Source organism: Gemella haemolysans (genome assembly GCF_012273215.1).
Taxonomy (GTDB): domain Bacteria; phylum Bacillota; class Bacilli; order Staphylococcales; family Gemellaceae; genus Gemella; species Gemella haemolysans_A.
Window position 1 is genome coordinate 1264879 of the sequence record NZ_CP050965.1, and the last position, 57671, is coordinate 1322549.

General features: G+C 29.7%; 71 protein-coding genes and 1 riboswitch (2 of these 72 only partly in view). Of the genes, 13 read left to right on the forward strand and 58 right to left on the reverse strand.

The window, feature by feature from the left end; translation table 11 throughout:
- The 16 genes from FOC48_RS05950 to FOC48_RS06020 form a co-directional block, all read right to left on the reverse strand.
- Positions 1-647: the 5' end (the start) of a phage/plasmid primase, P4 family gene (locus FOC48_RS05950; protein ID WP_003147092.1), read on the reverse strand. Its footprint begins 1234 nt before the window's first position; the window shows 647 of its 1881 coding nt (coding positions 1-647); it begins with the start codon at positions 645-647; its stop codon lies beyond the left edge, outside the window.
- Positions 631-1950, reverse strand: coding sequence for a hypothetical protein (locus FOC48_RS05955; RefSeq protein WP_003147093.1), 1320 nt, complete (start codon positions 1948-1950; stop codon positions 631-633). Before FOC48_RS05955 ends, FOC48_RS05950 begins: the two co-directional genes overlap by 17 nt.
- A 28-nt stretch (positions 1951-1978) precedes the next feature.
- Positions 1979-2434, reverse strand: coding sequence for a DUF669 domain-containing protein (locus FOC48_RS05960; RefSeq protein WP_003147095.1), 456 nt, complete (start codon positions 2432-2434; stop codon positions 1979-1981).
- 5 nt (positions 2435-2439) lie between these two features.
- Positions 2440-4116 (reverse strand): AAA family ATPase, encoded by a 1677-nt coding sequence (locus FOC48_RS05965; RefSeq protein ID WP_003147096.1) that lies wholly within the window; start codon positions 4114-4116, stop codon positions 2440-2442.
- A complete protein-coding gene (locus tag FOC48_RS05970; RefSeq protein WP_003147097.1) occupies positions 4106-4408 on the reverse strand; it encodes a hypothetical protein in 303 nt (100 codons plus the stop codon). The genes FOC48_RS05965 and FOC48_RS05970 overlap by 11 nt, the downstream gene beginning before the upstream one ends.
- Positions 4401-4691: a PDDEXK family nuclease gene (locus FOC48_RS05975; RefSeq protein WP_196792843.1), complete on the reverse strand. Its 291-nt coding sequence runs from the start codon at positions 4689-4691 to the stop codon at positions 4401-4403. The genes FOC48_RS05970 and FOC48_RS05975 overlap by 8 nt, the downstream gene beginning before the upstream one ends.
- Positions 4691-4891: a helix-turn-helix domain-containing protein gene (locus FOC48_RS05980; protein WP_003147099.1), complete on the reverse strand. Its 201-nt coding sequence runs from the start codon at positions 4889-4891 to the stop codon at positions 4691-4693. The genes FOC48_RS05975 and FOC48_RS05980 overlap by 1 nt, the downstream gene beginning before the upstream one ends.
- On the reverse strand, positions 4888-5205 hold the full coding sequence (locus tag FOC48_RS05985; protein WP_003147100.1) for a hypothetical protein: 318 nt from the start codon (positions 5203-5205) through the stop codon (positions 4888-4890). Before FOC48_RS05985 ends, FOC48_RS05980 begins: the two co-directional genes overlap by 4 nt.
- Entirely contained in the window at positions 5171-6388 is a 1218-nt protein-coding gene (locus FOC48_RS05990; protein WP_331271068.1) for a DEAD/DEAH box helicase, read from the reverse strand. Before FOC48_RS05990 ends, FOC48_RS05985 begins: the two co-directional genes overlap by 35 nt.
- A gap of 74 nt (positions 6389-6462) precedes the next feature.
- On the reverse strand, positions 6463-6723 hold the full coding sequence (locus FOC48_RS05995; protein WP_003147103.1) for a hypothetical protein: 261 nt from the start codon (positions 6721-6723) through the stop codon (positions 6463-6465).
- A gap of 36 nt (positions 6724-6759) precedes the next feature.
- Positions 6760-6993, reverse strand: a complete 234-nt coding sequence (locus tag FOC48_RS06000; RefSeq protein ID WP_003147104.1) for a hypothetical protein — start codon at positions 6991-6993, stop codon at positions 6760-6762.
- A gap of 27 nt (positions 6994-7020) precedes the next feature.
- Positions 7021-7698, reverse strand: a complete 678-nt coding sequence (locus FOC48_RS06005) for a helix-turn-helix domain-containing protein (protein ID WP_172497891.1) — start codon at positions 7696-7698, stop codon at positions 7021-7023.
- Positions 7691-7897, reverse strand: coding sequence for a hypothetical protein (locus FOC48_RS06010; protein WP_003147106.1), 207 nt, complete (start codon positions 7895-7897; stop codon positions 7691-7693). The genes FOC48_RS06005 and FOC48_RS06010 overlap by 8 nt, the downstream gene beginning before the upstream one ends.
- Positions 7890-8021, reverse strand: coding sequence for a hypothetical protein (locus FOC48_RS10135; protein WP_003147107.1), 132 nt, complete (start codon positions 8019-8021; stop codon positions 7890-7892). Before FOC48_RS10135 ends, FOC48_RS06010 begins: the two co-directional genes overlap by 8 nt.
- Entirely contained in the window at positions 8021-8227 is a 207-nt protein-coding gene (locus FOC48_RS06015) for a hypothetical protein (protein WP_003147108.1), read from the reverse strand. Before FOC48_RS06015 ends, FOC48_RS10135 begins: the two co-directional genes overlap by 1 nt.
- Before the next feature lie 42 nt (positions 8228-8269).
- Positions 8270-8479, reverse strand: coding sequence for a DUF739 family protein (locus FOC48_RS06020; RefSeq protein WP_003147110.1), 210 nt, complete (start codon positions 8477-8479; stop codon positions 8270-8272).
- Positions 8480-8658: 179 nt separating this feature from the next.
- On the opposite strand from FOC48_RS06020, the gene FOC48_RS06025 reads away from it, so the two are divergent.
- Both FOC48_RS06025 and FOC48_RS06030 read left to right on the forward strand, forming a co-directional pair.
- On the forward strand, positions 8659-9396 hold the full coding sequence (locus FOC48_RS06025) for a S24 family peptidase (protein WP_003147111.1): 738 nt from the start codon (positions 8659-8661) through the stop codon (positions 9394-9396).
- 54 nt (positions 9397-9450) lie between these two features.
- Entirely contained in the window at positions 9451-10839 is a 1389-nt protein-coding gene (locus FOC48_RS06030; protein ID WP_003147112.1) for a recombinase family protein, read from the forward strand.
- On the opposite strand, the gene FOC48_RS10140 is transcribed toward FOC48_RS06030, so the two are convergent.
- The 12 genes from FOC48_RS10140 to FOC48_RS06090 form a co-directional block, all read right to left on the reverse strand.
- Positions 10832-11395: a metallophosphoesterase gene (locus tag FOC48_RS10140; RefSeq protein ID WP_003147113.1), complete on the reverse strand. Its 564-nt coding sequence runs from the start codon at positions 11393-11395 to the stop codon at positions 10832-10834. The two genes, FOC48_RS06030 and FOC48_RS10140, sit on opposite strands and share 8 nt — an antisense overlap.
- A 172-nt stretch (positions 11396-11567) precedes the next feature.
- On the reverse strand, positions 11568-12341 hold the full coding sequence (locus FOC48_RS06040; protein WP_003147114.1) for an SDR family NAD(P)-dependent oxidoreductase: 774 nt from the start codon (positions 12339-12341) through the stop codon (positions 11568-11570).
- A 14-nt stretch (positions 12342-12355) separates the two neighbouring features.
- Positions 12356-12790: a CopY/TcrY family copper transport repressor gene (locus FOC48_RS06045; RefSeq protein ID WP_003147115.1), complete on the reverse strand. Its 435-nt coding sequence runs from the start codon at positions 12788-12790 to the stop codon at positions 12356-12358.
- A gap of 106 nt (positions 12791-12896) precedes the next feature.
- Positions 12897-13532 carry a GyrI-like domain-containing protein gene (locus FOC48_RS06050; protein ID WP_003147116.1) on the reverse strand — a complete coding sequence of 212 codons (636 nt, stop codon included), beginning with the start codon at positions 13530-13532 and terminating at the stop codon, positions 12897-12899.
- A 1-nt stretch (position 13533) separates the two neighbouring features.
- A complete protein-coding gene (locus FOC48_RS06055) occupies positions 13534-14253 on the reverse strand; it encodes a class I SAM-dependent DNA methyltransferase (protein ID WP_172497893.1) in 720 nt (239 codons plus the stop codon).
- Between the two features lies 1 nt (position 14254).
- Positions 14255-14593, reverse strand: coding sequence for a ribosome silencing factor (rsfS, locus tag FOC48_RS06060; protein ID WP_003147119.1), 339 nt, complete (start codon positions 14591-14593; stop codon positions 14255-14257).
- 19 nt (positions 14594-14612) lie between these two features.
- The gene (yqeK, locus tag FOC48_RS06065) at positions 14613-15482 is read right to left on the reverse strand and encodes a bis(5'-nucleosyl)-tetraphosphatase (symmetrical) YqeK (RefSeq protein WP_003147120.1); all 870 of its coding nucleotides are present in this window, start codon (positions 15480-15482) and stop codon (positions 14613-14615) included.
- Positions 15457-16065, reverse strand: a complete 609-nt coding sequence (gene nadD / locus FOC48_RS06070; protein WP_003147121.1) for a nicotinate (nicotinamide) nucleotide adenylyltransferase — start codon at positions 16063-16065, stop codon at positions 15457-15459. Before nadD ends, yqeK begins: the two co-directional genes overlap by 26 nt.
- Before the next feature lies 1 nt (position 16066).
- Entirely contained in the window at positions 16067-16366 is a 300-nt protein-coding gene (gene yhbY / locus FOC48_RS06075; protein ID WP_003147122.1) for a ribosome assembly RNA-binding protein YhbY, read from the reverse strand.
- Positions 16367-16385: 19 nt separating this feature from the next.
- Positions 16386-17504, reverse strand: coding sequence for a ribosome biogenesis GTPase YqeH (yqeH, locus tag FOC48_RS06080; RefSeq protein ID WP_003147123.1), 1119 nt, complete (start codon positions 17502-17504; stop codon positions 16386-16388).
- Positions 17497-18072 (reverse strand): YqeG family HAD IIIA-type phosphatase, encoded by a 576-nt coding sequence (locus tag FOC48_RS06085; RefSeq protein WP_003147124.1) that lies wholly within the window; start codon positions 18070-18072, stop codon positions 17497-17499. The genes yqeH and FOC48_RS06085 overlap by 8 nt, the downstream gene beginning before the upstream one ends.
- A 17-nt stretch (positions 18073-18089) precedes the next feature.
- Positions 18090-18866, reverse strand: a complete 777-nt coding sequence (locus FOC48_RS06090; RefSeq protein WP_003147125.1) for a phosphatidylserine decarboxylase — start codon at positions 18864-18866, stop codon at positions 18090-18092.
- Positions 18867-19262: 396 nt separating this feature from the next.
- On the opposite strand from FOC48_RS06090, the gene FOC48_RS10200 reads away from it, so the two are divergent.
- Positions 19263-19811, forward strand: a complete 549-nt coding sequence (locus FOC48_RS10200; RefSeq protein WP_419470979.1) for a TetR/AcrR family transcriptional regulator — start codon at positions 19263-19265, stop codon at positions 19809-19811.
- Positions 19812-19865: 54 nt separating this feature from the next.
- Here the strand turns inward: FOC48_RS10200 and FOC48_RS06105 are convergent, their stop codons facing one another.
- From FOC48_RS06105 to FOC48_RS06130, 6 genes are all read right to left on the reverse strand, one after another.
- Positions 19866-20225 carry a truncated hemoglobin gene (locus tag FOC48_RS06105; RefSeq protein WP_003147127.1) on the reverse strand — a complete coding sequence of 120 codons (360 nt, stop codon included), beginning with the start codon at positions 20223-20225 and terminating at the stop codon, positions 19866-19868.
- 197 nt (positions 20226-20422) lie between these two features.
- The gene (gene metK, locus FOC48_RS06110; RefSeq protein ID WP_003147128.1) at positions 20423-21604 is read right to left on the reverse strand and encodes a methionine adenosyltransferase; all 1182 of its coding nucleotides are present in this window, start codon (positions 21602-21604) and stop codon (positions 20423-20425) included.
- A 112-nt stretch (positions 21605-21716) separates the two neighbouring features.
- A riboswitch (SAM riboswitch) is annotated at positions 21717-21819 on the reverse strand.
- 72 nt (positions 21820-21891) lie between these two features.
- Positions 21892-22383, reverse strand: a complete 492-nt coding sequence (locus FOC48_RS06115; protein ID WP_003147129.1) for a PH domain-containing protein — start codon at positions 22381-22383, stop codon at positions 21892-21894.
- Positions 22376-23881: a PH domain-containing protein gene (locus tag FOC48_RS06120; RefSeq protein WP_003147130.1), complete on the reverse strand. Its 1506-nt coding sequence runs from the start codon at positions 23879-23881 to the stop codon at positions 22376-22378. The genes FOC48_RS06115 and FOC48_RS06120 overlap by 8 nt, the downstream gene beginning before the upstream one ends.
- On the reverse strand, positions 23874-24371 hold the full coding sequence (locus tag FOC48_RS06125) for a YdbT family protein (protein ID WP_003147131.1): 498 nt from the start codon (positions 24369-24371) through the stop codon (positions 23874-23876). Before FOC48_RS06125 ends, FOC48_RS06120 begins: the two co-directional genes overlap by 8 nt.
- Positions 24372-24415: 44 nt before the next feature.
- A complete protein-coding gene (locus FOC48_RS06130) occupies positions 24416-25045 on the reverse strand; it encodes an MBL fold metallo-hydrolase (protein ID WP_003147132.1) in 630 nt (209 codons plus the stop codon).
- Positions 25046-25444: 399 nt separating this feature from the next.
- Between FOC48_RS06130 and FOC48_RS06135 the strand changes: the two genes are divergently transcribed.
- The gene (locus FOC48_RS06135) at positions 25445-26593 is read left to right on the forward strand and encodes an MFS transporter (protein ID WP_003147134.1); all 1149 of its coding nucleotides are present in this window, start codon (positions 25445-25447) and stop codon (positions 26591-26593) included.
- 60 nt (positions 26594-26653) lie between these two features.
- Here the strand turns inward: FOC48_RS06135 and srtB are convergent, their stop codons facing one another.
- The 14 genes from srtB to FOC48_RS06205 form a co-directional block, all read right to left on the reverse strand.
- Positions 26654-27499 carry a class B sortase, LPKTxAVK-specific gene (gene srtB, locus FOC48_RS06140; RefSeq protein ID WP_003147135.1) on the reverse strand — a complete coding sequence of 282 codons (846 nt, stop codon included), beginning with the start codon at positions 27497-27499 and terminating at the stop codon, positions 26654-26656.
- 208 nt (positions 27500-27707) lie between these two features.
- Positions 27708-28859 carry a pyruvate kinase gene (locus FOC48_RS06145; protein ID WP_003147136.1) on the reverse strand — a complete coding sequence of 384 codons (1152 nt, stop codon included), beginning with the start codon at positions 28857-28859 and terminating at the stop codon, positions 27708-27710.
- A gap of 315 nt (positions 28860-29174) precedes the next feature.
- Entirely contained in the window at positions 29175-30182 is a 1008-nt protein-coding gene (dusB, locus tag FOC48_RS06150; RefSeq protein WP_003147137.1) for a tRNA dihydrouridine synthase DusB, read from the reverse strand.
- A gap of 16 nt (positions 30183-30198) precedes the next feature.
- Positions 30199-30672 (reverse strand): 2-amino-4-hydroxy-6-hydroxymethyldihydropteridine diphosphokinase, encoded by a 474-nt coding sequence (gene folK / locus FOC48_RS06155; protein ID WP_003147138.1) that lies wholly within the window; start codon positions 30670-30672, stop codon positions 30199-30201.
- Positions 30672-31049 (reverse strand): dihydroneopterin aldolase, encoded by a 378-nt coding sequence (gene folB, locus FOC48_RS06160; RefSeq protein WP_003147139.1) that lies wholly within the window; start codon positions 31047-31049, stop codon positions 30672-30674. Before folB ends, folK begins: the two co-directional genes overlap by 1 nt.
- Positions 31050-31244: 195 nt before the next feature.
- On the reverse strand, positions 31245-33491 hold the full coding sequence (locus FOC48_RS06165) for an endonuclease/exonuclease/phosphatase family protein (RefSeq protein ID WP_003147140.1): 2247 nt from the start codon (positions 33489-33491) through the stop codon (positions 31245-31247).
- 185 nt (positions 33492-33676) lie between these two features.
- A complete protein-coding gene (locus tag FOC48_RS06170; protein ID WP_003147141.1) occupies positions 33677-34864 on the reverse strand; it encodes an MFS transporter in 1188 nt (395 codons plus the stop codon).
- A complete protein-coding gene (locus tag FOC48_RS06175) occupies positions 34857-35123 on the reverse strand; it encodes a DUF2087 domain-containing protein (protein ID WP_003147142.1) in 267 nt (88 codons plus the stop codon). The genes FOC48_RS06170 and FOC48_RS06175 overlap by 8 nt, the downstream gene beginning before the upstream one ends.
- Positions 35124-35257: 134 nt before the next feature.
- Positions 35258-35626, reverse strand: a complete 369-nt coding sequence (locus tag FOC48_RS06180; protein ID WP_003147143.1) for a single-stranded DNA-binding protein — start codon at positions 35624-35626, stop codon at positions 35258-35260.
- A gap of 65 nt (positions 35627-35691) precedes the next feature.
- The gene (locus FOC48_RS06185; protein ID WP_003147144.1) at positions 35692-35976 is read right to left on the reverse strand and encodes a cupin domain-containing protein; all 285 of its coding nucleotides are present in this window, start codon (positions 35974-35976) and stop codon (positions 35692-35694) included.
- A 277-nt stretch (positions 35977-36253) separates the two neighbouring features.
- Positions 36254-37648 carry a phospholipase A2 family protein gene (locus FOC48_RS06190; protein ID WP_172497770.1) on the reverse strand — a complete coding sequence of 465 codons (1395 nt, stop codon included), beginning with the start codon at positions 37646-37648 and terminating at the stop codon, positions 36254-36256.
- A 370-nt stretch (positions 37649-38018) separates the two neighbouring features.
- Positions 38019-38672, reverse strand: coding sequence for an NAD(P)H-binding protein (locus FOC48_RS06195; protein WP_003147148.1), 654 nt, complete (start codon positions 38670-38672; stop codon positions 38019-38021).
- Positions 38673-38684: 12 nt separating this feature from the next.
- On the reverse strand, positions 38685-39044 hold the full coding sequence (locus FOC48_RS06200; protein WP_003147149.1) for a DUF1304 domain-containing protein: 360 nt from the start codon (positions 39042-39044) through the stop codon (positions 38685-38687).
- A gap of 14 nt (positions 39045-39058) precedes the next feature.
- Positions 39059-39472 (reverse strand): MarR family winged helix-turn-helix transcriptional regulator, encoded by a 414-nt coding sequence (locus FOC48_RS06205; RefSeq protein ID WP_003147150.1) that lies wholly within the window; start codon positions 39470-39472, stop codon positions 39059-39061.
- A 322-nt stretch (positions 39473-39794) separates the two neighbouring features.
- Between FOC48_RS06205 and pgtP the strand changes: the two genes are divergently transcribed.
- Positions 39795-41132, forward strand: a complete 1338-nt coding sequence (gene pgtP, locus FOC48_RS06210) for a phosphoglycerate transporter protein PgtP (RefSeq protein ID WP_003147151.1) — start codon at positions 39795-39797, stop codon at positions 41130-41132.
- 68 nt (positions 41133-41200) lie between these two features.
- Here pgtP and FOC48_RS06215 read toward each other — a convergent pair whose 3' ends face one another.
- The 6 genes from FOC48_RS06215 to lepB form a co-directional block, all read right to left on the reverse strand.
- Positions 41201-41818, reverse strand: a complete 618-nt coding sequence (locus FOC48_RS06215) for a response regulator transcription factor (RefSeq protein ID WP_003147152.1) — start codon at positions 41816-41818, stop codon at positions 41201-41203.
- Positions 41799-43181 carry a sensor histidine kinase gene (locus tag FOC48_RS06220; protein ID WP_003147153.1) on the reverse strand — a complete coding sequence of 461 codons (1383 nt, stop codon included), beginning with the start codon at positions 43179-43181 and terminating at the stop codon, positions 41799-41801. The genes FOC48_RS06215 and FOC48_RS06220 overlap by 20 nt, the downstream gene beginning before the upstream one ends.
- Before the next feature lie 3 nt (positions 43182-43184).
- Positions 43185-44084, reverse strand: coding sequence for a phosphate/phosphite/phosphonate ABC transporter substrate-binding protein (gene phnD, locus FOC48_RS06225; RefSeq protein ID WP_003147154.1), 900 nt, complete (start codon positions 44082-44084; stop codon positions 43185-43187).
- Positions 44085-44308: 224 nt separating this feature from the next.
- Positions 44309-44968 (reverse strand): DNA alkylation repair protein, encoded by a 660-nt coding sequence (locus FOC48_RS06230; RefSeq protein ID WP_003147155.1) that lies wholly within the window; start codon positions 44966-44968, stop codon positions 44309-44311.
- 16 nt (positions 44969-44984) lie between these two features.
- The gene (locus FOC48_RS06235) at positions 44985-46586 is read right to left on the reverse strand and encodes a CTP synthase (RefSeq protein WP_003147156.1); all 1602 of its coding nucleotides are present in this window, start codon (positions 46584-46586) and stop codon (positions 44985-44987) included.
- Between the two features lie 164 nt (positions 46587-46750).
- Positions 46751-47302 carry a signal peptidase I gene (gene lepB / locus FOC48_RS06240; protein WP_003147157.1) on the reverse strand — a complete coding sequence of 184 codons (552 nt, stop codon included), beginning with the start codon at positions 47300-47302 and terminating at the stop codon, positions 46751-46753.
- Positions 47303-47861: 559 nt separating this feature from the next.
- On the opposite strand from lepB, the gene FOC48_RS06245 reads away from it, so the two are divergent.
- Genes FOC48_RS06245 through FOC48_RS06260 form a run of 4 tightly spaced genes read left to right on the forward strand, consistent with a single transcriptional unit; the run spans position 47862 to position 50598 of the window.
- On the forward strand, positions 47862-48143 hold the full coding sequence (locus FOC48_RS06245) for a thiamine-binding protein (protein WP_003147158.1): 282 nt from the start codon (positions 47862-47864) through the stop codon (positions 48141-48143).
- Positions 48118-48903, forward strand: a complete 786-nt coding sequence (locus tag FOC48_RS06250) for an ABC transporter permease (RefSeq protein WP_003147160.1) — start codon at positions 48118-48120, stop codon at positions 48901-48903. The genes FOC48_RS06245 and FOC48_RS06250 overlap by 26 nt, the downstream gene beginning before the upstream one ends.
- Positions 48884-49879, forward strand: a complete 996-nt coding sequence (locus FOC48_RS06255; protein WP_003147161.1) for an ABC transporter substrate-binding protein — start codon at positions 48884-48886, stop codon at positions 49877-49879. The genes FOC48_RS06250 and FOC48_RS06255 overlap by 20 nt, the downstream gene beginning before the upstream one ends.
- Positions 49879-50598 (forward strand): ABC transporter ATP-binding protein, encoded by a 720-nt coding sequence (locus FOC48_RS06260; RefSeq protein ID WP_003147162.1) that lies wholly within the window; start codon positions 49879-49881, stop codon positions 50596-50598. Before FOC48_RS06255 ends, FOC48_RS06260 begins: the two co-directional genes overlap by 1 nt.
- Before the next feature lie 51 nt (positions 50599-50649).
- Here FOC48_RS06260 and FOC48_RS06265 read toward each other — a convergent pair whose 3' ends face one another.
- Positions 50650-51807 carry a chloride channel protein gene (locus FOC48_RS06265; protein ID WP_003147163.1) on the reverse strand — a complete coding sequence of 386 codons (1158 nt, stop codon included), beginning with the start codon at positions 51805-51807 and terminating at the stop codon, positions 50650-50652.
- A 106-nt stretch (positions 51808-51913) separates the two neighbouring features.
- Positions 51914-52822 (reverse strand): YitT family protein, encoded by a 909-nt coding sequence (locus FOC48_RS06270; RefSeq protein ID WP_003147164.1) that lies wholly within the window; start codon positions 52820-52822, stop codon positions 51914-51916.
- A 175-nt stretch (positions 52823-52997) separates the two neighbouring features.
- Here FOC48_RS06270 and pssA point away from each other — a divergent pair, with 175 nt between their 5' ends.
- Together pssA and FOC48_RS06280 are read left to right on the forward strand one after the other, a co-directional pair.
- Positions 52998-53516, forward strand: a complete 519-nt coding sequence (gene pssA, locus FOC48_RS06275; RefSeq protein ID WP_003147165.1) for a CDP-diacylglycerol--serine O-phosphatidyltransferase — start codon at positions 52998-53000, stop codon at positions 53514-53516.
- A gap of 212 nt (positions 53517-53728) precedes the next feature.
- Positions 53729-54985, forward strand: a complete 1257-nt coding sequence (locus tag FOC48_RS06280) for a peptidoglycan bridge formation glycyltransferase FemA/FemB family protein (protein WP_003147166.1) — start codon at positions 53729-53731, stop codon at positions 54983-54985.
- Between the two features lie 36 nt (positions 54986-55021).
- On the opposite strand, the gene clpP is transcribed toward FOC48_RS06280, so the two are convergent.
- Positions 55022-55669 (reverse strand): ATP-dependent Clp endopeptidase proteolytic subunit ClpP, encoded by a 648-nt coding sequence (gene clpP, locus FOC48_RS06285; protein ID WP_003147167.1) that lies wholly within the window; start codon positions 55667-55669, stop codon positions 55022-55024.
- Between the two features lie 273 nt (positions 55670-55942).
- Here clpP and FOC48_RS06290 point away from each other — a divergent pair, with 273 nt between their 5' ends.
- Both FOC48_RS06290 and FOC48_RS06295 read left to right on the forward strand, forming a co-directional pair.
- Positions 55943-56527 (forward strand): helix-turn-helix domain-containing protein, encoded by a 585-nt coding sequence (locus FOC48_RS06290; RefSeq protein WP_172497806.1) that lies wholly within the window; start codon positions 55943-55945, stop codon positions 56525-56527.
- Positions 56458-57351: an IS3 family transposase gene (locus tag FOC48_RS06295; RefSeq protein WP_172497895.1), complete on the forward strand. Its 894-nt coding sequence runs from the start codon at positions 56458-56460 to the stop codon at positions 57349-57351. Before FOC48_RS06290 ends, FOC48_RS06295 begins: the two co-directional genes overlap by 70 nt.
- Before the next feature lie 116 nt (positions 57352-57467).
- Here FOC48_RS06295 and FOC48_RS06300 read toward each other — a convergent pair whose 3' ends face one another.
- Positions 57468-57671 carry the 3' portion of a YitT family protein gene (locus FOC48_RS06300; protein WP_003147170.1) on the reverse strand. The gene runs 675 nt beyond the window's last position, so 204 of the gene's 879 nt are visible here — the last part of the coding sequence; the start codon falls outside the window, past its right edge — the gene reads right to left on this strand; the stop codon is at positions 57468-57470.

Here is a 57671-nt window from a genome sequence, read left to right on the forward strand (position 1 = left end):
TTGTAAAATATCTCTTCAGAAAAGGCATCGTCTCTTAAGATCACATCAACTTCATTTTCTGATAAAGGTTCATCTAGTATAAAATCATTGATTAATCTTATTGTTTCCCTAACTTCTTCTTTCTCAAAATCATAACTTTGAAGCGTTAAGATATACTTAAATAGCGTGCTATTCCTTCCGCTTCCCTCATGCAAATTCCCAAAATCGTAACTACTTTTAATAGGTCTTAAATATTTAGGTAATGAATCGTAAGTATCGCTGTCCCACTCAACAAACCTTTCAGCACCATCTTTTTTAAGCACTTGATAAGAATTGTTTAAACCTACTTTAATATCAGCTTTAATTCCTATCGCTAAATTAACGTTAGTATAATTTTTTGTAACACCTTTGTTTTTGAAAACAAAATGCTTTCCTCTTGAAGTTTGATAAACTTTACAATTAAGTTGCTTTTCTTCAACAAGGTTCATTAGTTTTTCAGAACTTTCTTCATCGTCTACATCGATAAGAATTACATCGTCCCTAAGTACACCACCGTATGATTTTAGTTTCTTTACTTCTTCAAGTGTTCGGAGTTCTTCACCGTTTTTAAATTTATCAAGCGAGCTTTTACCATTCGTTTTGACGTATCCTCTATAAAGTGACTCCATACTTTTTAACCCTCCTAATCGCTTCTGAAATGTACCAATTTTCATCATAGTACTTAAATTGATTAGATACATCAAAAGAAAATACACCCTTAATAGGTCGACCGTACCAATTTGCGAAAACTCTATAATCTGGCTTTGCTAGTATTTGAAATTCACGTTCTTCTTTACAATTATTAATAGTTTTTGCTATTTTCTCACCAGACGTCAAATAAGCACGCATAGAGCGTTTTATTATACTTTCGGTATAATTGCCCTCCGAACACTCTTTAAGCTCCCCTACGGCCTTTATTTCGTCCCCTATAAGCAAATAATTGTTAACATCTTTCTGATAAATTTTATCGTAACAAGTAAATGTTAGATTATACCTTGTTAAATCTTCGAATTTTTCGCAAATTCGATCTATTGTGTCGAAGTCGTCATATTCAATAATAATTCCATCAGTATTAGTTTGAATTAGTTTAATATGAGGTTCTAACATTTCAATCAATAATGTGATTAATAGTTGTCCGTTAACACAAATAGTATTGCTTGCTCTAGGATTGTAAAGATCACTAAATTTATTCTTAAAGTTACCTACGATACTATTATCAGCTAGTTTGTAAGGTAGTCTTTCAGGTTTACCTTTTAATTTTAGGTTCTGTTCGTGAATATATTTAGCACGTGAGATTTTCTTAATATTAAAATAACCTAACCTATTTAACATCGTAGGATAAAAGGCTTCAATATCGATTACTAAAACAGGTTTACTGCTGCAGTAAGATTTCCTTGCACCATGGCAACCACCGTAACCGTAAGTATGTTCAACACCTGCTATCATAGTTTTGTACTTTTGCGAATAGTTATTATTATTCATAAAAAAGTTTCTAACGTGTGAGTATTTGAATAATATATCTAATTTCATAAAATCAAACTCATCTTTGTAACAAGGTGTGCCACCTATTGCATAAGCAGTAATACTAGCAATGCTTGAGTTTATTAAATATTTAGGTAGTTTAAATTCATTGATTAACGCCATTTTACACTTGTAAGTATCGATATTTTCAAAGAACGTTTCAACTACTGCTTCAAGCTCCGTCTTTACGTTGTAACTATTCATTTTATACTGTATTGAATACTTATCTTTACAATCATAAACTGTAACTACATTCTTTAAATGGTCAGCTTGGTCGTACGTTATCCATATTTCCTTTTTATTTCTTTTGATAAACTTATCTAAATCATCATTGTTATCTATGATTAAATTCTTTTTAGTATTAAAATCAGCAATGTGAAGATCACTGTTTTTAATGTAATAAAATATCATTGTTTACCTCCGTGGAGGTCGAGGGCGGTTAACCCTCGAATACCTCTAAAATTTTATAAGTTTTAAAACCTTTTTTGTTCTCACCATATTCAAGTGAATATTCTAGTGAGTTTTCTTCAGCAAATTCTTTAATTTCATCAATTAAGTTTGCGTACTGTGCGAATGATTCAAATGATACTTCAATTTCTCCATCAGATAACTTTTCAAGCAATGGCTTAATAATGGCCAGTTTTTGTCCTTTATCCACTAGTTGGTATTGGAAAATTTTGTTATTTTCATAATCTCCACTTAAAATTGTGTACCAAATTTTAACCATCGGTTTATCGCTCTTACTCATAGTAAGTTCAAGTTCTGATATTGCCACCTCATAAGTACCTGGGGGGACTTCTTCGAATTCTCCACCGTTTTCAATTGCCTTTTGAGTGTCCTCTTTTAATCCCTCTAAATCTACTTCTCTGTCATATTTGCTAAAATCGATTGCCATTGTTCTTATTCTCCTCTGCGTCTTCTTCTAGTTTTAGTTTCTGTTTTTTCTAATTCTACTTCTTCTGTGAACGGGTTAACTACTTCATTTCCATCATCGTCTGTTACTACAAATAATTCTTCTTCAGCTGGTTTAGTCTTACGTCTTCGTTTTGGTTTCTCCTCCACTACTACCTCAGTTTCTACAGTATCTGGAATTGAAGTGTCTGGCGGTGTAGTTTCTTTCACTTCTTTAACCTCTTTACTTTTAACCCCGTCTTGTGCTTCGATAAGCGCTTCTTTAAACTCATTCATATCTAGGTCGATTAAATCACGTTTAAAATTAAATCTACCTCCACCAAATGCATTATTTACTTTCTTCAGTTGTAATTTACGTTTACCCTCTTCATCAATAAACGCTCTAACTGTTAAATCTACAGTACCACTTAATACGTTAGCTGTTTTATCATCAATGTTAGGCGTAAAGATCGTTCTAGTATTTCCGTTTCTAAGTTTAACTTCTTCACGTTTTTCTTTTGAGATATAAACTATTTGATAACCTAAGCTTTTTAATCGCTTCATAGCAGTATTAAATTCACTGCTTACCATTTGCCAACCTTTACCAAATCCACCATCAGATTCATGTTCCCAATTGTACTTATCAAAAATGTATAATCTACATAAATCTCTTAAATCTTCTACTAAGTCAATAGCTATTGTTTTAAAAGTATTCTCTTGAGTTTCTAAACTGTCGATTACTTCCAGGAATGATTCCCAACCGAATTTAGTTTTAATTAAACGTCCCTCTTGTTTCTTCTCATTTCTAATTAGTACAAACGGGCTTTCTGTATTGTCAGTATTTCCATCTGTATTGATGAATAATAGGTCCTCAAATTTATCTACGAAAGTTGATTTTCCAACATAGCTATCAGCATAAATCCATAAGTCTGGCTTTGTGTCAATAACCTTTTCACGTTTTTTATTTTCTGGTAATTTAAACATATAATTTTCTCCTCTACAATATTCACAATGTGGATTATTACATTTTGGAAATAACCCCTTAAAATCTGTATTTTCTATTTTTTCAATAATTTTGAAAAACTCATTTACTTTTGTTTCATCATATTCAACATATTTAATAAATGGTTGTTCTAAACTTGCTACAATTCTTTTTCTGAAGCCGTGCAAGTCTTCTGTTTTCTTTTGCTTAATAAAAGTTTTTGGTATAAAGATATAACCTAAGCTTTTTACTGGTTTATTAAAGATTTTTTCATAGTAGTATTTATAAATATGCAACTGCCTTGAATTTAAGTAATTTTCAACGTTATTTGAGTATTTAAAATCAAATATACTCACACTACCGTCTTTATTGTGGATAACTAAATCGATAAACCCTAAGAAGTTATCTGTTGCTATTTCAACCTCGTATTCACAATTAAAGGCATTTAATTTTCTGATTACACGGTCAACTTGCACGTTCATTTTAATTAATTCATTAACATGAAGATCAGTTATTTTTGGGAAGTTATCAAGATATAATTTTTCAAAGTCCTTTCCCTCGATTCCACCGTGAACCGCACTACCAATTATTAACGGGTTATTAGCTTCAAGGTTAGGTATCGTATCTATTTCAAAAATATACTTAAATTGAAAAGCATACTTGCATTGTTCAAATAATGATACTCTTGAGTAACTATAGCGCATGAATTTTAGCTATAAAGTCATTCATTTCTTTTAATTTAGAATTGATTAACTTATCTTTCAGTTCTTTTTTTCTAAGTATAATTTCTGAACCGCTAATTTTATCTATTAAGAAATTGTTAGGTTCATAGTTTGAAGTATCATATTCAATAAATACTGCTAGTTGGATACCGTATTTAGTTAATACTGTTACAATATCTCCAGCTCTTAAACCTATAATATCAGTGTAAAAAATGTAAAATTTATCTGTATAATCTCCGTAACCTTTTTGGATCTGTACTTTTGCTTTATTCATTCCATAACTCCTCTATTAATTTTTTAAATTTCTCAAAACCACTAGGATAAAGCACCATGGCAATTCCTCCAGCGTTTTTTATTTCTTCGATTTTCTTCAGTTGTAATTTGCTAGGCTTTCCCGTTTCACGTTTTACCTCAATACCTAAAAAGTAACCATTGCAGCAAATTAATAAATCGGGTGTGCCTTTTATTCCAAAATACTCAGGGTTATATTTAAGGAAATAACAACCTTTTTCTTTTAAGAATTTCTTTATTTTGTTTTCAAATGCTTTCTCACTCATCATTTTTCATCACTCCATCCAACCAGCCATGCTGGGTTAACATTGTATAATTTAGCTAGTTTTTCAACCATATCTAACTTTGGTAAACGGTGGTTATTTTCAAATAGTGATAATGAATTTTGGTCTATAAAAACCAGTTTACAAACTTCATTTTGTGTTAACCCTCTAGCTTTTCTTGCTTCTTTTAATCTGTTAATCATTTTAGTGTGATTCTCAAACTTTCAGAGCGTCTTGTAACTTTTGGATAATCCTCTAATAGTTCCGCATACGCTACTGGTTCTTTCTTTTGAAATTCTTTTAAGTCAATAGATACACTTTCACTAGGGTTTGTTACCATAACTTTAATAAAATCATTGTCGATTGATTTTATTTCAGCTTCTAGCATGGCATCTAATAGCTTACCTTTAACTGCTTTCGATATTTCATCTAAATATTTTCGTTTATTCTCTATATCTCTTACTTGGTTAAATAAATCTAGGTTACGTTCTTGAAATTCTTGTATTGAATAGCTCATTGGTATAATCTTCTCCTCTTTCTAATGCTTTATAAATATCTTCTTCAATCGAATTTTGAACAACTAACTTGTAATAGAAGCAAGGTTTCTCCTGTCCTATCCTGTGAATCCTTTTAATGCTTTGCATGTAGTCCTCACATTTTTCAGTTGGTGAATAAAAGATCAGGTGATTTGCCTTTTGCATGTTGTGTCCTTTTGCTCCTGCTTGATATTGCATAAGCGTGATGGAATTATCAGCATTGTTATAGTTTTCTTTATCAACCAATTCTCCGTTAACATAAGAAATTGGTCTATCTTTTGGAATACAACTTTTAATCGCTTCTTTTTCATGATTGAAATTGTAAAATATGATTAATCTTCCCTCAGTTGAGTTGATTATATCTTTTAATTTTTCTTTCTTATTCTCGTTATGTATGCTTGCCAGTTGCCTTAAAAATAACCTTTCTTTTAGTTGAGTATCTCCAACATATTCAACTTCTCCAAATAGCTTACTTTTAAATTCAACTACAGCATGTTTCTCAAATTCCTTATAATGTTTATCGTTTTTAACTTTCATTTCAATAAAATTTTGTTTTGGTAGGTCAAAAACTTCTTCTGTCTTCATGAATACACATCCGTATTCCCTCATTTTACGTTTCAACCTATCTACGTTTTTATAAGGTTCATTTTTATTAATTTGATAAAATGTTCTCCCGAACCTTTTCAGTAAAGTTCTATTTAAGAATTGGTCGTAAAATTTATTTTCTTTGATTTCCCAACCTAATAAATTAAGTTGTGTCCAAAGTTTCTCATACTTACCACTAGTTGGAGTACCAGATAATAAGATCAGATTTTTAAATTTTAATTTCTGTACTGTTTTTGATATGTTAGTTTTACTATTTCCTAATACTGAACTTTCATCGATTATTAGTGTAAAGTTTTCTAGTTTCAAAAGTTCCTTGTAATTCTCACGATATGTTTTCTCATAGTTAATTACTGCTACTTTTTTACCAGTATATTTTAGATAGTTTTGTAATATTTTTACGTTAGTAATAGCAAATACTTTATTTTCGTAAAACTGTTCAAAATGTTCGCTCCAGTCACTAACCTTGGAATTTTGGCAAATAACCAGTATTACATCATTCTTGTATAGTTTAGCTTGCTCACTAGCTACGAATGTTTTACCTAATCCGTTAACCCATATCTAAGTAATAAGCTACTTTGTTTCTTCCTTTAGCAGCTTTTATCGCCCTTTCTTGGTGTGGGTGCAATTTTACTTTAGACATTAAAATCACCTCTTTTCATTTTTAGAGATAAAAGTTTGTTTCGAATTCTTCTTTCGGATATTTTAGAAACAATAAATTTTTCGGGTTTAAAATCAGTTTTTACATATTGTTCAAATACAGCCAACTGTAGTCCGTTGCTAATTACCAACACCGCATCACCTTTTAAGAGGTCATTGTAATCTGTGAAAAAGTAATAACTGGAAAGGCTTGTTTCTCCAAAGAAACCTTTGATTCTAACTTCTGCTACTCTCATTATTTGCTCCACCTCTTTTCGTATTGTTGGTGTAGTTTAATAATCATTGTTCAATATTTCTATCGTTTTACGCATATACTTCAGTTTTAATTCCATAACTTTAAGTTTTATTAAGTCTTTCTTTTTCTCACTCTCTATAAATATTTCATTTGAAGTTATTGAATCGATCCCCTCAATAAGTAAAATGTTAATTGTAGATTCTAATTTATCCTCTGAAACGTTTAAAGAATCTAAAAGTTCTAAAATATCTTTATCTATTGTTACTTGCATTGTTTGTTCTCCTTGTTGTTAAAAGTATTAGTTTGTACTTCCAAACCCACCATTTCTAGTATCGTTTTTAAGGCGTACACCGTGCGTTACTGGTAATACTTTGTTAAAAATTCCCTGGGCAATTCTAGTGCCTTTTTCAATCATGATATGTTTGTTGGTTAGGTTGGTAAACTCAATCATAATGTGTCCCTCATTCTTAGGGTTGTTATAATAATCAGCGTCTACAATTCCTACGCCGTTACTCATGATTAACCCTAAATTTACTGGTATGCTACTTCTAGCGAATATTTGTAAATATTCATCATGCTGCATAAAGGCTTTAACTCCAGTAGGTACTAATGTTGCTCTACCTTTAAATCTGAAAGCTGGAATTGTAATATCAGCACTAGCTATAAAATCAACCCCTGCACTATGAATTGTGGCTTTGATTGGTAATTCACCGTTCATTCCCTCAATTAATTCAAAACCTCGCATTTTTTGGTCTCCTTTCAATCTGTTTAAATCTATATCCAAAGCCTTAGCAATTTTAATAATTTCATCTAGTTTAATACTTTTGTTATTTCCATATTTCAAAGCGTACACTTTTGAATTGGTAACACCACTTAATTTAACAAGTTCTTCATTACTCATTTTTAGGTGTACCATTCTTGTAAATACCATCTTTTTGAAATCTTCTATTGCTATGTTTTGTTTCTTCTTACTCACTTTCCAAATCATCCTCATCACCATCTGGGAAAGCATAGGCTCCTCTTTCATCAAATCCATAAAACGGAATAGCTATCGAAGCCATAAGTCCAGATATAATCCTTTCCCACTCAATATTGCTAACTATTAGCAAACATACTGCTACAACAATACATGTCCAGTAATAAGTGTTGAATTTTCGTTTTCTCATTTTATCCACTTTGTTCACCTCTAATTACTTTTAATTTATCTGGATGCTTAGTGAAAAACTTACTTAGAAATTTTTCTAAATTTCCCAACGCTACATCTGATAGTGGAGCATTAGTTGCAACTGTAACTTTCATTAAACGTTCTCCTCGATAAACTCCATGATTTCATCAAATTTATTTTCAAGTTGTTTATTTAGTTCATCTGACTTATTTCCAACTGTTAACACCTCTTGAGTTTTACCTTCGTTTACTAAATCGTAATGTTTTAACTCTTGTTGTGAAAGTTCATCTCCGATATGCTTGTATTCTTTAATAAGTTCTTTTAATTTTTCTTTTACCATTCTTTTGCTCCTTTCTTTCGTTAACATTTGTTAACTAATGGTTTAAAAAAAATATGATGGTATTTCTGATATTGGTATTTGTAAAATCTTACAAGCTTTATTGATCTCTTCGGTAGTCCAAATCCCGTCATCTTTTAACTTCTTAACAAGAGTAACGTTTGACATTCCCATGAGGATAGCAAAGTTTATATTAGCTTTACAAACATCAGTGATACGTTTTTGTAACTTCGCATGTTTATTGCGTGGTGCCATATATTTCACCTCCGTTCTTTATTTAAAAGTTAACATTTCTTAACTTTGTGATTTAATTATACAGTTAACTTTTTAAAAAGTCAATAGTTTTTGTTAACATTTTTTAACTTTTTTTGTTTACTTTTTTTCTTCATTATAATATAATATATATATCAAGCAATGAAAGGAGGTTTTTTAATATGAAAGTAGCAACCACTAGAGATAGGTTAAAACAAATAATGAGTGAACGTAATTTACGCCCTATCGATATCTTGCGGCAGTCTGAGTATTACCAAAAAGAAATGAATATAAAATTAAATAAAGTTAACTTATCTCATTATATAAGCGGTAGAAATGAGCCGAATAAAGAAAAAGTAAGACTATTAGCTAAAACTTTAAAAGTTTCTGAACAATGGTTAAATGGTTTTGACGCTCCAAAAGATGCAGTATTAACTAAATCAGAATTGTACAAGCACTTTGATATGGTTAATCAATCAGATAAAATAGCGTTAGATGTGAAGTATCTTGAAAAAAAATACCCAAATGATACGACTATTGGTAATATCATTTCAAACTACGATAAACTCGAAGATAAACAACGTCAATCATTATTGCAGTACTCTGATATATTGCTAGAGGCTTCTTATCAAGCTGATAGTTATGATATCGTAGCAACGATGATGGATAATTCAATGTTGCCACTTTATCGAACTGATGAAAGATTGATGGTAACTTTTGGATATGATTTTAAATATGGGGAAATTTATTTAATAGAGTGCGATAAAGATATCTATATAAGAAAGGTATTCTATAATGAATACAGTATTAAATTAGTACCTATTAATGATGAATACCCTGTTATAACTATTTCTTTACCTTTAGAAAAGCACTTTAAAATAATTGGTAAAATCGTAGGTAAAATAAAAACAAGCCCTTAATCAAGGGCTTGTTATCACAGTATATAGGTATATTATACCAGAAAGGATATTAATATGCAACGAGTAGCAATTTACGCCCGAGTATCAACTCAAGAGCAAGCTGAAAATGGTAACTCACTAGAATTTCAAATAGATAAATTAAAAGCATATTGCCAATTGCATGAGTATAAAGTGGTTGGTGAGTATGTGGACGCTGGAGTAAGTGGTGCAAAAGCTGACCGTCCAGCATTAAATAAATTAAAGAAAGATATTGATAAGATAGATGTAGTATTAATCTATAAATTGGATAGATTGTCACGTTCGATTAAAGACACCATGAATCTTATCGAAGACTTGTTCAAACCGAATAACGTTAATTTAATTAGCTTATCTGAAAACTTTGACACGTCACAAGCAATGGGAATGGCAACTATAGGTATGCTATCAACATTTGCACAATTGGAGCGTGAAACGATTAAGGAAAGAATGATGGCAGGTAAGCAGCAAGCACTTAAGAACGGTAAATTTTTAGCAATGGCACCGTTCGGTTATCGTAAAAAGGACGGTCAACTAATCAAAGATGAACGAACTAAAGATTGTGTTGAATTTATATTCAAGAAAATGCTTGAGGGAAAAAGTTTGAATGAGATGGTTAAATTATTAGAAGCTAATGGGTTTGATGGTATAAAAAAGTGGGAACAGGCTTTTATAGGTAGATTAGTAAAAAGTATTGTGTATTGTGGTCACATGGAAACAATGGGAGTACTGGTTAAAAACACTCACGAACCCTATATAACAGACAATGAAAGACAACAAATAATCAATATGTTGACTGAAAGAAAAAGCCATAGTTCTAAAAGTGGCAGAAATAAAATACCAGCGTTATTCCGTGGTCTTATCTCTTGTCCATGCTGTCATCGACGTTTAACCTACTCTAGAAAGCAAAGAAAAAGCGGTATAAAAATATTGTTTTACAAATGTAATTTTTGCATGCTGCAAGGTAAAAATTTTTCAATATCAGAAGGAAATTTTGAAAAGATTTTTTTAAAATATTTAAAGTATGATTTTAAAGTAAAATTTGAACAAAAAGAAATTGAAAAGAAAGATTATTCAAAAATATTAGATAATCTTGAAAGTAAAAAATTCAAACTGCAAAAAGCGTGGTTGAATGAATTACTAACTGATGAAGAATTAGAGAGATTACAAAATGAGGTTAACGAACAAATTGAGTTAATCAAGAAAGAAGAAAATGAATATAATACAATAGTTGAAAATTCGAAAAAGCAAAATAACATTTCTGATCTTATGGTTAATTTTGAAAAGTTGTATTCAGTAATGGATATCGAAGAAAAAATAGAATTTTTAAACACTATAATTAAAACTATAAAAGTTAACGTAACGGCAACGAAAGTGAAAACTCAAAGACGATATATATTTAATATCGTTGATATTATTTTTAAATAAAAACGTCCCTCTCTTGCACATCTGTATTCGAGCTTAACAGTGGGAATTTTAAGATTTGTTTATACTTCTTAGCTTCATCTAACCCAAAGTCAAATTCATGGTTCCCTACAGCCATAGCATCGTAATTCATTTTGTTTAAAATTTCCGCACGAGCTTCTCCTTTAGTTGAGTTAGAGATAGGTAAACCTTGGAAAGCATCCCCTGCATCTAAAACTACTGTTGTTTGATTTTTTTTAGCACGCTCATTTTCAATTACTGTAGCTAATTTTGCATCCCCAACAACTGATGTAGTTTTGTCACGACCTTTTTCTTCTACGATACGCCCGTGAACATCATTAGTATGAACTAATACTAAATCTTTTTCTGATGCTGTTGCAGAAGCAGAAGCTGGTGCTGTTGGCTGTGTCTGCGTAGTTGTTGCTGACGACGAAGTATTTCCTTGCGTCTCATCTGCGAATGCTACTCCCCCTGAAGTTGCAATTGCTAATCCTACTATTGTAGCTGACGCTAATGTGTAATTTTTTTTCTTCATAATAACTTTTTTTCTCGCTTTCATATTTGTAATTTATAATTTACATAATATCATAAATGTACGAGTTTTTCAATACTAAAATCTGTATGAAATAATGATAACGATTAAAAAACGGATTTTTTTAAAATAAAAACTTTAGAATAAAATTAAAAATCAAGATTAGATTCTTCTAACCTTGATTTTTATTTATTCTTTGTTATTTAAACATATTTGCTAAAATTCGATCACTTAACCTTGGGAATAATTGACTAATTTTAACACCAACAACTAATTTAAACGGTAAATTTACCTCGCGTTTTTTTGTTTCAATTCCTTTTATTATCTTTGTTACAACAAGTTTAGGTGTTAATGTTTTACCACCCATAGCTTTTTGATAACTCTTATCTTCATCAGCTATATTAAAGAAATTTGTAGCTACAGGCCCTGGGTTTACTGTCATAACGTGAACATTATCTTTTTTAAGTTCTAAACGTAAAGAATTGAAGTATCCAATTAATGCAAATTTAGTTGCTGAATATACAGAACTTTTTGGCGTTGCAATTTTACCTGCTAATGAAGCAATAGTAACTATTGTTCCAGATTTTCTTTCTCTCATTCTCTTAGCTATTTCTGTAGTCAATTGAATAGTTCCAATTACATTTGTATCAAACATATTAACTACCTCAGCATCACTAAATTCGCTAAAGTCTTTCATAATACCATATCCTGCACCATTAATAAGAATATCGATATCTGTAATAGAAGAAAGTAACTGTTCTACTTGATCCTGCGAACCAATATCAACGCTATAAACTCTAGTTTTTACATTGTCAAAGGCGCTACACTTTTTAGCAACTTTTTCTAATGCTTCTTTTCTACGGGCAACTAATATCAACTCCACGTTTCCTTTTTGTGCGAATTGATGAGCTAATTCTCGACCTAAACCACTTGAAGCTCCTGTGATTAGTATTTTTTGTTTACCAGTTTCCATTTTACATCCCTCTTTTAACCATGTTTTGCAGCACAACTACATTGTCCTTTTAGACATTTACAGGTAATAACTTCAGCTGCAGTTTTTCTCTTTTCTTGTAATAATTCAATAATTTCATCAATATTACTTTTACTCAAATTATCTTTCTCAATTATATTCTTAACAATTATATGTGTTCTTCTTTCACAAATTCTTTCTAAAAAATTCTGTGTTAATATCTCTAAACACTCATCTTCTACACATTTTGCTGAATATAAAAATTTGTTACCTTGTTTTCTTGTTTCTAAAAAACCTTTTTCTACTAACCTTGAAAGTAAAGTTTTAATAGTTGAAGGAGTCCAAGACTTTTCTTCACCTAGAGTATCTATTACAAATTTACTTGTAGTTTCTTTATTGCTCCAGACTACTCGCATTACTTCCCATTCAGCTTCTGAAATATTAATATCCATTTCCATTCATCCTTTTTTTCTCAGTTACATCTGTAACTATAATACTATGTTAAACATATAATGTCAATTCATAAAAAACTTGATTTTAGCAATGCTAAAATCAAGTTTAAGATTTTTTCTTAATTGGATGTCTTATTACTGTTTTAAGTTTCTCCGGTACTGTTTTTCTCACATCTGAAATATAAATTTCATGATGATATCTAGTCTCATTTATATCTAACTCATAACCTTCAGAAATCATATATTCATGCATCTTAGCAACAGTTTCTGGCTCTGAATCATATGGGCCTATATGCATGCATTGCACACATTGTCCTTCATCATAAGTGAAATATTCAACCGATGAAAAATCTTCTTTTTTCTTTTCTGTCACCTGCTTAATCGCCCAATCAAATACTTCTTTTGTAACGAAATCTGGGATTCTTATTAATGAAATAAATTTGAAATTTTGTTTATTAGCATAATCAACACCTTCTATTCCATCTTGCCACCAAAAACCTTCTAATGGCGGTACCACAAAGTCAAAGTAATCAGGAATTTTATACTCTCCCTTTTTACTCATCTTTATCGCGTAAGCTACAGGATATAATAAACTTATTGATTTTTTATATTCACTATTTTCATCATTAGGATCACCACATCCCCTAACAGCTATATAATTAGCCTTATCTACATTTACAATACTTGGTTTAGTTTTAGGTGCATATAAATGCTTAAGAGTTTTTTTGAAATCTACTGCCATTTTATTTCTCCAAAATAAAGATTATTCGATCTGATTCAGAGTAATTTTTATTATTCTTATCAAAATCACAGAAATAATCTTTCACTTTAAATCCAATATTTTGAATTTCTCCAAGGACATCATTTATTTCATAAGTTCTTTGTAAATGGAACTGTTCAAGTTTTCTATATAATCCATTATTCTCTTTTATAAAAAATGACAGTTCACTTTCCACCTCTAACGAATTTTCTGTTTCATATGTGAACCATAGATAACTAATTTCTTCATCTTCATACCCAAAAACTTGTTTTTCTAGCATATCTACAACTTTTTTAGGAGTATGAATATCAAAAATAAATTTTCCGCCTTCTTTTAAAGATGAATAAACCTCTTTTAATCCTTGCTTAAATTCCTCAAAATCTGATAAATAATTAAATACATCGAATGCACTTAAAACAAAATCAAATTCTATATTTAACGATAAGATTTCTAATAGATCCATCGCAAAATAATTACAACCTGGAACTTTTTCACTCGCTATCGCTAACATTTGTTCACTATTATCTACTGCAAACACTTCTCCATATTTTTTCAGTGTTGGTAGCATCGTTCCACTACCGCAACCTAAATCAAGAACTAGAAGATTTCTTCTATCTTCTAATTCTTGATTAATAATATTTCTATAAGCATCGTAGTTGACATCCATTAGTTTATCATAAACAATACTTAAATTTTCATACATATTAAACACCTTTTATAGGGTATTTTTCAAATAATGAATCTAATTCATAGTATTCTCTATCATCACGTGTCATAATGTTAACTACAACATCACCTAAGTCCATAAGAACCCATTTAGCTTCTCTTAAACCTTCTGTGCTGTGAATTTCTCCACCATTTTCTAATACTTGTTCTCTAACTTCTTGTGCAATTGCTTCTACTTGTCTATTTGAAGGTGCATGACAGATTACAGAATAATCATATAATACTCCTGCTTGTGTTAAATCATAAGCAACGATATCATATCCGTGCTTATCGTCACATGCATCTACAACAATTTTTAATAAGTTTTCTACTTCCATTTTCATCCTCTTTCTTTATTTATTTCTTTATAATATGGAACATTACTACGTATAGTACGTCATCTTCTGGATATCTTTTCGCAAGTTTTTCGATTAACTCATCCAAAGTAACTCCGTAATATTTAGCGTAACGCTCTGTTAATGTTTCTCTAGTTACAGGTTTAACTAAATCAACTTCTAATGTAGCAAACACTGTATCTGGATCTTCATAAGTTGTAGCTTCTAATAAATCACCTTTCTTGAAATGAGCTTCACTCTTATTTCTGATAGTGATTGTTTTTTCATCTGTTAAGATTTTGTCTTTATTTTTTTCTTTAAATCCAACACGATAATTTTTAATATTATAGTAGTTATAACATTCTAATAATGAAGGATAAATTCTTTCATCATTGTCAATTAAGTAAACTAATGTATATTTTGCCGCAAGTCTAACCGCTTCATCAAGATCATATTGAGATACTTCTGTCACTTCAGCTAAATGCGGGTGTTTTCTTTGTGGATCAATATAGTCAGCGATAAAGATTATTTTTTCTAGTAGCGTCATGTGCTTTCTACCGAAAGTATGGTTTGCAACAGCAAGCTTAACCTCTTCATCAGCAACACCAAATTCTTCTTCGATATATGCACTTGCTACTGGTCCATGAAGAACCTCTACAGGATAATCTAATAAATTAACATCTAAATTATGTAAAATTACATATTTTTTCATTAATACTTCATCCATAGGTTTACAAACATCATGAACTAAAGCTGCTAATGCTGCTCTTTCCAAACTTGCCCCATAAATTTCTGCTAAATGTTTCGCCACTTCCACAACTCTTAAAGTGTGTTCGTATCTTTTTTCTGGTAATATTTCTTTTACTCTATTTTGAATTTCTTGATATTCCATATAAACTCAACTCCTCTATATATGACCTACATTCATCAGTGATCATATATTTAATACTTTTCTTATTTTTTAAATTATCTCTAATTAAACTAGAACTTATCTCTATTATTGGAGTCCTCATTATCTCATAACTTATAGATTTATAAAATACATCTCCATTTACTACCTCATACAAATCCTCTTCGTCTCGTGCTACAAAAATAAATGTTACAAGTTTAGATAGTTCTTCTATATTATACCATCTTTTTAAATCTTTCGCTCTATCTGTTCCAATAATAAAATAGATTTTTTCATTTTTATATAGTTCACTAAAATACTTAACGGTATTATAACTATAACTTATCCCTTCATTTGAGATTTCATAATCACTAACTTCAAATTTTAAATTATCTCTTACACTCAGCTTAGTCATCTCAAATCTATTCTTATCACTAGCCTCCAATTTTCGGCCTTTTAAGGGTGTAATATATGATGGTATAAAGATAATTTTTTCTAAATTATAAGTTTCTAGTGCATTTTCAGCTGTAATTAAATGTCCAATATGTATTGGATCAAAACTACCTCCATAAAGTGCAATTGACATCTTACTTCACCAACTCTATTTTTCTATACTTTTCCTTAGAGCTTTGTTTGTATAATACAATTGTGTGTCCAATAACTTGAACTAATTCAGATGAAGTACGTTCAGATAAAATTTTCGCTACCTCATCTTTATCTTCTTCACAGTTTTGTAAAATACTAACTTTTAGTAATTCACGTTTTTCTAACGCATCTCTGATTCCTTGAATCATATCACTATTCACACCTGATTTTCCAACTTGGAAAATCGGTGATAAATGATGTGCTAATGCTCTTAATTGTCTTTTTTGTTTTCCTTTTAACATCTTATCCTCTTTTCTTATACTATATTATTGATTCACGTACAAACACTTCAATTTCTTCTGGAACATGAATATCAATCTTACATCCACTATCGCTATTAACCGTTATCCAACCTAATCCAGAAATTACAATATCCATTTTTCTACTATCAATAGTGAAACTTTTCTTAACTTGATTATTGAATATTGAAATATTATCTTCAAATGGTGGTTTCAATAACGTTCCTAAATGTTTTTCAAATAATGCATCTGCATTACTAAGTTTTGTACGATGAATTTCTACTAAATTAGACGCATATAAAGTGAAACTTTGACGCTCACCTTCTACAAAGTCCATTCTAGCCATACCACCAAAGAATAAACTTTGCTCAGCATTCAATTGAAATACGCGAGCTTTAATCTCCTTTTTAGGCATTACTAATTTTAAACTTTGTGCATCTAGATAATGAGCAATATCGTAATCTAATATGATACCCGGCGTATCATAAATACTAGTAGCTCTGTCTAAAGGTATCTCGATCATTCCAAGTGTTGTTCCAGGGAAGTGAGATGTTGTAATAACATTTTTATCCCCAGTTGTAAGTTCAATAAGTTTGTTAATAAATGTAGACTTACCAACATTTGTCGCACCTACAATATATACATCCTTACCATTACGAAGCTCATCTATACGACTAGCAGCTTCTTCTACACCTTGATTTTTTATTGCACTAATTAATAGAATATCTTTTACTTTAATTCCTTTCGCCTTAAGCATCTTAAACAACCATTGTTTCACCTTATTTTGTTTAACTGATTTCGGTAGTAAATCTAGTTTATTAGCTACTAAGACAATATCTTTATTATTTCCTACGATATCTACTACATCTTCAATCCAACTTCCAGAAAAATCAAAGATATCTACAACTTTTACTATTAATGCATCTTTTTTCGATAATGTTTTGATAAGTTGATAAAAATCTTCAGCACCTAGTTGAACATCAGATACCTCATTATAATTTTTCAATCTGAAACATCTTTTACAAACAAGATTACCATCAATACTTTTTTCTACAACACTTTTTGGTAAGTAGCCTTGTTTATTTTGATCCTCACTTTGAATTTCAACACCACAACCTATACAATAAACTTTATTACTCAATATGGCCTCCACTATTTTCTTTCTTGTGTTTTAATCTATATCCTACTTTTTTCATTTTAGGAAATGCTTTTCTTCTAGTTAGATTATGTATTATTAATGCTTCAAAAAATCTATTAATTCTAGTTTTAAAAGCATCTGTCTTTGAAATTGGTTTAACTAATACACTCATGGCTCCAAAACTTTTCGCTCCTAAAACATCAGTTAAAACTTGATCTCCTAAAATAATTGCTTCTTCTGGCTTTCTATTTAATTTTTTTAGTGCTCTTTTAAAACCGATAGTTAAAGGCTTCTTTGCACCCGCAACATATTGAAGATTTAATTTTTTACAAAATTCTTCAACACGCTCTTCTGTATTATTAGATACAACAATAATATCAAAACCAGCTTTCTTCATCTTCTTTAGCCATTTATTCAATTCTTTAGTATCTTTCTTACTATCCCATGATATTAAAGTATTATCTAAATCTGAAATAATTACTTTTTTGTTGTGCATATTCATATACTCAACATCAATAAACTCATACTTTTCTACAAAATCATCTGGTGAAAAATATCTTTTTAGTACCATTTTTTCTACACAATAGCCTATAAAATAGTTGCTATTTTCTCTCCCATCTTGATTTCTTTATTCTCTAAGTTTTCTTCTAAGATTATGTTATCTTTTTCAAACAGTAATACAACTGTTGAACCAAACTCGAAATAACCCAACTCTTCTCCTTTTTTCACATAGATACTCTCATATGTAGGAATAATTGAGTTAACATTTTGAGCCCCTACAGGTATTAGTGTATAATTGATTTTTCCACTTAATTTATACACTTGTCTGTAGTTATAACTTAGTATATTATCTCCTAATTCTAACCCAAGATTATTAACTGGATATGAATATTTACCAAGACTATAAGCATCCTTTACTTGGCAATTCATAGGAAAGTGAATACGGTGATAATTCTTAGGACTAAGATATATTATCATGTATGTACCATCTTTATATTTATCCGCTAACTCACTATCTCCTACCAATGTTTGAACGTTGTAAACTTGATTTTTCACAACAAATGTTCTTTCTTCAGAAATAACACCTACTTCAGAAATCACTCCATCAGTTGGACTTACAAGTGAATTCTCATCTAGATTGATTGGTCGAGCATCTGGGCGTAACTTTCTAATAAAAAATTCATTTAAATTTTTAAAATCATCAATTTCATCTAAAATTTCATCAGTATTAATATCATATACCTTAGCAAATGGTTGTATCATTAATCGACTTAGATTAGATTTTGTTAATTTTTTCAGAGCTTTAGAGCTCATATTTCCATTAGTTAATTCAACACAAAGTTGAAACATTTTCTTCTTTAACATACCCGTCTCCTTATTGAATATCATTCTATATTTTACTATAAAAGTCGGTTAAATACAAATATTGCAAAGAAAAAAGCTAATAATATATCAAAATTATCTATTAAAATTTATTTTTTTAAATAATAATTATTATTACATTATATTCTTATATTTCCATAATTTTAGAATTATAGACTATTTTGAATGTTACACGTTAACACTGCCTATAATTCAGTATCTGTATATTCAGGTTAAGTAGAAAATTTTTATTATATATTGTTGATTTTAATAACATAAAATTGTATAATAGAATTATAATAATAAAACAAGGGAGTGAATGACATGACGTTAAACAATAAAGTTAAAGAAAACATTATTTTAACAACTGTCCAAAACGTTTGAACTAAGGGCTATTCTCTGACAAGTGTTCAGGATATAATTAAAAAAGCTAAAGCCCCTAAGGGAAGCGTATACTACTATTTTCCAAAAGGAAAAGATGAAATTTATCTAGAAGCATTAGATAAAATCAACAGTAATGTAAAAAAAGAATTTAAAACAATTTCTCCAAAATTAGGGACTTTAGAGGAGTATTTAACAGCTATTTTTGATCTTTTTATATCAAAAGGGAAAGCTTGTAAACGTAGTGGTTTTTCACTTACATTATTGGCGATGGAGACTGCAGAACTTTCTCCAATAATCGCTGAAAAATGCAGTGATATTCTTGAAAATTGGCGTTTACTACTTGCTGATGGTTTATTCGATAGAAATCTACCAGAAGATGTTTGTAACCCTGTTAGCGAATGGTTATTCACTAGTATCCAAGGTGCATTAACTGCTAATAGAATTCACAAAGATGAAGCATTCCTGTTCAATATAAAATCATCAATAAAATTTGTTTCTACCTCTTCTCCTGAAACACTTAGAGAAATATTCTCTAAATCAGATGAAGACGAAGTTGTCGCATAACGAAAAACCTTCTTTATTGAATTAAATTATCGATAAAGAAGGTTCTTTAATTTATTAAATTGTATTAATCATCTGCATTGTTAATGAATTAATTTTTTGACTCACAAATTTCTTTATTGCAGGATCTATGTCTAATCTATCTAAAGCTAATTCAAAATCCTCCAACCAATATTTTGCTTCTTTTATTGAAATTGGTAATTTCATATGTTTTTTTCTTAAATCTGGAGTAGCGAATACAGAATGCCCTGGCTCCCCTAAAAACAACCTAAAGAATTTCTTTTGTTCCACTTTTATTTTCTCAAACCCATCATTAAACAAAATATTTATTCTATCATCATTAGGGATAATATCATCATACATATGTATAACTAACTCATCAATTTTTTCTTCTCCTATTTTTTCATATAGGTTCATAATTACCTCCACAATTTGTACATATTTTTTTCACTTTTTGTCCTTATTTATATTAAACTACATATAGTATTATTTTGCAATTAAAATGCTATCAAACATCAATTTATTATTGATATTATTTTTTGAATTTAGCAAATTTTATTGTCAAAAATACAAAACGTAGAATAGGATATTACCCACTCTACGTCTCAATACTACTATTTTAATAATTTTTTGAATGCATCCACTTTGTCAGTTCTTTCCCAAGTGAATTCTACATCTTCACGTCCAAAGTGACCATATGCAGCTGTTTTCTTAAAGATTGGTTTTCTTAAGTCTAAAGTTTCGATGATTCCGTTTGGTGTTAAACGGAATTCTTCTTTAATAGTTTTAACGATATCCCCTTCGTCAACTTTTGAAGTTCCGAATGTTTCAACAAAGATTGATACTGGGTGAGCCACTCCAATTGCGTAAGCTAATTGAACTTCAGCTTTATCACAGATTCCACTAGCTACGATATTCTTGGCAATATATCTAGCCATATATGCTCCTGATCTATCTACTTTAGTCGCATCTTTACCACTGAATGCTCCACCACCGTGACGTGAGAATCCACCGTATGTATCAACAATAATTTTACGTCCTGTAAGTCCAGCATCTCCTACTGGTCCACCGATTACGAATCTTCCTGTTGGATTGATGAAGTACTTAGTATTTTCATCTAATAATTCTTTATCTAAACATGGCTCGATTACATATTTTTTGATATCAGCGTGAATTTGTTCTTGAGTTACATCTGCATCGTGTTGAGTTGAAACTACGATTGTATCGATTCTATTTACTTTATGATTCACATCATATTCGATTGTAACTTGAACTTTTCCATCTGGCCCTAAGTAAGTTAGCGTTCCATTTTTTCTGACTTCTGCTAATTGTTTCGAAAGTTTTTGACTTAGGTAAATTGGTAGTGGCATATATGTTGGTGTTTCATTAGTTGCAAATCCAAACATAAGACCTTGGTCACCCGCACCTACTTCATTTTCTTCTTTTTGTTGTTTTGTTTCTAATGAATTATCAACTCCAAGTGCGATGTCTGGAGATTGTTTATCTAAACCAACAAGAACTGAAATATGATCTCCTGAATATCCTTTATTAGGATCAGTGTATCCAATTTCATTAATTGTATCACGTACGATTTGTTGGAAGTCAACATTTGCTGTTGTTGAAACTTCTCCTACTAGCACAGCTAATCCTGTGTTTACACAAGTTTCACAAGCTACACGTCCGTATGGATCTTGTTCTAAAATCGCATCTAAAATCGCATCTGACACTTGGTCTGCAATTTTATCTGGGTGTCCTTCTGTTACTGATTCTGATGTAAATAAATATGTTTTGCTCATTTTTTTCTCCTAAAATATTTTTTGTCTGATATTAATACAAATCTTTCTAAGTCCTTAATATCTTTTAACTAAAAATAAAAGACCTTATCTTATAGACAAGGTCTTTATGTATACCTCATCGTTCAAAGTAACCTTTGCTAAGGAAAGCACCTTAATCAATTGATTAGGTTGCCGGAGTTCATCGGGCCTTATCCCTCACTCACTCTTGATAAGTATTTATATTTCTTTTATCAGCATATTCGATTTTAATATACTTTCTGTCATTTGTCAAATGATAAAGTATAAAATTAATATTCAATATTATACTTACTTCTCTCCTTAAGAATTTTTTTCTTTAACTTCTCCGCTTCTTCAATTGGAAGATAATCAATCGATAATTTGCTATATATTCCCGTTATCTGTATATTGGCTAATTTAAACTTATTTAAAATTGGACCTGTATGAATAGTAACATTTTGAATGATATTAAATGGTAAAGTTTTTTTACTCTTGAAAAACACTCCTTCAACTTCCGACACACCCATTTCGTCTACTTCATAAGAATAATTTTTAATTACTAATGGTGGGATAATTAAAGCCACTATAGCATATATTGTTATTATCGCTAATATACCTAGACCTAGAAATGTATAATTTATTTTAGTTTTAAAATAATCATATACACTTTTACCAATAACTGGTGATAAGAGAAGTAGAGCATATATTCCAAAATGTATTCTCACATATTGTATGGCTCTTTGTGGTAAATTACTCGATTTTTTTTCAAATATTCTATTCATAATCTACCTCCGAAATTATAAAATCTCTTTCTAATTTTTCTTTATATCCTTTATCATAGTATTTCAACTTAATATCTGAGTTTACTCCAATAGAATTTATCGATAGATGAGCAAGATTTCTTTTATTCATAAAATAGTTTGTTCTACAATTAATAGTTCCTACTTTTTTCACCTTAATGAATTCTGTTATTATTGTTAATTGTCTCATAAATGTATTCTTGAAATAATATCTATCATAAGAAAGTTCATTATATTTCAACATATAGTTTTTTACTAAAATACTATATGAAACTAAGACAATATAGAATGCAAGCGAACTTAAAACTTTATACTCTAACTTCAAATCTATATTAGCAAAGTATAAAATCACAAATACTATTATCGGTAAAAAACTACAATTAAACAAACTCCAACGATACAATGCAATTCTAGCTTTTCGTTGTATTTTTTCACTTTCTAAATTATCATAATGTTCTAAATCAATACTTAGATTATTTTTCACAAAATTCTGCACAAAATCTCTTTTTACCAAAGGTAAGACATCTATCGTAGATTTTTGCTCACTTAAATCTTCCGATACGTTATTAGTCAAAGTCTCAACAGATAACTTCGCTAATCCAAAAAGGCGATAACGTAACGGATATATCAATTTTACACTCTGAATTCTATCAATATCAATAACTAGTGATTTTTTATTTAACAATCCATATTTACATAATAAATTATGTTCTTTAGTAGTAAGGATAAAGTTATAGTATTTTACAATTGTATGAATAACTGATGCGATTACGACTAAAATCATAAAAATTCCAATTATTATAAATATGGCTGTTATGTTCCCTGCGACTGACTTAGCATTTTTTTGAAGAAGTTCATCAAAATAAGCTTCATTATCGAAGATATATTTGAAAACATCTCGAATCTTACCATTTAATGCTAATATTAACCCTAAAGCTGCAAAGAACCTAACCCTAAGCAGTCCATAAAATGCAAGGTCTTTCACGGATAATCTTAATATTTCTCTTTGAGACTCTTGCACTTTTTCTTCTTGATCTATAGCTATATCCTCATCTTGACCTTGTTTTAATTCTCTTAGTATATCAATTAAATTTAATGCAACTTCCTTCTTCAGAGGTTTTATCCTGATCTTACCTCCAACAAGATTTATATCTACAGAAAGTAGGTTAAATGCCTGGTACAATACGTTAGAACTCATATCTATCGACTGGATATTTTCAAGATTTATATTTTTTGCTTCTTTATTTATTATTCCTTTTGTATAAATTAATGCCCCATCGCGGACTTCATAACTTTTTAAGAAATAATCAAATATACCTATTACTATTAATAAAAGGAATCCCGACAAAACTAGTGAATAATATTTCCAATTTTGTTCTTTTAATGCTAACACCATAAAAATACCAAACAATCTAAATCCTGTAATTACAGTATCCATAATAACCATAGGGTGTACTCGACTTTTTTTAATATTATTCATCTTTATACCTCCTATAGTTAAGATTATTTTCTAGTATTATTAACAATTGCTTTTCTAATTGTTCTACATCCTTTCTAGAAACATAGAATTCTAATTTTTCAGAACCAGTGTTTATACTAACCTTATAAATATTGAATTTTTTCGACAATATATTTTGTTTAATTGTGTAATCTAGTATATTCCTAAGTGGTGCTACTTTCTCCAACTTAAAAAATGTATACACCGATGTTGAAGCCAATTTAAAATGTTCATCTGTAATTTCAAAAAATGTATTATACTCATATTTATCTCTTAACATTACAACTATTACATGATTTAAAAATACTAACCCTAATATTATCCATAGGATAATATACACATCTATACCAAAAGCTTCTTCAAAACCAGTAAATTTAAAAATTGCTGAAGCCACAACAACACACGTTAAACTTATCGCCCAAATATTAAAGAATATATAATCAACATACAATCTTCCTATATATTTCCTCATAAAATCCCTCCCTATTTTAAAAATTAACAATATAATTTTTAAAATTAGAAACCTATAAGATTTAGATCTCTCTCTCTTTCAATTGTAGTCTCATCACCATGTCCAGGATATACTATTTTAGCTCCATCTAGTTTGAATAATACATTTCCTAATGAATTTTTTAAAGCATCATAATCTGAACCGTATAAATCATAACGACCAAAACCGCTTCTAAATAATGCATCTCCTACAACTATAAATTTTCCAAAGTCAAATGATACTCCACCTGGTGAATGACCTGGTGTTGGTAACACAGTGAAACTTAAACCAGCAATTTCGTATTTTTTATTTTCTTCAAACTCAAATTCCGCTGGATCAGTCATAGGTGGTCTTCTTAAACGGAACAATGTTGAACCGTTAAAGTCAGGGTTTTGTAACCAATCACGTTCATGTTCTGAAATATAAACAGGCACTCCATAATGTTTTCTACATTCATCTAATGACATAATATGGTCGAAATGAGCATGAGTTAGTAATATTGCTTCGATTTTTACATTTAATTCTTCTACCGCTTTTTGTATTCTCTCAAATCCTTCTCCTGGATCTACAATAACTCCTCGTCCATCTTTATAAACTATATAGCAATTTTCATCTACCATATCCATTACTATTCTTTTAATTTCTGCTTTTGCCATTTTCTCAAAACCTTTCCATAATTATTGTTATCTTTATTTTATCCTATTATTATGTTATTAACAAGTCTTAATTAGTAGTTTTTTTACTTTACTTATATAACCCATCTTCACTTGACCAAAGTTAATATTTTTCTTATACTTGAATAGTATGGTTTTCATAAGAAACTTGGGAGTGACTCAAAAATCATGATTTCGGAGAAATCGATTTTGTCGAGTCACCCCAACACAGTTTATTAGATATCTAAAAAGCTTATATAAAGCGATTTTAGATATCAATAAACCACTGCGTCTATGAGTTCTCATATGAACCTTGTTAAATTTTAGAACTTTTTAGTGCTTTTGGGGCAACCCCTTACAAAATAAGTTAGAATTGATTATCTAATAAAAGGAGATACAAAAATGAAATTAAATTCATTCGCTAAGTTTTCATTACTTAGTATTTCTATATTATTAATGTCACATCTTGCTATTTCTCCAGTAATTCCAAACCTATATAATTTTTATCATACTAATAACCCAAATATAGGTCTGGCTTCTATTGAGAGTTTAGCAACAATACCAGCTATGATGATTACGATTTTCGTTCTTCTTAGCAACGGTGTTATTAAATTAATCGGAAAGAAAAATACAGTTCTACTTGGACTGCTTCTTATCTTCATATTTGGTATAGTTCCAGCCTTTACAACTAACTTCAAAGTTGTTTTAATCAGTAGATTACTTCTTGGTGCTGGTATCGGATTATTCAACTCACTTTCAATCAGTATGATTAGTGATTTCTTTGATGAAGAACACCGTGGTACTATGATCGGATTAAGAACTGCATTTTTAAATATAGGTAAAGCTCTAACTACTTTTATTTCAGGATACTTACTAATCTACGGTATTCAATATACATTTTTAGTTTACGCTTTAGCACTTCCTATATTTATAATTTTCCTATTATTTGTACCGAATTCTGAAAATGTCAATAATAAAAAAGTTAGCATTAAGTTTCATAAAGAAACTATCGTTCTAACTCTTTTAACATTTTTAGTAGGAATCTCATACATGGGAGCAACTATTAAAATACCTACACTACTAGCAGAAAAATATCATTACCAACCAGATGTTGCTAGAAATCTACTTACAATCTTAGCTTTAAGTGGTATACTTTCTGGAGTCATCTTTGGTATTCTTGTTAAGAGATTCAAAAATCTAACTTTACCAATAATGTTAAGTTTCATGACAATTGGAGGTATATTATTTGCTTTAACAAACAATATTATTATCTTCTACATCGCAGCTATTTTTATTGGAATAAGCTTCGTAGGAACTATGTCATTCAACTTCTTCTACATTTCAAATAAGTTAGATAATAAATTTATCAACTTTGCAACAAGTGTAATTTTAGTTGGTGGAAATATTGGTGTTATCCTTACTCCTGTAGTGCTGACAAAAATACCGGAAGCCCTACACTTAGAAAAATATACAACACCATTCTTCATTACTACTGCTCTAATGCTAATTTCTACATTAGTTAGTTATGCAGTATTAAGAAACAAGAAATAAAATCTAAAACTTAAAAGGAGAACCTCTTTGATACTAATATCTCAGATGTTCTCCTTTTTATTAACTATTAAGTAGCTCTTTATTTTTCTCTAAAAATTCTTTTAATTCATTATCTGGTACTTGTCTTGCTAATACTAGTGTACGTAATGCAACATCATCTAATCTACAAGTACAAAAGACAGTCATATTATCCTCTCCAGAAATCTTGCTATTTTCTAGCCAATTCTTAGCTCCTTCTTTAAACAGCTTGATAAATTCTCCTTTTTTATCTGAAGTAGTTGGAATTTGATATAAATTTGTAAATTCATTTACAACTTTCACACCAGTTACTTCATAATAATACTTTCTTTCAGAAGTTTCCATAACAATAACTCTATGGCTATCAAAATAATCTTTTTTTCCAAACCAATTCATATTGTTAAATACTCTAGTATCTAAAGTAATTTTCTTTTCCTCGATTCCAGCTCTTGCATGCCCAAAAACCCATTTCACATCACTCTTAGTTAGATCTGGTTGATTCTCATAGTCCATGAAAACTGCTCCTATATATGGGGCAGGTTTATTATCTAAACCATATTCCAAATATTTAGAATTATTTGTTGTTTGTAACATCGGTTCTTTTAAGGAATCTTTTCCATCACCTGGTACATACATATAACCGATGACCTCTTTATTGATTGCCTTTAACTCATTAAATTTCTTTTCTAAGTATTCTTTCTCCGCTTTATCTACAACATATTTTTCTTCTTGTTTTTTAGTTTCTTTTTTATTTATTTGAACTTGAGACTCAGTAGAACTTGTACTTGAATTAAAATATGAGTAAGCTCCATACGAACCACCAATTAAAATAACAACTAGTAGTAGATATTTCAATATATTTCTTAATATTGATTTACTATTTTTCATAAAGTCTTTCCTTTCTAAAAATTATCTCTTTGTGTCTAAATTATAAATTAGATTATATCATATTTACATAAATTTCTTCAAAAGATTGTATTACTAGTTTGAAAATTAATTTTTATCCAGAATCATTCTTTTAGAATTCAAAAAAAGAGTGATTAAAAATCATTTGATATTTTAAATCACTCTTATTATGGTTTATTTTATTATTATTTTAAACTTGTCTAATATTTACAAAGTCAGTAGGTGGAACATTGTCTTTTCCTAAATCTGGTTGTCCAGCTGTAATTAGAATTAAATCTCCTTCTTTTGCTAAACCAGACTCTTTAGAAAAATTCGGTGCACAATTTAGCATTTCTTCCATTGATAGTGTTTTTTCTTCTATAAATGTAGTAACACCTCGTGTTAATGCTAATTTTCTAGCTTTTTGTTTAGTTGGTACTACTGCTAATATTGGAACTTTTGGTCGGTATCTTGCGATAAATTTCGCAGTACTTCCTGACTTCGTATAAGTTACGATATTATTTACATCAACAGAATCAAGAAGATATTTAGTTGATAATGAGATTGCATGCGCAATATTCATTTTATGATGTTTATATTCTTCCGAATCATCATCTTTTACTATATCTTGATTTTCGATGTAGGTAATAATTCTATCAACTGTCTCTAATGCTTCTTTTGGATAATTCCCTATTGCTGTTTCTTCGATTAGCATTATTGCATCAACACCATCTATAATTGCATTAGCTACATCAGATACTTCTGCACGTGTCGGTCTTGGATTATAGATCATTGAATGAAGCATCTGCGTTGTTAAGATTACTTCTTTTGTCGAATCATTAGCTTTTCTAATAATTTCTTTTTGGATACTAGGTAAATTTTGGTAAGGTAATTCCATACCTAGCTCATCCCTATTAATCATTATTGAATCTGCAAATTGAATAATCTCATCGATATTTTCATATGCTTCTTTACAATCTATTTTTACAATTAATCCAATATCTTTCTTCTCATTAGCTTGAAGTATACTTTTTACTTTTCTAATTTCATCCAAATTACTAACAAATGGGCAGGCAACAAAATCAACATCATTTTGACAAGCAAAATGAACATTGTTCTCTTCAATTTTTATAAGTTTATATTTACTTTCTGCATATATATGATCTAAATCATAAATAATTGCAGTATTTTTATTTAATTTTTCTCTTAATTCTTTAATTTTATTAATTCTAAAATCACACTCTTCTGCGCATCCATAATAATTATCGATTAAGATAGCATCTGCCCCATTTTCTATAATATATTCTAATAATTCTTCTGTACTGTTTCCTAAAGTTGCGATAATTTTTGCCTTTCTAGTCATAATATACCTACCTTATCTTTAAAACGTTTTCTTTTAAAAATATTATAACACATCAAATTATTATTTTCTAGATAATTTTTTAAAATTATAATCCTTGATTATTATAATTTCCTTAAACATTTTTTATTAACAATTTTAATCTATACTCTACTGACATTCTTAAAACAATTATTTTAACAAGTTTTAGAGTTGTATTTGAATATTATAATATCAATAATTATTCAAAATATAAAAATAAAAAAGAAACCGTACCTAATTAACTACAGTTTCTTTTTTTCTATATTTCATATGTTAATTAATCAATAATTCAATACATTAAATTATTATTTCTTTTTTAAGTGCTGCTACTCCTGATTCAAGATAATCTAAAAATTCACCAAATAAGTTTTCCATCTCTGCATATGAGTTTAAAGTATTTAATTCTTTTTTAACTTTCGCTCCACCTTTAATACCTTTCATGTAGTATGCAGCATGTTTTCTCATCTCATGTACAGCAACTTTTTCAGGTTTAATTTCCATAAGCCTTCTTAAGTGTAATAAACATACATCAATTTTTTCTCTTGGTGTTGGTTCTTCTGTTAATTCACCAGTTTCTAGATATTTTACAGTACGATATAACATCCATGGATTCCCTAAAGCTGCACGTCCAATCATAACTGCATCACAGTTAGTGTCATCTAACATTTTCTTAGCTAATTCTGGAGTCGTTACATCTCCGTTTCCTATAACTGGAATTTTAAGTTCTTTTTTAACATCTCGAATAACATCCCAGTTGGCTTTTCCACTGTACATTTGAACTTTTGTTCTACCGTGGATAGCTATTGCACTAGCTCCAGCGCGCTCTGCATTTCTTGCATTATCCATTATATAAATATGTTCATCATCCCATCCCATACGCATTTTTACAGTTACAGGCTTAGATACTGAATCTACAAGTCGAGCAATTACCTCGTATACCTTATCTGGATCAAGAAGTAATTTACTTCCAGCATCTACTTTTGTAATTTTTGGAACTGGACATCCCATATTTAAATCGATAATATCCGCTTCTGTATTTTTATCAACATACTTTGCAGCTTCTACCAAAGTATCGATTTCACCACCAAATATTTGTAAACTTAGTGGACGCTCTCTAGGATCAATATACAGCATATTCATCGTCTTTTTATTATTAAATAAAATTGCTTTATCACTAACCATTTCGGCACAAACTAATCCAGCACCAAACTCCTTAGCTGTTAGACGAAACGCAGCATTACATACACCTGCCATCGGTGCTAAAACTACTCTGTTCGGTATTTCAATTTCTCTAATTTTAAACATCTTCTATCCTTTCATTTTACAATTTTTCTTTATACAAACTAATTTTTTCTGTTATTTTGTCTAATGATTGCTTTATATTCTTACCATCAACATCTATATCTCCATACATTTCTACTAGTGGAGCTAGTACGAAATTTCTTTCATGAATATATTTATGAGGTACAATCAATCTATCATCATTAAAAACTAAATTATTATATGTAATTATATCTATATCTATCGTTCTATTTCCCCAGTGCTCTTTTCTAATACGCCCAAGTTCTAACTCTATCTTTTGAATAGTATCTAGTAGTTCATACGCTCCTAATGAAGTCTCTATTTCTATACACATATTTAGAAAGGTTTGATCAGCTACTCCACCCCATGCAGGTGTTTCGTAAATACTGCTTAGTTTTGTAATTTTAAGATTACTCGCTTCTATTTTTCTTAAAGCATCTTTTAAATACTGTTCTCGTGGCTCTATATTGGTTCCTAATGCTAGTATAATCATTATAATCCAAATCCTTCACGTGATGTTTCTACAACTACTCCACATTGTTCAAAATGATATTTTATAGGTGCAGCTGGTTTATTAATTTCTAGCTTAACATTTTCAATTTGAGGAAATTTTTCAAAAATATTTCTTAAAATTTCTCCAGCTAAGCGTTCTAATAAATTATACGTATTTGAAGTTGCAGTCTCTACCACTACATCCGCAATATCAGCATAACTTATGCTGTCTGTCATCTCATCACTGAACAACGCCTTTTTATAATCAAGCTCACACTCAATGCTAAAAATAAATTTCTGACCTAGTCTATTTTCTTCTTCAAATAACCCATGATTAGCAAATACTTCAAGATTATTTATAAATAATTTCGTCTTCATGATTAATATACCTCTCAATCATTATTTTGCTTAACTATAAAATTTTAACATATTTCGTCTTATTTCTCTAATGATTATACTTGCATATCAATAAAAAACGACTTTAAAAAAGATTTTATAACATCTCTTTTAAAGTCGTTTAAGTAAAATTCAATTTTTATTAATATTTTTACTGTGAAATTTGAAAATTTTTAATTAGTTTTTATTTCTTTTTCTTCCTAGAACGAATGCAGCAACTGCACTTAATCCAGCGAATAGAAGTGAATTAGAAGAATTTAATCCAGTTTTTGGAAGAACATTTTTCCCAGAGAAGTTTTCTCCTTTGTTTGTTTCCTCTTTTTTAGATTTAACTTGTTCAGTTGTAACTTTGCTACCTTGTTCAGCTCTTTCTTCCTTAACTTCTTTTGAATTAGCAACTTCTTGGTTTGGATTAGAAGCTACATCTTCTGAAGGTTTATTTTCTGAAACTGGTTTTACTTCAGTAGTTGGAGTAGACGCTGGACTTGTTTCAGGTGTAGTTGATACTTCTTTTTTACTGAAGTCAATTTGCACAACTACTGGATCGTGGTCAGAAGCACGTCCATGTTCTTCCATGAATGAAGCATTAATATGAACTGGAGAGAAGACTACTTTATCTTTAATATTTTTAGAAATTAAAATATTATCTAAACTTTGATTACTTCCACGGTAGAAGTATGAGTATCTGTCTCCTTGTTCATGTTCAGCCATTAAGTTAACAAGTTCATTTCCTACGATTGTTTTCACGCTATCTGAGAATTCGAAGTCATTGAAGTCACCAGTAAGAACAAATTTTAAGTTAGGATTTTGACGCAATCCTTCTTTAATGAATGCATTTAAGATTTTCGCTTCTTCTATACGTTTTGGTCTAGTATTTTCAACAGATGGTTGATTAGAACCATAAATTGCATCGTCACCTAATTTTGATTTTAAGTGGTTCGCAATTACTACGATTCTTTCACCTTTAAAATCAAATTCAGCAGCTAATGATTTTCTAACTTTTTCAAAGTGAACGCTAGTTGGATCAACTCTTGATGGATTTTTTTCAAGATGCCCATTAACGAAACGAGCAGCTTCTTCGCTTCCACCTTTCTCTTTACCGATTAATGTTACTCTATTAGGGTTATATAAGTAAGCTACCCTAATATTAGCTCCCGGTTTTCCACCGTCTTTTCCATCAACTGGAGCTATCTCAGTATATTTATAATCAGGTCCACCAAGACTTTTAATTCTTTGAGCTAATTTTTCCCCACTCTTAACTCCATCAACAGTTCCATCATTAACTCCACCATTATTATCTTGAACCTCAATAAGAGTTATGATATCAGGACTGTGAACTTCTTTTATAAATGAATTAGCAATCTTATCAACTTTCTCCTCTGGTGTTTCATCATGACCACTGTTATTTGCTGAGAAGTTTTCAATATTGTAAGAAGCAATTGTTAACTTATCTTCAGAAGGATAAATTTTAGATACTTCACGTTTTAATCCTCCATCTTGAATTGCTGGTACGCTAGATGGATCAATTTTATATGTTTTATTTTTATAAGTAACTACTCCTGTAATATTTTCATTAAAGTAGTCTTTTGCTTTTGCTACAAATTTATTCCCTACTGTAATAGGTAGTACTTCTGTATTTTGTACACCAGGACGAAGATTTACTCCACCGATGTTATTAAGTTTTTGACCTTTGTAGTCGCCTGGTAAGACATAAATATCACCTTTATATTGTGGCCCAGTAACTTTTGGTTTAGTCACTTCTACACGCATTCCCTCTAGACTTTCCCAATAATCTAAAGCTTCAGTTTCTGGATTATATTTAGTTGGTGTATTATCAACTATGTCTTTAGGCATTTTTTCAGAAATGTTTAATGCTTTTGGTAAATCCGCTTTCCCTAATTTTGTTATAGTTGCGTTAATAATTTGAGTAACTGTTAAACTTCCAGCTGGTTTTTTAAAAGTTTGACCTGGTTTTACAGAATATTCTTCCATATAACCTTCTTTAACAGTTCCTTGAACTTTTAATAAATCACCTGATTCAACTTTGTCTTTTGAAGCGACATATACCGCATCAGAAGTTTTTGGATTATTGTCTGATACTTTATCCTGAACATAGAAACCAGTTTTGTCAGTCTTAGTTACAACAACATTGTTTATTACTACTTCTTTTCCAACTAAAGGACTTTCATGGCTTTCACCTTGTACTTCCCCTATGTTTTTTACTTCTTTTGGAGCAGTAGTTTGAGGACTTGTTGTAGTCGCTCCAGTAGGTGTCACTTCATTATTTCCTGTAGTAGCCGGTGTAACTACTTCTGTTTTTACCTCAGCCGCAGAAACTTCATTGGCTTCAGCCGATAAATAAGTTGCACCTACTCCTCCTAACACTGCACTTGCTAATAATATTGATAATTTGTATTTTTTCACAATATGAACTCCTTGTATATAAGTTTATACTAATTATTTTACTATTAATCTAACTAATAAGCAACATCAATTGTTTACCCTTTTCAAAAAAATACCACTCAATAAAAACAATTATTTCCTAAACTTTGTTTTTATCGAGTGGCACCCTCATATAATATTAGCTATAAAAATTTTATTTTGATATTCTATGACTTATTAAATTTCTTTTTGAACATAGCAAGTGCAAATGATATAATAACTATTCCTATTACTCCTAAAAATACTAGCCATGTATTTTCTATACCAACTTTATCAGTCAGTACTCCATTAACTGATAATAATATTGCTACAATAATAGATTCGAAAGTATAGAATATTGAAACTACAGTTGTTCTGTTATCATCATTTTTTACTAAATATTTATGCATAAATATATTGACCTGAATACTCATCATAGTAAAGAAAATAATATACAGCATAAATAATAAAAACCTAGCATAAACATTCTGAATAAAGATAAACATTAATAACGTTCCAATATTAATAACTACAAATATATACAATACATGGAATTTTGATAACTCATTTGATAGTTTTTCATATATAAGACTTCCCAACATTCCACTAATAGAAATACCTACCCAAATATAACCAATTATATTAGTATCAAGCTTTTCAAATACCGCTTGCCATTGATTAGATGGTCCAAGATCTAAGATAGACGGAATAACGAAAAGTATCATAAGAAATACACTACTTTTCACATATAATGTTTCCTTCAGTGAGTTTTTAACCGTTCCAAATGATCCTTTTAGTTTCTCAATCGATATTTTTTGTGTAATTTCTAAGTTTTTCATAAATAAAAGTGTAATAAACAGCGAAATAATAAAAACTAGCATACTTAATATTATTGACAAACTTTTATAATAAACATACACATATTTAGCACTTATAAATCCTGCAATTGCTGAGAAAAATAATGCATACAGAGAATTTCTAGAAAGAACTTTATCAATATTTACCTCTTCATTATTTTTATTGCTTACATTTACTAACCAACTTGTTAGTGTTCCAGATTGAAACGATTCTGCAATTGCGGATAAAATCGCAGAAATATACAGTAAAATTAAACTATTGCTAAGCAATAATATTAAACCAACAACCCTAAAAACTGAACTAAGAAGAATACTATTTTTTGCCCCGATATTATCAGTTATTGCCCCGCAAGGCAGTTCTGTCATAAAAGAAGCTAACCAAAAAATTGATAAATACAACCCTACTTCAGCGAAAGAAAAATTCTTTGCTAGTAAGTAAATATATAAAATCGGATTAAAGAATGCTGTTGCTACTGTAACTAATATATTATATAGATAATAAAATTTAGTATTATTCATCTTTTTTTCCTACAACCTTATATATTCTTCCATAATTATCCCTATCTAAAAACTTATAGTCAACTAAGTATCTTCGAATAAGAGAATAATCCGAATGAATCTTCTTAATCGCTTCGTTTAATTCCTTTTCTGTAAACTCTAGTGATTTTTCTTTCAACATCTCTAAAACTATTTGAAGAACAAGAATCTTATTTTTTTCTTTTTTTGGTATTGTTATCAATTTATCATTCTTAAAATATTTTATTTTTACTTCTTCCATAGCACGCTTTCCTTTCAAATTTAAATTTTTATATACTATTATATACCAAATAAAATAAAAAACAAGTATAAAATTAACCTCTAACACAGTTTGTACTATGTTAGAGGTTTTGCAACCTAGTTTACTATTTATTTCTATTGCCCTAAGACAAAAACATCTTCAGCTTCTCTTTCTTCTTTCTTAGATCCTTTACTTAAAAATGAAATTTTATTAGCTATAATCTTAATTCTATAGTGGGTCACTCCGTCTTTATCTTTATAAACATTATTGTTTAAAGTACCCACTATATTGAGTAAACTTCCTTTTTCGCAGTATTTGGCTGTATTTTCTGCGATTTTACCAAAAGCAGTAAATTCGAAAAATTCAGTATCATAGTTCCCTTCTTTATTCTTAAAATCAGACTGAACTGCAATAGTAGCTTTAATATAACTTACTTTTTTATCACTTTCTTTTAATTCTGGTTTTTTTACTAATCTTCCTATTAAAATTACTTGATTTAACATAATTTATCCTCCCTTAAAATAGTAATCTAGATTGCTATGAAAACATTAGGAAGATTATCTTAGTCTTATTTATTGATTAAAGTAACAAAAACTTCGCCATCTTTCAAAAATTCTGCATTAATATAATTATCACCATCAAAATGTAATACCTTACCTGGTTCTACAATATGAATTTCTTCATCGTTTAAAAACACTTTAACTTCACCTTTGACACAAGTAAATACTACTAAAGCTTCTGGATGATTATGTTTAGGAATAACATCGCCTTCTTTCCCTACTTTTTTTACTAATTTAAATCTATCATGTTTTTTTAATAAACCTGCTTCTTCAAAAATTATTCCTACGCTCATATTAATTCTCCTTTATACTATATTAATATTTATTATATTTAATTTCATTATACTCCTTTTCTGCTTAGAAAACAAATGAAATTTATAACGTTAAAATTTTCTATCATAAGTTACTATTCTAAATTTTATGAGTAATACCTTCATTATAAAACACCTCAAAAATAAACTAATTTTTGAGGTATTTCTCTCTAGTATTCTATGACCTTTGATTAATGCACAACTTTCTTAGTAAGAAGGAATAAGTGGTGTGATTTCTCACTTCGATTTTCACATTCACTTACAGGGCCCTTTTACCAATCGGTGCTGTATTTGATTTGAAAACATTTCCTACTGCCTTAAAAGCGTTACTTATCGCTGCACCTGCCGCCTTAACTTTTCCAGAAACAAAACTTCCAAATTTTGCACCTTCTTGTAATGGTGTTTTATCCATACGTTTAAATCCTTCCGCGTAATAATAAGCTTTTTCTCTTACTTGCGGAGACATTTTATGAGCATCTCTATACACACCTTTTATAAATTCGTTATTAACTTCTCTATTAAAATAACCTTTTCTTTCATATCCTATATCATGAGCTCGACATAAAGCATCTAATGCATCTACTGGCTTTGGACCATTAACAATATCTCCATGTCCAGGTCCACAATAATGCCCATGTAGTTGATTTAGCTTAGCTCCTGTTCTTGTTTTTATAGCATATCTTGCAATTGCTATAGTTGGTAATTTTGATATTTCTTGTGGCGTAGCAATCTTTGTCTTAGCATTAACTGCTTTATTCGTAACATTTTTTTTTGATATGTTAGTAAGTTTAAGATTTTTCTGGGGTACAACTGATTTTTTAGTTAAATTAATTTTATTTGTTTTTCTTAAACTATTAACTTTTGAAGTTCCTTTTATAGCTGTTTTATTTTTTATACTGACAGCTTTATTCGATAATTTTCTATTCTTATTTTTTGAAATTACTTTTACTGAATTATTTTTCTTTGTACTCTGAATAGCACTCGTACTCGCTTTTTTATTTATAGAAACTTGTTTCCCTTTTGAATTTCTATTTGTTTGACCTTTTTGTGAAACGTTCCCTTTTAAATTAGAAGTTTTTCTTCCTAAGCTTACACTAGTCCCTTTTGAACTTGAAGTTTTTCCTCCTAAGCTTACACTAGCCCCTTTTGAACTTGAAGTTTTTCCTCCTAAGCTTACACTAGCCCCTTTTGAACTTGAAGTTTTTCCTCCTAAGCTTACACTAGCCCCTTTTGAACTTGAAGTTTTTCCTCCTAAGCTTACACTAGCCCCTTTTGAACTTGAAGCTTTTCCTCCTAAGCTTGCACTAGTCCCTTTTGAACTTGAACTTCTGCTTCCTTTTGAACTTGAACTTCTACTTCCTGAGTGCGCACTACTTCCTTTTGAACTTGAACTTCTACTTCCTGAGTGTGCACTACTTCCTTTTGAACTCGAACTTCTACTTCCTGAGTGCGCACTACTTCCTTTTGAACTTGAGCTTCTGCCTCCTGAATGCGAACTACCACCCTTCGAACTTGAACCTCGTCCTCCTGAACTTGCACTACTTCCTTTTGAGCTCGAACTACTTTTTGCAAAAGCTTCATGTTTTACATCTGTTATTGCAGCTGCTCCACAAAGAATAGTAGTTAATGCGAATATTGTTAACCCTTTTTTCATACTGTTATCTCCTTTTTAATATGTAGATTTAAGAAAACTATTTTTTAAATAGTTCACTTTAAAAGATACTATATCATAATAATATTTTCTTTTCAATAAAAAATATATCTCAATAAATTTAATTTTAAAAGATATTAATATCTTTTAAATAGCGATTGTCTCTAAATAATTGTATATTTTTCAAAAATATGGCAATTAAATTTTTCTATATTTAAGACAATAAATAATTAATCATTTAAATCTACATAACTTTGTTACCTTACTAAAAAATAATATTTATATATTCTGTACATTATATATCTTTTTTTATTTTTATCATTATTAATAAATTTCTTATTAAAAATATAAAAAAACTTAATGTATAATATCATTAAGCTTCTTTAAAATCAGAATAAGTATATATCCCTTTTTCTTTATATTCTATCGCAAATCTAACTATTTCTTTCCCTAATATCCCTACTTCAATAGGACTATATTTTTTAAATTTCCTACGTAGTATAGGCTTAAGTACTGGAGATAATTTAATGAAAAAATCTTCCATCACCCTCTTATCAGCTCTCTTAGCAATTAATAATGACGGTCTATATATTCTCAAAGTTCCTAAATTCATTTTTTGTAATTGTTCTTCCAATTCTCCTTTTAAAGAAGAGTAGAAGCTTTTAAATCTGCTATTTGCTCCAACTGCCGATACAACATTAAAACTCCTAACTCTTCCTTCACAAATTTTCGCGAAGTTAATTGTGTAATCCAAATCTATTTTGCGTTGATTTTCCTTAGTTTTGGCTATTTTTATCGTTGTTCCAAGACTTGCAAATACATCTGCATCTTTTAGAATGCTTGTATCAAAATTTAAATTTTCAAAATCAACTATTATTTTAGTTAATCTTTCTTCATCAGCTAACTTGTCTATTGACTGCCTTCCAAGAATATATACTTTACTATAAAAGTCATCTGCTAAGATTTTTTTTAATATTTCTTTACCTACAGCACCTGTAGCTCCAATGATTACCGCCGTTTTCTCCATTTTATCGCACCTCTAGAAGAATAATGATATTAAAGCTAAAATAGGTAATCCACCTTGCTTTAATATTATTTTTTTATCACTTGTTAAACCACCATATATAGCAACTAGTATAATATAAACCAATAGCAATCCTACTATTTCTTTAGGATTTTTTGATATAAATGTACCATATAATAATGCTACACCTAATAAGCCATTATAAATACCTTGGTTTTTGAATAATATGTTTAAATTCGGTCTTTTCAATTCTTCTTTTGATATATTAAATACTCTACTTGTACTGTCTGAATCTGTTGCAAAAGTTTCTAAGTACATTATATAGAAAAATAGCACTGCTACTAACACTGTTAAAATGGTTGATATTATATTCATTTTATACCTCTTTCTTAAATTAAGCTTTTATTAAATTTATCTAATAATTTAGTCAGTTTTTTTAGATCATCATCTGTAAAATCCTCACTGATAATATTTCTGATATCAGTATCTTTAGTACAACTATCAATTTTGTTTTTTGAAGCTTCAGTTATTTCTACATAAATTTCTCTATTGTTTTCTTTATTACGACGCTTATTAATATATCCTGCTTCTTCTAATTTTTTCAAATGTCTAGTTATAGCAGCTGCGTCTATTTCTAAAATCTTAGATAGCTGTTTAGGTGTTGCTACATCAACTTCATATAAGTATTTTATAATTTGAAATCTTGTTAGGCTTATCCCTATTTTTTTCTCAAATATATGAGCAATCTTTCTCTTTAACACTTTCAAATCATGCAATAGATTTACATATTTTCTTACATCCATCCACATAACCTCCTCTTTTATTGACTAGTCAATTATAGATTGCCATTATTATATCTTTTTATCATTGACTTATCAACTATTAACTCTGTAAGGTATTTTCTGACATGTACTGTAAGGTATTTTCTAAAAGAGAAAAACTTTATAAAAATACATTTACAAAGGTTTATTGGTTATATATAATATTTTTATAAGTTAACTATTTTTCAAAAGTAAACTATTTATTAAAAGTTTGACGTCAAAGTTTTTAATAAGTAAGCTTAATATGAATTAAGTTTATCTAAAGTTTAAAATAATACATTATTGAAGTAAAGGAGGAATTTTTATGTTCTCATTTTTAAGAGCTTCAGCACCAAAACCGAGAATTGATAGTTCTCGTACTGATGCTGAATATAAAAAACTTCGATGGCAAGTATTCTCAGGAGTCTTCATTGGATACGCAGCATACTATCTAATTAGAAAAAACTTCTCACTTGCTATCCCTTATTTAATTGATCAATATGGTTACTCTAAAGCTGATTTAGGGAAAGTTTCTCTTGCCCTTTCTTTAGCTTATGGTTTCAGTAAATTCATCATGGGTAACGTTTCAGATAGAAGTAATCCTAAGTACTTTATTACTATTGGTTTAGTTGCCTCTGCTGCTGTCAGCTTAATTTTCGGTCTTGTTCCTGCAGTACTTTCTTCATTAACATTAATGATTTTCTTATCAGCACTTAACGGATGGTTCCAAGGTATGGGATACCCACCTGGTGCTAAAACAATGACTAACTGGTTCTCTGCTTCTGAGCGTGGGGCCTGGTGGAGTTGGTGGAATGTTTCTCACAACCTTGGTGGTGGATTAATCGGTCCTCTTGCACTTTTAGGACTTTCAGTTTTTGGTGCTTGGCAATCATTATTCTACTTACCAGCGACTATTGCTATTATCTTAGCAATTATTATGTTTTATCTAATGAAAGATACTCCAGAGTCTGAAGGTTTACCTCCTGTAGACGAATGGAAAGGTGAAAAAATTGTAGAAAAAGTTGAGTCTGCTCACACATTATCAGCAAAAGATATTTTCTTTAAATACATTATTAACAACAAATTCCTATGGGCTATCGCAGTCGCTAACGTATTCGTATACTTTGTACGTTACGGAATTATCGACTGGGCACCTACTTACTTAAAAGAAGTAAAACACTTCTCTGTTGACAAACAAAGTTGGGCTTACTTCTTATATGAATATGCTGGTATCTTCGGTATGCTAACTAGTGGATACTTAAGTGATAAAGTGTTTAAAGGACACCGTGCTCCTCCTATGTTATTATTCTTAACTGGAGTTCTTGTAGCTGTTTTCATTTACTGGAAAAACCCTCCAGGAAACCCATTAGTAGATAATATCTGTCTTGTAGCTATCGGATTCTTAATCTATGGACCTGTTATGATGATTGGTCTTCAAGCAGCAGACTTAGTTCCACGTGTTGCTACAGGTACTGCAACTGGGCTTACTGGTTTATTCGGTTACCTACTTGGATCAGCAAGCGCTGGTTACGTTATGGGTAAACTTGTTGATGTCTTTGGATGGAATGGTGGTTTCTACGCATTAATTGTTTCTTGCGTATTAGCATTTGTATTCATCTCATTAACACTATTCAAAAAAACATCTAAACAGTTAGAAAATTAATAAATAAATATCTCTATCAGACAAGATTTTTAATCCTCCTTATTCTGATAGAGATATTTTTCTTTTGGTTATAATATAAGGTTATTTTTTAAATATTCCACTAATTCACTTCTTTTTTTAGTATTTGTTTTTTCCATAAGGCGTTTTTTGTATGTATCCACAGTTTTAACACTTAGAAACAATTTCTCTCCAATATCTGTCAGAGTATACCCTTCAACTATATATCTCCCTACCTCTTTTTCTCGTTCACTAAGTTCTATTTCTTTATCTTCTTTAAATAGTTCATAGAAGATTGTAGCATACTTATCATTTAAGTATATTTCATCTTTTACTATAACTTTATCAATTGCTTGCAAGATTTCTTCATGAGCAGTGCTTTTTGTTACGTAACCCGAGGCTCCCAGTCTCAAAGCTTTTTTTATATATGATTTATCTTCATGCATACTTAATATAATTACTTTAGCATCGAGTTTTTTCTCTTTTATAATTTCTAATATATCGTATCCACTCCCGTCAGGCAATGAAATATCACAAATAAATAAATTATATATATTATCTTTAATTTTTTCCAAAAATTCAGTTTTACTTGCACAATCATCAATGACACTGATTTTTTCATCATCTTCTAAAAGTACTTTTATGCCAATTTTTATTAGTTTATGGTCATCAATCAATAATATCTTCATCAGCTTTCTCCTCTATCACTTCAGTCTTAAATTTACAAGTTAGTATTGTAGAATATTTTTTATTATGTAAAACCTTAAACTCCCCTGAAAAATCTAAAATCCTTTCTTGTATTCCATAAATTCCTAATCGTCCTTCTTTTTTAGCCTTCTCTACACGTTCTTTAGTTAATCCAATACCATTATCGGCAATACTCAAGATAATGTAATCTGCATTCCCATAAAGTTTAATCTGTACTTCTGTTGCTCCTGAATGGCGTTTTATATTAGATAACGATTCTTGAATTATACGATAGAGGGTTATATCAAAATTATTATTCTTTCCACCTCTATAGTTTGTATAAAAATCCACTTCGATATTATAAAATTTTTTATAATCTTCTATGTATTTTATAAGCACTTCTTCTAAACTCAATTCTGAACTTGGTGGTCTTAAATTTACTGCAATATTTCTTATGTTTGTTAAACTATTTTCTATCTCTGTTTGTATTAATAGTAATCTATCTTTTTTTCTTTCATCACTTTCTTTTTCTACAAGATTACTCAATAAAAACAACAAGCTTGCTAAAGACTGACTTACCTCGTCATGTAATTCCCTAGAAAGCATTTTTCTTTCTTCTTCTTGAATTCTGAATATTTTGTTTAATAAATAGTTATTTAATTTCTTGTTTTTTCTATTTGACTCAACCATTTTATTAATAGAGCTAACAAGAACATGGAAATCACGGCTATAATTATCTTTTTCTATTTTTTTTCTATAGTCTCCTTCTCTTATAATTTCATCTGTAACTAGAGTTAAATCTTGAACAGGGCGTTCAATCATTTTTGAAATATAGTAAGCAATTATTAACAACATAAGAAATACTATCATATTTAAAAATAATATTCTTAAAAACTGCGTGTATGTTTTAACATAAATATCTTTTGTGTAAAATCCTATCCTTATATATCCGATATTTACATCATCTATAGGAGAAATATATTCTAATAATTCTCCTCTTGAGCTCCCATATCTTTTAAAATTATTTAATTGTTCGGTATTAAATGTTAAAAGTTTCTCTGGAACACCTTTTAAAGTTTTCCCTAATATATTTTTCTCATTATCGTAAATAACTATATATGCTACCTCTTTATTTACTGATGCACTATGAATTTTTTGATATATTTCATAAGTATTTTCTGTTTTTATGTTCTCTGAAATATTTCCTGATAATTGGTAATAAGTTTGAGTTATTCTATCTTTCAATGCACCTTCAAGTATATTTTTATTATTAGCATACGTATATACTAGAACAACACTCAAATATACTGTATAAATTACCACAAAAAATATTATAATTTTATTTTTTATCTTCAACTTATCCATTTTCTAATCCTCGCTTATTAGATTTGGATAATCACTTGCTTTTGTTTCTACATATTTTTCAATCTGAAGTTGAGATAATGTATTCTTTATTGAATTATCCTTGTTTATAGAAAGTAATATATTCTTAATTTTTTCTTTATCTTCATAATTTTTATGACTAACTACTGGACCAGTCGCTACCTCTGGGAATGTCTTTATTACTTTAACATTGTTAGCTACTTCTGGAAAATTGTTTTGTATATATTGTAAAGCCCAGTCATCAATTATAGCTGCCGACGCTGTTCCACTTGCAACTTGGTTTATCGATTCCTCATGGCTATGCGTAAAATAATTACTACTAAAAAATTTATTAACTATTATTCCATTTTTTTTAAAATAGTCATTTAATGCTAAATACCCAGAATAACTATAAGTATCAACAAAAGCAAAACTCATATTTTTTAAATCCTCTATCTCCTTTATACTTGAGTCTTTTTTAGCGATGACTATAGGATGATAATATGCTTTTCCCCTATTTGGTCTAGCTAAAAGTTCTAATGAATCCTTATCTTCATATAATGAATATGCTCCTGTTGATAAAAATGCAATATCTATTTTATTATTTTTCAATAGAATATTTATATCTCTATAACTTTTTTTTTGAATCAATTTAACCTTTTTATTTAGTTTTTCACCGATGTAATTAGCTAATTCTTTCTCCAAGATATAACTCTTATTATCTCCTGCTACCGAAATCAATCCTATTCTCAAGTTTTCATCATCATTATTAGTATTATCAATAGACTCCGTTACATTTGAAAAATCAATATATTCTTCTTGCTTATTTTTCAAAATAAACGGTAGAATTATTAATAGTATAACCGAAATAATTACTACAAAAAAACTTGTAACTATTCTCTTCATTATATTTCACCTCTATTATTATAAAACTTATTATTAGACTAAAAAATATTATCACATAAAAATTTTGTTTATAATATCTTCCTAAGTATATTATTGTATTTTTAAAGCTACATTATAGTATAAAATTTATATTAAATTCCATTTATTAATAGTATAACATTATATTAATATTGAAAAAAGAGAAAATCACTCATTTAAATATAAGCAATTTTCTCTAACTAATCCTATAAATATTTCATCGCTTCTCTTAAACTAAGATTCGCCATTTCACTTCTATTTTTTTCTATGAATTTCCTAACCCATTCTGGATTAACTTTTGAATAATCTCGAAGTGCCCATCCTATAGCTTTATTAATGAAAAATTCACCATCAGATAAATTATCTTCTAGTATTGTTTCTAATAAAAGTTTATCTACATTCTCTTTGAATGATAATTGATGTAAAATAGCTACTCTTCTTAACCAGATATTGTTTTCTTTTTTTGACCATTCTAACATCAAAGTTTTTAATTCCTTGTTACGATTCACAACATCACCAATAATCTTAGATAGTAAATCAACTGTATCCCACCAAGATTTAGTAACTACAAGATACTTTAGCTTTGAAATATCACCTTTTTTTAGAAATTTTTGCATAGCTTTTAAATAATACACTACCGCATATTGAAATTCTCTTTCTTCTTTATTCCAACAAGTTTCAATAAAATTCCAATCTATTTCTTTTGTTTTTCTAGCTGTAGGAAAATACTTCTTAAATAATTCTGTTCTTTTCGGTCCTCTTATACCAAGAAAGTTGAATTTATCCCGCATGTACTTTTCCATTGATTCAGCTAAAAGTTCATTACGATTGTTTTCAAGTTCTGTGATTAAACCTGATAATTTCATATTAAATCTCTACTTCTTATCTTTTATTTTCTAAACTTGCTTTAATGAATCCAGCGAATAATGGGTGTGCTTTTTCTGGACGTGATTTGAATTCTGGGTGGAATTGACCTGCAACGAACCATAGGTGTTCAGGAATCTCTACTATTTCAACAAGTTTTCCATCTGGACTCACACCTGATAATACCATACCTTTTTGAGATAAACGATCACGATAGAAGTTGTTGAATTCGTATCTGTGACGGTGACGCTCAGTAATGTTGATTTCCCCATATTCTCTGTGTGCTACAGATCCTTCTGTTAATGTACAAGGGTAACTTCCTAAACGTAAAGTTCCTCCCATTTCAACAACATTTTCTTGATCTGCTAATAAGTTAATAATTGGGTATGGTGTATTTGGATCTAATTCAGATGAATGTGCTCCAGTTAATCCACATACATTACGTGCAAACTCAACAGCAGCAAGTTGCATACCTAAGCAAATACCGAAGAACGGAACATTGTTTTCACGTGCATATTTAATAGTTGTGATTTTACCTTCTACTCCACGATCACCAAATCCACCAGGAACTAAAATTCCATCTGCATCTTTAAGATATTCATGTACATTTTCTTCTGTAATATCTTCAGATTGGATCCAATCAATTTTTACTTTAGCATTGTGTTTATATCCAGCGTGTTTAAGTGATTCTACGACTGAAATATAAGCATCATGAAGTTCTACATATTTACCTACTAATGCAATCCTTACATTTTCTTTTAAGTTATCTACTCTCTCTACTAATGATAACCATTCAGTCATATCAGCTTCTGGTGCTGTTAAACCAAAGTGATTTAATACGATGTCATCAATTTTTTGAGCTTTAAGATTTACTGGTAATTGATATAAATTACTTACATCGCGACTTTCAATAACATTTTGTTTAGGAATGTCACAGAATAATGAAATTTTAGCACGTAGTTCATCGTTTAGAGCAAGCTCATTTCTCACTACGATAATATCTGGTTGAATACCTAATCCACGTAATTCTTTTACTGATTGTTGAGTTGGTTTAGTTTTCATTTCTCCAGCAGCTTTAATATATGGTAATAATGTACAGTGAATGAAACATACATTATCACGACCTAAATCACTACGGATTTGACGGATAGCTTCTAAGAATGGTAAAGATTCGATATCTCCTGTTGTTCCACCGATTTCAGTAATAACTACGTCTGCATCACTAGATTCTCCTGCTAATAATACACGAGATTTTATTTCGTTAGTTACGTGAGGAATTACTTGAACTGTTCCTCCTAAATAATCTCCACGACGTTCTTTTTCGATAATTGAAGAATAAACACGTCCTGCAGTTACGTTAGAATATTGTCCTAAGTTAACATCGATGAATCTCTCATAATGCCCTAAGTCTAAATCTGTTTCTGCTCCATCTTCTGTAACGAAAACTTCTCCATGTTGATATGGACTCATTGTTCCTGGGTCAACGTTTAAATATGGATCAAACTTTTGTAATGTTACCTTTAATCCTCTATTTTTTAATACACGACCTACTGATGCCGCTACAATCCCTTTTCCTAATGATGAAACTACTCCACCTGTTACAAAAATATACTTTGTCATTGTGTTCTCCTTCTATTAAAAAATAATAAACCCCCTACGAAATTATCGCAGGGGGTGGTTTCTTAAATCACTCTTTAAGAGTGCCCGTATATTATTCTAGCATAACGTAATATTTTTAGCAACTAAAATAATTCGATATATATAATTTTCTTTATGATTGAATATTAAAAGAATTTAAATGAACTAAATGGATAGTATCTTAAGCTTACTTTTCCAATCATCGCTTCTTTTTTAACGAATCCAAAGACACGACTGTCCGTACTGTGTTGTCTATTATCTCCAAGTACGAAGTATGTCCCTTCAGGTACTGTCTTAGATTTTGTACTGCTTAAAAATTCAATATTAAAATCTGGTGTAAATGGTGCTGTACCAGAAGCCTTAGCCTCTTTTATTTTTTGAGCTAAGTATGGCTCATCTACTTTTTGACCATTTACATATAATACATCGTTTCTGTACTCAATTGTGTCTCCAGGAACTCCAATTATACGTTTAATATAATCATCAGTTTCATTGGCGTGGAAAACAACTTCATCTCCACGTTCAAAGTTTTTACTAAATTTATTAACGAAAACTTTATCGTTATCAGCAAATGTGTAGTCCATTGAGTGACCTTTTACTGTAAAAGGTGCAATAACATAAGTGCTTAGAACAAGATAAATAGCTATCGAAACTACTACAACTACTATCCATTCCATAATTTCTCTTAAAATTTTCACTGGTATATCCCTCTTTTATTTTATTTATGATTAATAATTCTATCATATATCAAAAGAAAAATCAAAAATAATTCTTTTATATATACTATTGTTATTATAATTAATAACTCTAGTATGATTTTAGACTTCTATATAGAAATATATCATTTATGTTATATTAAATCTACTCATCTCACCTATTTTACAGTCTTACCTATTTGAGACTAATCCAAAAGACCTAAAATTTAACAAAGTTCATATAAAAACTCATAGACGCAGTGATTTATCGATATCTAAATTCGCTTTACAAAAGCTTTTTAGATATTTACTAAACTTTGCGGGGATGATTCGACAAAATTTTGTTTCTCCGAAATCTCAATTTTTGAGTCACTCACTTGAAAGTACTTTTATTGAATTATTTTACCATTATGCTATAATTATTTATACGGGAGTCTGTGAACAGTCTGAGAGGAAATATCAATATTTCGACCGCACCTGATCTGGATAATGCCAGCGTAGGTACACTTAGCTTAAAGACAAAACTTAGACCCCCCCTTATATTGTAAGGAGGTTTTTTATTTTGATAAATTGCAGTATTGCATTACAAATTCTTCCACTTGATAATCATGATGGGAGATTAAAGATTATAGATAAAGTTATCTATTTTCTACAAAATAAACATTCTAATTTAAAGGTAACTCCATTCGAAACGGTCATTGAAGGAGAATTCAATGATTTAATGGATACATTAAAAGAATGTTTAGTCCTAGCGGGTGAGGACAGCAAAAATATTTTTGCAAATGTGAAAATTAACTACGGAGACGTTTTAACTATTGATGAGAAAATTAGTAAATTTAATTAACAAATACGCTGCAACTATTTCTATGTTGTGCTTAATCATAATTTGGCAAGGTGCTGGAAACCTTGGTTTATTACCTAAATACATTATTCCAACACCCATTGAAATAGTAAAAGCATTTATAAAAAACTATCAACTATTAATTTTTCACAGCAAAATCACCCTACTCGAAGCTATAATAGGATTATTTCTAGGAATAGTCATAGCTTGGCTTCTTGCTTTAATTATGGATAGTATACCAATATTTAATAAGACAATTTATCCACTTTTAGTACTAACTCAAACTATTCCAACTATAGCCATAGCCCCTATCCTTGTTCTTTGGCTTGGATACGGACTAACTCCAAAGATTGTATTGATTGTTTTAACGACAACATTCCCAATAGTTGTTAGTATTCTAGATGGATTTAGAAACTGTGATAAAGATATGATCACTCTTTTACGTCTTATGAATGCGAGTAAATTCCAAATACTTTGGCATGTTAAAATTCCTACTAGTCTTAGTTATTTCTACGCAGGACTTAGAGTCAGCGTCTCTTATGCATTTATCGCTGCAGTAGTAGCTGAATGGCTTGGAGGATTTGAAGGACTTGGAGTATACATGATTAAAGCAAAAAAACTTTTTGAATATGATACTATGTTTGCAATTATCATATTAGTATCAGTCATCAGTTTACTAAGTATTGAACTTGTTAAACTAAGTGAGAAAAAATTTATTAAATGGAAATATATAGGAGAAAATCATGAAAAAGATATTAACTAGCATTTTTGCATTTATCTTAGCAATTTCATTAACTGCATGTAGTACAGTAAATAAAAATGCAGAGAAAAAAGAACTTAAGAAAGTTGACTTCGTTCTTGACTGGGCGATTAATACTAACCACACTGGTCTATATGTAGCGAAGGAAAAAGGATACTTTGCTGAAGAAGGTATCGATCTTGATATTAAACCAGCACCTGAAGACAGTACTTCTGATTTAATTATTAACAATAAAGCACCTTTTGGAATTTATTACCAAGACTCAATGGCTAACAAACTTTCTAAAGGAGCAGGAATCACTGCTGTAGCTGCTATTATCGAACATAACACATCTGGTATTATTTCGCTTAAGAAAAACAATATTAAAGAACCTAAAGACCTTGAAGGTAAAAAATATGGAACTTGGAATGATCCAGTAGAATTAGCAATGGTTAAATCATTAATTCAAAAACAAGGTGGAGATGCTAATAAGTTAAACTTAGCTCCAAATACAGATACTAACTCTGTTACTCCATTAGAAAATGGTCTTTTCGATGCTGCTTGGATTTACTATGCTTGGGATGGTAAATTAGCAGAAAGTATGAAATTAGACATTAACTACTTCTACTTAAAAGATTTCAATAAAGACTTAGACTACTATTCTCCAGTAATTATTGCAAATAATGATTACTTAAAAGAAAATAAAGAAGAAGCTAAAAAAGTTCTTAAAGCTATTAAGAAAGGATATGTCTACGCTATAGAACATCCTGAAGAAGCTGCAGAGATTTTAATTAAAAATGCTCCAGAATTAAAAGATAAAAAAGATTTCATCGTTGAATCTCAAAAATATTTATCTAAACAATATGCATCAAACAAAGATCACTGGGGTGAATTCGACGCTAACAGATGGAATGCATTCTACCGTTGGGTTAACGACAACAAAATCACTGAAAAACCTCTTGCAGAAAACACTGGATTCAGCAATGACTTTATAAAATAATGAATATATTATCAATAAAAAACTTATCTTTCAATTATCCGAACAATAAAATATTACATGATATAAATATTTACGTCGATAAAGGTGAAGTCGTATCTATACTCGGCGGTAGTGGTGTTGGTAAAACTACACTTTTCAATATTATCGCAGGTATCAATCCTCTTCAAAGTGGTGAGATATCTATAAAAGGTAACACAGACTATAAAGGTCGTGTAAGTTATATGCTTCAAAAAGATTTATTACTAGAGCATAAGACTATTATTCAAAATATAACACTTCCACTTCTAATAAGAAAAGTCAGTAAAAAAGAAGCTGAAGAAGAAGCAATAAAAAGTCTAAAATTATTTAATCTTTATGAATATAAAGATAAATATCCTAGTGAATTAAGTGGAGGTATGCGTCAAAGAATCGCACTACTTCGTACATATATGTTTAAAGAAGAACTATTCTTATTAGATGAACCATTCAGTGCACTCGATGCAATTACTAAAATTTCACTACACTCTTGGTATTTAGAAATTAAGAATAAACTTGACTTAACTACTCTACTTATTACCCACGATATTGATGAAGCTATCGATCTTAGTGATAGAATTTATATCATAAAAAACAAACCTGGTGAAATAGTATCAGAAATTAAAATAAATCTTGATATAGAAAATCAAGATGAGCAAAAATTAAAATATAAAAAAGAAATACTTAATATACTTGGACTCTAAAAACAAATCCCTAGTGTGAATTATCACACTAGGGTTTCTTCTATATCTTTACTACTTATATATACTATACTTTTTATTTATTAAGTAAATTAGAAATGAAGGAACAATTGCAAAGAGCATAAGCTTATAACCAAATACTTCTAAAGCAAGAAGTATAGGAGCAATGTAAGTTTTCGTTGCTGCTGAGAATACAAGACAATACCCTAGAGCTGCTGTTACTAAAATAGGTAATCCTAAATAAGTTCCTAAAATCACTCCACATGTAGCTCCTATCGCAAATAGTGGCGTAACTTCTCCACCACTAAAACCAATACCTGTACAAATCGCTGTTAAAACAATCTTCAATATAAAATCATAAATTTGAATTTGTTCAAAGTTTGTGAAAGAAAAGCCAATTAAATTTGTTCCTAACGAAGCATACCTATATTCAAAAATAAAACTAACTAGAATAAAAACAATCAAAAGAATCCAACTGATTTTCTCATTTAAAACTACCACTTCTTTAATTTTTCTTTGAATAACAACAAAGAAGATCCCTACAAATACAAAAACAATACCAATTAAAATAAGTTTGAATATAAATTCTAAATTTATATTTACCTTACTTACATCTATTTCTACAAAGAACTTCTCTAAACCTAACTTATGGGAAACAAAGGCGCTAATATATGCTCCGATTATATATATTATATACTCATATACCTTATTCACTGTAAAATAAAATTTTTCATTAACAACTTCTAAAATAAATACTACTGCAGCAAGTGGTGTTTGAAATAATCCTGCAAAACCACAAATCATTCCTAATTTAACAAAAAATTGTTTCTTCTCCTTACTGAAATCTCCTCCAGTAAGATTACCTCCGATAGCTCCACCTAATTGTACAGCAACTCCTTCACGTCCAACACTTACTCCAAATCCATGTGCTAATAAGGTATTCAACGTTAGTATAAAAGGAAAGCTCCATGTTACTTTATCTTTATTACCAGTTGCAGCTTCTATAAAATATTTCATTCCTATCGTATTAGTTTTTAAATACTTATTACTAAATTTTGTGAAAATTAAAATTAAAGGTGTTAATACTATCAAATACTTATAGTAACCACTTGTTATCTCTATTAATTTTAATAGTATCTGCCCAAATACCGAACAACAAACAGCTATTAATAATATTAAACTTACTAATCTTATATAATAATTTTTAACCATACTATTTTTGATTTTTTCCTCCTTGTATTAAATAATAATAGGAGCGACTTTAGACTTATGATTCATAAAAAATCATTTTTATAAAGTCACTCCCATACATCCTTTTTTATAATTTGTTTTTAAACGATAATCTCGTTTTCTTCGGTTGATCATAACTGAATCCTTCACCAATAATATCATGAACTTCGGTGATTGTTACAAACGCCCGTGGGTCAATATTATAAACGATAGATTTCACTTTCCCTATCTCATTTCTAGAGACTACACAATATCCTATATTTAAATCTTTCTTAGAATAACTTCCCTGACCTTTAATATATGTCAAACCTCGATTCATATCATCTTGAATTCGTTTAGTTATTAATTCAATCTCTGATGAAACAATCATTACTCCTTTTCCAGGAACACCACCTTCAACAACATAGTCAATCATCTTAGTACATATGAAAATATAAATTAATGTATATAATATCGCAGGAAAACTTTTAACTACTACAAATGTTAAAGCTATAATTACTCCATCGAGAACTTGAATTATTCTACCGATTGAACTTCCTGTATAAAGTTGAATAATCTTAGCTACGATATCTACTCCCCCGGTTGTTCCACCTGCTAAAAAGACTATTCCAAGACCAATACCAGCAAGTATCCCCCCAAAAACAGAAGCAAGTAGTCTATCCCCTCCTATATCAATAGCGATATTATATTTTTCAAATACTCCTATCCAAAAAGTTAGCATAAAAATACCATATACAGTATATAACATAGTTTTCTTATCTAACATTTTATAACCGATTACTAATAAAGGAATATTCACCAAAATTGTCCCAACAGAAACCGGTAGTCCAATTGCATATAATAATAACAGCGCTATCCCTGTTCCTCCACCTTCTGCAAGTTTGTTTGGAACATTAAAATGCATAATCGCAAAAGAATAAATTGCACATCCCAAAGAGATAATAAGCAGTTCTTTTATGATCTTCATTAAATTTAAATTTTTAAAATTCTTTTCCATAGTGCACCTCCCAAAATTCAACTGTACCCTAATTATAACAGTTTCTTTCAGGATAAACAACACCGTACTTATATAAATTTTCTAACTTTAATTATTATAAATTTTATATTTTCTTAGACATTATTTCAAATTTGTACTATAATTATAATATCAATATTGGAGGTTGACTTTTAAAATGAATAAAAACTTCATACCAAATTATCTTACCTTATGTAATATATTTTGTGGATTCATGTCAATTTTGACTACATCACACGGATATTTCATTTGGGGAACTGTCTTTATTATATTAGCCATGCTTGCAGATAGATACGATGGTATCGTTGCAAGAAAACTTGGTGTTGTTTCTGAAATTGGTCACGATTTAGATTCATTATGTGACGTAGTTAGTTTTGGAGTTGCACCAGCTATGCTTGTTTTTGAAATATTTGTTACTACTGAAAAACCATCAGCTATTCTAACAACAATAGTTGCAATAATTTGCGGAGTATACGTATGTTGTGGTGCTTATCGTCTAGCCAGATTCAACGTTACAAAAATGAAAAATGGATACTACCAAGGTGTTCCTATCACAACTTGTGGAACAATTCTTGCGATTATCGCACCGATAAAATTACCAAGCATTGCTACGCTAATCTTAGTAATATTATGTTCTTATCTAATGGTAAGCAATTTAAAGATTAAGAAAATATAGAAATAAGGTTGTAATTGTTTTTTAACTAATTACAACCTTCTTTGAGTTAGATCGATTATTTGTATGAATTCAAGATTATTATACACTATAATTGATTTACTTTTACCCTCATATCAGTTTAATTACAGTATATTACTTTTTTTTTTCTAAAATTTATTATATAATCGTATAAGTAATTTTGAAAATAAACATATTAAAAAGGAGATTTCAAGATGATATTTACTGAAATTAATAGTGAGGAACTCCAACAATTTCAAAAAGAAAATAACCACCGTTATTTTTTCCCTCAGTCAGCTGAATATAATTTCATGACAAATAATAGCAATAATAATTTAAAAACTAAAATTTTAGCAGTTAAAGAAAATAATAAAATCTTAGCTTATGGAACTTTCATTTATTTTCAGTATAAGAAATTCTTTTATAAGGTGACTGCTCAATTTGGTCCAATTATGAATTATTCAAATATTGAACTAGTAAAATTCTATATGACAGAATTAAAAAAATACTTTGCTAAAGATCTTCGCGTGCTTTCTGTAAGGGTGAATCCTTTTGTAAACGAGAAATATTTCAAAGATATTGAATATATTACTGAAAATCAAGATGCTAAAAAAGTCGCAAAAATTTTGAATGATTTAAATTACATCCCTATGAATGCTGACTTGTTTAGAAATCCAACATTACCTCCCCGTTGTATATTTTCTAAGTCATTAGATGAAAACATAACAGAATATAATTTATTAAAAAATATATCTCAAATTGCTCGTTATACTATAAATAGAACTATTAAAGAAGGTGTATTAGTACGAGAAATAGATATTTTTAATGAGAATGATGCTAAAATTTTTGACGAAATAAATCGTGCCACAGAAAATAGAATTAATTTTGAAATTCGTGACAATACATACTTTAAATCACTTAAAAATAATATTGGTGAAAAAGCACGTTATCTTATTTCTTACATTGATTGCGATCAATTTATTAAAACTACTACAGAAACAATAGCTACTCTTGAAAAAGAACGAGATGACTTAAAAGAAAAACTAGATCAAGGTAAAGTTAACGCTAAAAAGGCAACGAATCGTCTAAAGGAATTTGATGAAAATATTGGAATTTGGTATAAAAAAATTGAAAAAATAAAAGAACTAAAATCAGAAAATGGAAATATTATTAATTTATCATGTGCAAGTTTCATCGAATCAGGACAAGATTTAATATACTTCACTAGTGGAGCAATCAGTAAGTTCCATCGTTATGAAGGACCATATGCTATATTATTCCATATGATGAAATATGCAATAAATAATAACTTTAAATATTTCAATTTCTTCGGTACCTCAAAAGATTTCACTTCTGAAACAGCAAGTGACTACGGTGTTCTTCAATTTAAACGTAATTTCAATGGTAATATAGAATACTTTATGGATAATTACGAATTTCGTAACGCTCTTGGAAAAATTTGGAAAATATAAAAGGAATCGGGTTGCATGCCCAATTCCTTTTTTTATTTATTCTGATTTATTAGCAACTTTTTTCGTAGCTTTTTTTGGTTTCTCTTTTTTTTGTGGTTTATTATTTTCTGGATACATTACTTTATCAACTAATCCATATTCACATGCTTCTTCAGCAGTTAAGTAGTTATCACGTTCTGTATCACGTTCAATAGCTTTAATAGTTTGTCCAGTTCTGTCCGCTAAAATTTTATTTAATTTTTCACGAGTTCTTAAAATATGTTTAGCTGCTATTTCAATTTCAGTTGCTTGACCTTGCGCTCCACCTAAGGGTTGGTGAATCATCACTTCTGCATTTGGAAGTGCATAACGTTTACCAATAGTTCCTGCTGCAAGTAAGAATGCTCCCATACTAGCCGCCATACCCATACAAATAGTTACAACATCACATTTAATATGTTGCATAGTATCATAAATTGCAAATCCAGCCGTTACACTTCCCCCTGGTGAATTTATGTAAAAGTAGATATCCTTTTCACTATCTTGTGCTTCTAAAAATAAAAGTTGACTTGTTATTGAATTAGCTACTTGATCATTAACATCTGATCCTAAAATAATGATTCTATCTTTTAATAATCTTGAATAAATATCATAAGCTCTTTCTCCTTGAGAAGTTTGCTCAATTACTGTAGGAATTAAATTCATTTTCTTACCTCCTAATTTTCTTTTTCACTTGTTATTATATATCAAATATGGTCAATTATCAACTTATTTCCCCTTTTTAAACTTCCTTTATTATGGGGTTGACCCAAACGACAAAGTTCATATGAGAACTCATAGACGCAGTGGTTCATTGATATCTAAATTCGCTTTATAAAAGCTTTTTAGATATCTAATAAACTGTGCGGGGGTGACTCGACAAAATCGATTTTGATATGTACCCCTTTTACTGGACAAACCAGTGAAAGGGGTATTTTTATGCGTTATAGTTTTGAATTTAAAGTAAAATGTGTTGAGATGTATGAAAGAGGGGAATATCCAGAAACACCGAATGGAATAACTACTAGAAAATTTAAAGATACTATTAGAAAATGGAAAAGAATGGTTGATTCGTTAGGAGTAGGTGTCTTGCGACATAAAACAAAAAATAAGAAGTGGAATTCAGAAGAAAAACTAGTATTAGTTTCTAAAATTTTAGCTGGTTATTCATATAATTCCGTTGCACTAGACAATGGAATTAACTATAGGACACTGTATAAATGGGTTCAAAAATATAAAGAAAAAGGTTATAATGGACTTGTAGATGAGAAGAAAGGAAGACCAAGAAAGGTACCTATCATGAAAGAAAATAGTAGTCCTAAACCATTAAAAGAGTCAGAAAGAGAAGAATTAATTAGATTACGTGCAGAAAATAAATTTATAAAAGCGGAAATCGAAAATATTAAAGCGGAAAAAGAAATAATAAAAAAATTAATAGCCTTGAGGCGAGAAAAATGGGCTGCGCAACTCAAGGCGAAAAAGCAGCAATCATCAAAGAACTTAGAAAAAAAGGATATCAATTAAAATGCCTTTTACAAGAAATAGGAATGGCAAAATCAACGTATTATTATTTAGTAAATAAGGAAGAAGTAGGTGTTGAGGCTATTCGTAATGAACCAGTGTTAAAAGAAATTAAAATTATTTTTACCGAAAATAAAGGACTATATGGTGTCCGTAGAGTTCACAATGAACTAATTAATAGAGGTTTTAAAGTAAATCATAAACGAGTACAAAGTCTTATGCATAAAGAAGGATTGAAAGGGAAAACTCCTAAAGAAAGATACCATTCATATAAGGGAACAGTAGGAAAAGTCGCTAATAATATAATAAATCGAGATTTTAGTACGACTGCTCCTTTACAGAAATGGACTACAGATGTATCACAATTCAATTTTTCATGGGGAAAGTGCTATTTTTCAGCGATTCTAGATATGCATACAAATGAAATAATATCATATGATTTATCTTTACATCCAAATTTAGATCAGATAAAAAGGATGTTAGAACAAGCATTTAATAAATTTCCAAATACAGAAGGATTAATTATGCATTCTGATCAAGGGTGGCAGTATCAACATTCACACTATAGAAGTGAGTTAAAAAAACATGGAATCATTCAATCGATGTCTAGAAAGGGAAATTGTTATGATAATAGTATCATGGAATCACTTTTTGGAAGAATGAAGACGGAGATATATTATGGTTATGAAAAGGTTTATATGTCATTTGAAGAGTTTAGTAAAGCTGTATCTGAATATATAAATTATTACAACAACAAGAGAATTCAATCAAAAACAAAATGGATGCCTCCTGTACAATACAGGATAACATCCACTTGTCTAAACTAAATATATATGTGTCCAGAATTTTGGGTACACATCATTTCTACGAAATCACGATTTTTGAGTCACTCCCAAAAATACGACTCGAAAACCTGTGTTTTCAAGCCGTATTTACTTTGTTATTATAGTCTATATGAATGTTCTTTAAAATTACCTACAATAGTATTAACTGCAGTTACTGTAATAAATGCTTCTGGACAATTTTTCGCTACTAATTGTCTTAAAAGATGCATCTCATTTTGTTGAATAACTACGATAATCATTCTTTTTTTCTTATGAGAATATCCACCTTCAACATCCATTATTGTAGAACCTCTATGCAGTGT

Coding starts and splice junctions, on each gene's coding strand:
- FOC48_RS06000 (WP_003147104.1), bottom strand. CDS start 6,993: ATGCAAGTAACAATAGATAAAGATATTTTAGAACTTTTAGATTCTTTA.
- folK (WP_003147138.1), bottom strand. CDS start 30,672: ATGATTATACTAGCATTAGGAACCAATATAGAGCCACGAGAACAGTAT.
- yhbY (WP_003147122.1), bottom strand. CDS start 16,366: ATGTTAAAAGGAAAACAAAAAAGACAATTAAGAGCATTAGCACATCAT.
- FOC48_RS06260 (WP_003147162.1), top strand. CDS start 49,879: ATGAATATATTATCAATAAAAAACTTATCTTTCAATTATCCGAACAAT.
- FOC48_RS06280 (WP_003147166.1), top strand. CDS start 53,729: ATGATATTTACTGAAATTAATAGTGAGGAACTCCAACAATTTCAAAAA.
- FOC48_RS06050 (WP_003147116.1), bottom strand. CDS start 13,532: ATGGCAGTAGATTTCAAAAAAACTCTTAAGCATTTATATGCACCTAAA.
- FOC48_RS06120 (WP_003147130.1), bottom strand. CDS start 23,881: ATGAATAATATTAAAAAAAGTCGAGTACACCCTATGGTTATTATGGAT.
- FOC48_RS06025 (WP_003147111.1), top strand. CDS start 8,659: ATGAAAGTAGCAACCACTAGAGATAGGTTAAAACAAATAATGAGTGAA.
- FOC48_RS06020 (WP_003147110.1), bottom strand. CDS start 8,479: ATGGCACCACGCAATAAACATGCGAAGTTACAAAAACGTATCACTGAT.
- FOC48_RS06220 (WP_003147153.1), bottom strand. CDS start 43,181: ATGGATAAGTTGAAGATAAAAAATAAAATTATAATATTTTTTGTGGTA.
- rsfS (WP_003147119.1), bottom strand. CDS start 14,593: ATGGAAGTAGAAAACTTATTAAAAATTGTTGTAGATGCATGTGACGAT.
- FOC48_RS06175 (WP_003147142.1), bottom strand. CDS start 35,123: ATGGAAGAAGTAAAAATAAAATATTTTAAGAATGATAAATTGATAACA.
- FOC48_RS05960 (WP_003147095.1), bottom strand. CDS start 2,434: ATGGCAATCGATTTTAGCAAATATGACAGAGAAGTAGATTTAGAGGGA.
- FOC48_RS06015 (WP_003147108.1), bottom strand. CDS start 8,227: ATGGTAAAAGAAAAATTAAAAGAACTTATTAAAGAATACAAGCATATC.
- FOC48_RS06270 (WP_003147164.1), bottom strand. CDS start 52,822: ATGGAAAAGAATTTTAAAAATTTAAATTTAATGAAGATCATAAAAGAA.
- FOC48_RS06235 (WP_003147156.1), bottom strand. CDS start 46,586: ATGACAAAGTATATTTTTGTAACAGGTGGAGTAGTTTCATCATTAGGA.
- FOC48_RS06180 (WP_003147143.1), bottom strand. CDS start 35,626: ATGTTAAATCAAGTAATTTTAATAGGAAGATTAGTAAAAAAACCAGAA.
- FOC48_RS06200 (WP_003147149.1), bottom strand. CDS start 39,044: ATGAATATAATATCAACCATTTTAACAGTGTTAGTAGCAGTGCTATTT.
- yqeK (WP_003147120.1), bottom strand. CDS start 15,482: ATGGAATATCAAGAAATTCAAAATAGAGTAAAAGAAATATTACCAGAA.
- FOC48_RS06195 (WP_003147148.1), bottom strand. CDS start 38,672: ATGGAGAAAACGGCGGTAATCATTGGAGCTACAGGTGCTGTAGGTAAA.
- FOC48_RS05995 (WP_003147103.1), bottom strand. CDS start 6,723: ATGAGAGTAGCAGAAGTTAGAATCAAAGGTTTCTTTGGAGAAACAAGC.
- srtB (WP_003147135.1), bottom strand. CDS start 27,499: ATGAAAAATAGTAAATCAATATTAAGAAATATATTGAAATATCTACTA.
- FOC48_RS10140 (WP_003147113.1), bottom strand. CDS start 11,395: ATGAAAGCGAGAAAAAAAGTTATTATGAAGAAAAAAAATTACACATTA.
- FOC48_RS06045 (WP_003147115.1), bottom strand. CDS start 12,790: ATGGATATTAATATTTCAGAAGCTGAATGGGAAGTAATGCGAGTAGTC.
- FOC48_RS06215 (WP_003147152.1), bottom strand. CDS start 41,818: ATGAAGATATTATTGATTGATGACCATAAACTAATAAAAATTGGCATA.
- FOC48_RS06190 (WP_172497770.1), bottom strand. CDS start 37,648: ATGAAAAAAGGGTTAACAATATTCGCATTAACTACTATTCTTTGTGGA.
- FOC48_RS06040 (WP_003147114.1), bottom strand. CDS start 12,341: ATGGAAACTGGTAAACAAAAAATACTAATCACAGGAGCTTCAAGTGGT.
- FOC48_RS05955 (WP_003147093.1), bottom strand. CDS start 1,950: ATGATATTTTATTACATTAAAAACAGTGATCTTCACATTGCTGATTTT.
- dusB (WP_003147137.1), bottom strand. CDS start 30,182: ATGTTTAAAATTAGAGAAATTGAAATACCGAACAGAGTAGTTTTAGCA.
- FOC48_RS06090 (WP_003147125.1), bottom strand. CDS start 18,866: ATGTTAAAGAAGAAAATGTTTCAACTTTGTGTTGAATTAACTAATGGA.
- FOC48_RS06170 (WP_003147141.1), bottom strand. CDS start 34,864: ATGAATAATACTAAATTTTATTATCTATATAATATATTAGTTACAGTA.
- FOC48_RS05970 (WP_003147097.1), bottom strand. CDS start 4,408: ATGAATAAAGCAAAAGTACAGATCCAAAAAGGTTACGGAGATTATACA.
- clpP (WP_003147167.1), bottom strand. CDS start 55,669: ATGAATTTAATTCCTACAGTAATTGAGCAAACTTCTCAAGGAGAAAGA.
- FOC48_RS06205 (WP_003147150.1), bottom strand. CDS start 39,472: ATGGATGTAAGAAAATATGTAAATCTATTGCATGATTTGAAAGTGTTA.
- pssA (WP_003147165.1), top strand. CDS start 52,998: ATGAATAAAAACTTCATACCAAATTATCTTACCTTATGTAATATATTT.
- FOC48_RS06265 (WP_003147163.1), bottom strand. CDS start 51,807: ATGGTTAAAAATTATTATATAAGATTAGTAAGTTTAATATTATTAATA.
- FOC48_RS06185 (WP_003147144.1), bottom strand. CDS start 35,976: ATGAGCGTAGGAATAATTTTTGAAGAAGCAGGTTTATTAAAAAAACAT.
- FOC48_RS06145 (WP_003147136.1), bottom strand. CDS start 28,859: ATGACTAGAAAGGCAAAAATTATCGCAACTTTAGGAAACAGTACAGAA.
- FOC48_RS06295 (WP_172497895.1), top strand. CDS start 56,458: ATGGGCTGCGCAACTCAAGGCGAAAAAGCAGCAATCATCAAAGAACTT.
- FOC48_RS10135 (WP_003147107.1), bottom strand. CDS start 8,021: ATGAAAGTTACAGTTGCAACTAATGCTCCACTATCAGATGTAGCGTTG.
- folB (WP_003147139.1), bottom strand. CDS start 31,049: ATGAAGACGAAATTATTTATAAATAATCTTGAAGTATTTGCTAATCAT.
- FOC48_RS06135 (WP_003147134.1), top strand. CDS start 25,445: ATGAAATTAAATTCATTCGCTAAGTTTTCATTACTTAGTATTTCTATA.
- FOC48_RS06125 (WP_003147131.1), bottom strand. CDS start 24,371: ATGAGGAAATATATAGGAAGATTGTATGTTGATTATATATTCTTTAAT.
- FOC48_RS05965 (WP_003147096.1), bottom strand. CDS start 4,116: ATGCGCTATAGTTACTCAAGAGTATCATTATTTGAACAATGCAAGTAT.
- FOC48_RS05975 (WP_196792843.1), bottom strand. CDS start 4,691: ATGAGTGAGAAAGCATTTGAAAACAAAATAAAGAAATTCTTAAAAGAA.
- metK (WP_003147128.1), bottom strand. CDS start 21,604: ATGAGCAAAACATATTTATTTACATCAGAATCAGTAACAGAAGGACAC.
- FOC48_RS06085 (WP_003147124.1), bottom strand. CDS start 18,072: ATGGTACTAAAAAGATATTTTTCACCAGATGATTTTGTAGAAAAGTAT.
- FOC48_RS06115 (WP_003147129.1), bottom strand. CDS start 22,383: ATGAATAGAATATTTGAAAAAAAATCGAGTAATTTACCACAAAGAGCC.
- FOC48_RS06055 (WP_172497893.1), bottom strand. CDS start 14,253: ATGTATGAAAATTTAAGTATTGTTTATGATAAACTAATGGATGTCAAC.
- FOC48_RS06230 (WP_003147155.1), bottom strand. CDS start 44,968: ATGAAATTATCAGGTTTAATCACAGAACTTGAAAACAATCGTAATGAA.
- FOC48_RS05985 (WP_003147100.1), bottom strand. CDS start 5,205: ATGAGCTATTCAATACAAGAATTTCAAGAACGTAACCTAGATTTATTT.
- FOC48_RS06030 (WP_003147112.1), top strand. CDS start 9,451: ATGCAACGAGTAGCAATTTACGCCCGAGTATCAACTCAAGAGCAAGCT.
- nadD (WP_003147121.1), bottom strand. CDS start 16,065: ATGTCAATTGCACTTTATGGAGGTAGTTTTGATCCAATACATATTGGA.
- FOC48_RS06130 (WP_003147132.1), bottom strand. CDS start 25,045: ATGGCAAAAGCAGAAATTAAAAGAATAGTAATGGATATGGTAGATGAA.
- phnD (WP_003147154.1), bottom strand. CDS start 44,084: ATGAAGAGAATAGTTACAAGTTTTTTTGTAGTAATTATTTCGGTTATA.
- FOC48_RS06255 (WP_003147161.1), top strand. CDS start 48,884: ATGAAAAAGATATTAACTAGCATTTTTGCATTTATCTTAGCAATTTCA.
- FOC48_RS06290 (WP_172497806.1), top strand. CDS start 55,943: ATGCGTTATAGTTTTGAATTTAAAGTAAAATGTGTTGAGATGTATGAA.
- FOC48_RS06105 (WP_003147127.1), bottom strand. CDS start 20,225: ATGAACCTATATGAAAAAATAGGAGAAGAAAAAATTGATGAGTTAGTT.
- FOC48_RS05980 (WP_003147099.1), bottom strand. CDS start 4,891: ATGATTAACAGATTAAAAGAAGCAAGAAAAGCTAGAGGGTTAACACAA.
- pgtP (WP_003147151.1), top strand. CDS start 39,795: ATGTTCTCATTTTTAAGAGCTTCAGCACCAAAACCGAGAATTGATAGT.
- FOC48_RS06250 (WP_003147160.1), top strand. CDS start 48,118: ATGAGAAAATTAGTAAATTTAATTAACAAATACGCTGCAACTATTTCT.